The organism is Buttiauxella sp. S19-1, assembly GCF_022134725.1.
GTDB lineage: Bacteria > Pseudomonadota > Gammaproteobacteria > Enterobacterales > Enterobacteriaceae > Buttiauxella > Buttiauxella ferragutiae.
In genome coordinates this window covers 1-57671 of record NZ_JAHWLU010000012.1, presented here as the reverse complement: position 1 = coordinate 57671, position 57671 = coordinate 1, and the positions used below count along the sequence as shown (strand labels likewise).

Annotated in this window: 59 protein-coding genes (1 of these 59 running past the window's edge); 24 read left to right on the top strand and 35 right to left on the bottom strand. The window is 48.6% G+C overall.

The genetic code is table 11. The annotated features are described in order from the left end of the window. The 3 genes from prc to MES37_RS05000 all read right to left on the bottom strand — a co-directional run. Positions 1-1803, bottom strand: the 5' portion of a protein-coding gene (gene prc, locus MES37_RS05010; protein WP_064546068.1) for a carboxy terminal-processing peptidase. It extends 246 nt beyond the left edge of the window; only the first 1803 of its 2049 coding nucleotides appear in the window; its start codon is at positions 1801-1803; its stop codon lies beyond the left edge, outside the window. 20 nt (positions 1804-1823) lie between these two features. Beyond that, complete coding sequence (gene proQ / locus MES37_RS05005) at positions 1824-2507, bottom strand: RNA chaperone ProQ (RefSeq protein ID WP_064546066.1); 684 nt, start codon at positions 2505-2507, stop codon at positions 1824-1826. Between the two features lie 104 nt (positions 2508-2611). Beyond that, positions 2612-3100 carry a GAF domain-containing protein gene (locus MES37_RS05000; RefSeq protein WP_064546064.1) on the bottom strand — a complete coding sequence of 163 codons (489 nt, stop codon included), beginning with the start codon at positions 3098-3100 and terminating at the stop codon, positions 2612-2614. A gap of 171 nt (positions 3101-3271) precedes the next feature. Between MES37_RS05000 and yebS the strand changes: the two genes are divergently transcribed. The 5 genes from yebS (at position 3272) to MES37_RS04975 (ending at position 9282) form a co-directional block, all read left to right on the top strand. Then, positions 3272-4516, top strand: coding sequence for a membrane integrity lipid transport subunit YebS (gene yebS / locus MES37_RS04995; protein ID WP_064546062.1), 1245 nt, complete (start codon positions 3272-3274; stop codon positions 4514-4516). Continuing rightward, entirely contained in the window at positions 4485-7118 is a 2634-nt protein-coding gene (locus tag MES37_RS04990; protein WP_121813635.1) for a PqiB family protein, read from the top strand. Before yebS ends, MES37_RS04990 begins: the two co-directional genes overlap by 32 nt. 120 nt (positions 7119-7238) lie before the next feature. After that, positions 7239-8633 carry a 16S rRNA (cytosine(1407)-C(5))-methyltransferase RsmF gene (gene rsmF / locus MES37_RS04985; RefSeq protein WP_443106539.1) on the top strand — a complete coding sequence of 465 codons (1395 nt, stop codon included), beginning with the start codon at positions 7239-7241 and terminating at the stop codon, positions 8631-8633. Between the two features lie 111 nt (positions 8634-8744). Beyond that, positions 8745-8984, top strand: coding sequence for a YebV family protein (locus MES37_RS04980; protein WP_064546055.1), 240 nt, complete (start codon positions 8745-8747; stop codon positions 8982-8984). A gap of 106 nt (positions 8985-9090) precedes the next feature. Next, the gene (locus tag MES37_RS04975) at positions 9091-9282 is read left to right on the top strand and encodes a YebW family protein (RefSeq protein ID WP_064546053.1); all 192 of its coding nucleotides are present in this window, start codon (positions 9091-9093) and stop codon (positions 9280-9282) included. Here MES37_RS04975 and MES37_RS04970 read toward each other — a convergent pair whose 3' ends face one another. The 3 genes from MES37_RS04970 to MES37_RS04960 all read right to left on the bottom strand — a co-directional run bounded on the left by MES37_RS04970 (position 9283) and on the right by MES37_RS04960 (position 12402). Then, a complete protein-coding gene (locus MES37_RS04970; protein WP_064546051.1) occupies positions 9283-9927 on the bottom strand; it encodes a metallophosphoesterase in 645 nt (214 codons plus the stop codon). A gap of 55 nt (positions 9928-9982) precedes the next feature. Beyond that, positions 9983-10510, bottom strand: a complete 528-nt coding sequence (locus tag MES37_RS04965) for a GNAT family N-acetyltransferase (RefSeq protein WP_237930258.1) — start codon at positions 10508-10510, stop codon at positions 9983-9985. Between the two features lie 401 nt (positions 10511-10911). After that, complete coding sequence (locus tag MES37_RS04960) at positions 10912-12402, bottom strand: SulP family inorganic anion transporter (RefSeq protein ID WP_237930248.1); 1491 nt, start codon at positions 12400-12402, stop codon at positions 10912-10914. A gap of 327 nt (positions 12403-12729) precedes the next feature. On the opposite strand from MES37_RS04960, the gene MES37_RS04955 reads away from it, so the two are divergent. Then, positions 12730-13569, top strand: coding sequence for a transporter substrate-binding domain-containing protein (locus tag MES37_RS04955; RefSeq protein ID WP_121813638.1), 840 nt, complete (start codon positions 12730-12732; stop codon positions 13567-13569). A 75-nt stretch (positions 13570-13644) separates the two neighbouring features. Then, positions 13645-13959: a BON domain-containing protein gene (locus MES37_RS04950; RefSeq protein ID WP_064546043.1), complete on the top strand. Its 315-nt coding sequence runs from the start codon at positions 13645-13647 to the stop codon at positions 13957-13959. 177 nt (positions 13960-14136) lie between these two features. Here MES37_RS04950 and MES37_RS04945 read toward each other — a convergent pair whose 3' ends face one another. From MES37_RS04945 to yobA, 4 genes are all read right to left on the bottom strand, one after another. After that, positions 14137-14715 carry a serine acetyltransferase gene (locus tag MES37_RS04945; RefSeq protein WP_232887049.1) on the bottom strand — a complete coding sequence of 193 codons (579 nt, stop codon included), beginning with the start codon at positions 14713-14715 and terminating at the stop codon, positions 14137-14139. A gap of 874 nt (positions 14716-15589) precedes the next feature. Then, on the bottom strand, positions 15590-15931 hold the full coding sequence (locus tag MES37_RS04940; RefSeq protein WP_064545927.1) for a YebY family protein: 342 nt from the start codon (positions 15929-15931) through the stop codon (positions 15590-15592). A 26-nt stretch (positions 15932-15957) separates the two neighbouring features. Continuing rightward, a complete protein-coding gene (gene copD, locus MES37_RS04935; RefSeq protein ID WP_064545924.1) occupies positions 15958-16830 on the bottom strand; it encodes a copper homeostasis membrane protein CopD in 873 nt (290 codons plus the stop codon). A gap of 5 nt (positions 16831-16835) precedes the next feature. After that, positions 16836-17210: a CopC domain-containing protein YobA gene (yobA, locus tag MES37_RS04930; RefSeq protein ID WP_064545923.1), complete on the bottom strand. Its 375-nt coding sequence runs from the start codon at positions 17208-17210 to the stop codon at positions 16836-16838. Positions 17211-17358: 148 nt separating this feature from the next. Here yobA and MES37_RS04925 point away from each other — a divergent pair, with 148 nt between their 5' ends. The 3 genes from MES37_RS04925 (at position 17359) to exoX (ending at position 19153) form a co-directional block, all read left to right on the top strand. Next, positions 17359-17589: a DNA polymerase III subunit theta gene (locus MES37_RS04925; protein ID WP_034495983.1), complete on the top strand. Its 231-nt coding sequence runs from the start codon at positions 17359-17361 to the stop codon at positions 17587-17589. 131 nt (positions 17590-17720) lie between these two features. After that, complete coding sequence (locus MES37_RS04920) at positions 17721-18452, top strand: carbon-nitrogen hydrolase family protein (protein WP_121813648.1); 732 nt, start codon at positions 17721-17723, stop codon at positions 18450-18452. Positions 18453-18490: 38 nt separating this feature from the next. After that, on the top strand, positions 18491-19153 hold the full coding sequence (gene exoX / locus MES37_RS04915; protein WP_064545921.1) for an exodeoxyribonuclease X: 663 nt from the start codon (positions 18491-18493) through the stop codon (positions 19151-19153). 7 nt (positions 19154-19160) lie between these two features. On the opposite strand, the gene ptrB is transcribed toward exoX, so the two are convergent. From ptrB to MES37_RS04900, 3 genes are all read right to left on the bottom strand, one after another. Further along, complete coding sequence (gene ptrB, locus MES37_RS04910) at positions 19161-21218, bottom strand: oligopeptidase B (protein ID WP_064546017.1); 2058 nt, start codon at positions 21216-21218, stop codon at positions 19161-19163. A gap of 93 nt (positions 21219-21311) precedes the next feature. After that, on the bottom strand, positions 21312-21995 hold the full coding sequence (locus MES37_RS04905; RefSeq protein WP_237930246.1) for a tellurite resistance TerB family protein: 684 nt from the start codon (positions 21993-21995) through the stop codon (positions 21312-21314). A gap of 117 nt (positions 21996-22112) precedes the next feature. Then, entirely contained in the window at positions 22113-22457 is a 345-nt protein-coding gene (locus MES37_RS04900) for a YebG family protein (RefSeq protein WP_064545919.1), read from the bottom strand. Positions 22458-22595: 138 nt separating this feature from the next. Between MES37_RS04900 and purT the strand changes: the two genes are divergently transcribed. Beyond that, complete coding sequence (gene purT / locus MES37_RS04895; RefSeq protein WP_121813649.1) at positions 22596-23774, top strand: formate-dependent phosphoribosylglycinamide formyltransferase; 1179 nt, start codon at positions 22596-22598, stop codon at positions 23772-23774. A gap of 65 nt (positions 23775-23839) precedes the next feature. On the opposite strand, the gene MES37_RS04890 is transcribed toward purT, so the two are convergent. The 3 genes from MES37_RS04890 to zwf all read right to left on the bottom strand — a co-directional run bounded on the left by MES37_RS04890 (position 23840) and on the right by zwf (position 28208). Further along, a complete protein-coding gene (locus tag MES37_RS04890) occupies positions 23840-24478 on the bottom strand; it encodes a bifunctional 4-hydroxy-2-oxoglutarate aldolase/2-dehydro-3-deoxy-phosphogluconate aldolase (RefSeq protein WP_121813650.1) in 639 nt (212 codons plus the stop codon). 65 nt (positions 24479-24543) lie between these two features. Next, positions 24544-26355, bottom strand: a complete 1812-nt coding sequence (gene edd, locus MES37_RS04885) for a phosphogluconate dehydratase (RefSeq protein WP_064545912.1) — start codon at positions 26353-26355, stop codon at positions 24544-24546. A gap of 377 nt (positions 26356-26732) precedes the next feature. Then, entirely contained in the window at positions 26733-28208 is a 1476-nt protein-coding gene (gene zwf, locus MES37_RS04880) for a glucose-6-phosphate dehydrogenase (RefSeq protein ID WP_064545910.1), read from the bottom strand. Between the two features lie 360 nt (positions 28209-28568). Between zwf and MES37_RS04875 the strand changes: the two genes are divergently transcribed. Together MES37_RS04875 and pyk are read left to right on the top strand one after the other, a co-directional pair. Then, positions 28569-29438 (top strand): MurR/RpiR family transcriptional regulator, encoded by an 870-nt coding sequence (locus tag MES37_RS04875; protein ID WP_064545908.1) that lies wholly within the window; start codon positions 28569-28571, stop codon positions 29436-29438. A gap of 193 nt (positions 29439-29631) precedes the next feature. Beyond that, entirely contained in the window at positions 29632-31074 is a 1443-nt protein-coding gene (gene pyk, locus MES37_RS04870) for a pyruvate kinase (protein ID WP_064545906.1), read from the top strand. 41 nt (positions 31075-31115) lie between these two features. On the opposite strand, the gene lpxM is transcribed toward pyk, so the two are convergent. The 3 genes from lpxM to znuA all read right to left on the bottom strand — a co-directional run bounded on the left by lpxM (position 31116) and on the right by znuA (position 34496). After that, on the bottom strand, positions 31116-32090 hold the full coding sequence (gene lpxM, locus MES37_RS04865) for a lauroyl-Kdo(2)-lipid IV(A) myristoyltransferase (protein ID WP_064545904.1): 975 nt from the start codon (positions 32088-32090) through the stop codon (positions 31116-31118). A 123-nt stretch (positions 32091-32213) separates the two neighbouring features. Continuing rightward, on the bottom strand, positions 32214-33536 hold the full coding sequence (gene mepM, locus MES37_RS04860) for a murein DD-endopeptidase MepM (protein ID WP_074388553.1): 1323 nt from the start codon (positions 33534-33536) through the stop codon (positions 32214-32216). Between the two features lie 15 nt (positions 33537-33551). Next, positions 33552-34496 (bottom strand): zinc ABC transporter substrate-binding protein ZnuA, encoded by a 945-nt coding sequence (znuA, locus tag MES37_RS04855; RefSeq protein ID WP_064545900.1) that lies wholly within the window; start codon positions 34494-34496, stop codon positions 33552-33554. Between the two features lie 79 nt (positions 34497-34575). Here znuA and znuC point away from each other — a divergent pair, with 79 nt between their 5' ends. Together znuC and znuB are read left to right on the top strand one after the other, a co-directional pair. Beyond that, positions 34576-35331: a zinc ABC transporter ATP-binding protein ZnuC gene (gene znuC / locus MES37_RS04850; protein ID WP_064545899.1), complete on the top strand. Its 756-nt coding sequence runs from the start codon at positions 34576-34578 to the stop codon at positions 35329-35331. Beyond that, positions 35328-36113: a zinc ABC transporter permease subunit ZnuB gene (gene znuB / locus MES37_RS04845; protein ID WP_064545898.1), complete on the top strand. Its 786-nt coding sequence runs from the start codon at positions 35328-35330 to the stop codon at positions 36111-36113. Before znuC ends, znuB begins: the two co-directional genes overlap by 4 nt. Before the next feature lie 75 nt (positions 36114-36188). Here znuB and MES37_RS04840 read toward each other — a convergent pair whose 3' ends face one another. The 9 genes from MES37_RS04840 to aspS all read right to left on the bottom strand — a co-directional run bounded on the left by MES37_RS04840 (position 36189) and on the right by aspS (position 43030). Further along, positions 36189-36677 carry a GNAT family N-acetyltransferase gene (locus MES37_RS04840; RefSeq protein ID WP_133521652.1) on the bottom strand — a complete coding sequence of 163 codons (489 nt, stop codon included), beginning with the start codon at positions 36675-36677 and terminating at the stop codon, positions 36189-36191. After that, positions 36674-36967 carry a type II toxin-antitoxin system TacA family antitoxin gene (locus tag MES37_RS04835; RefSeq protein ID WP_064545895.1) on the bottom strand — a complete coding sequence of 98 codons (294 nt, stop codon included), beginning with the start codon at positions 36965-36967 and terminating at the stop codon, positions 36674-36676. Before MES37_RS04835 ends, MES37_RS04840 begins: the two co-directional genes overlap by 4 nt. A 90-nt stretch (positions 36968-37057) precedes the next feature. Beyond that, a complete protein-coding gene (locus MES37_RS04830; RefSeq protein WP_237930229.1) occupies positions 37058-37207 on the bottom strand; it encodes a type I toxin-antitoxin system SymE family toxin in 150 nt (49 codons plus the stop codon). Between the two features lie 552 nt (positions 37208-37759). Beyond that, positions 37760-38770, bottom strand: a complete 1011-nt coding sequence (ruvB, locus tag MES37_RS04825; RefSeq protein ID WP_064545893.1) for a Holliday junction branch migration DNA helicase RuvB — start codon at positions 38768-38770, stop codon at positions 37760-37762. Positions 38771-38791: 21 nt separating this feature from the next. Beyond that, positions 38792-39403, bottom strand: coding sequence for a Holliday junction branch migration protein RuvA (gene ruvA, locus MES37_RS04820; protein ID WP_064545891.1), 612 nt, complete (start codon positions 39401-39403; stop codon positions 38792-38794). 79 nt (positions 39404-39482) lie between these two features. Continuing rightward, positions 39483-40004 carry a crossover junction endodeoxyribonuclease RuvC gene (gene ruvC / locus MES37_RS04815; protein WP_064545890.1) on the bottom strand — a complete coding sequence of 174 codons (522 nt, stop codon included), beginning with the start codon at positions 40002-40004 and terminating at the stop codon, positions 39483-39485. A 43-nt stretch (positions 40005-40047) separates the two neighbouring features. Beyond that, entirely contained in the window at positions 40048-40791 is a 744-nt protein-coding gene (locus MES37_RS04810) for a YebC/PmpR family DNA-binding transcriptional regulator (RefSeq protein ID WP_064545889.1), read from the bottom strand. A gap of 23 nt (positions 40792-40814) precedes the next feature. After that, the gene (nudB, locus tag MES37_RS04805; RefSeq protein ID WP_064545887.1) at positions 40815-41258 is read right to left on the bottom strand and encodes a dihydroneopterin triphosphate diphosphatase; all 444 of its coding nucleotides are present in this window, start codon (positions 41256-41258) and stop codon (positions 40815-40817) included. Next, positions 41258-43030 (bottom strand): aspartate--tRNA ligase, encoded by a 1773-nt coding sequence (gene aspS / locus MES37_RS04800; protein ID WP_237930227.1) that lies wholly within the window; start codon positions 43028-43030, stop codon positions 41258-41260. Before aspS ends, nudB begins: the two co-directional genes overlap by 1 nt. 249 nt (positions 43031-43279) lie before the next feature. On the opposite strand from aspS, the gene MES37_RS04795 reads away from it, so the two are divergent. The 5 genes from MES37_RS04795 (at position 43280) to cmoB (ending at position 46886) form a co-directional block, all read left to right on the top strand. Then, the gene (locus MES37_RS04795; RefSeq protein ID WP_133521655.1) at positions 43280-43846 is read left to right on the top strand and encodes a hydrolase; all 567 of its coding nucleotides are present in this window, start codon (positions 43280-43282) and stop codon (positions 43844-43846) included. After that, positions 43843-44661, top strand: a complete 819-nt coding sequence (locus tag MES37_RS04790; RefSeq protein WP_237930219.1) for a DUF72 domain-containing protein — start codon at positions 43843-43845, stop codon at positions 44659-44661. Before MES37_RS04795 ends, MES37_RS04790 begins: the two co-directional genes overlap by 4 nt. A 70-nt stretch (positions 44662-44731) precedes the next feature. After that, on the top strand, positions 44732-45127 hold the full coding sequence (locus MES37_RS04785) for an MAPEG family protein (protein ID WP_064545876.1): 396 nt from the start codon (positions 44732-44734) through the stop codon (positions 45125-45127). A 47-nt stretch (positions 45128-45174) separates the two neighbouring features. Continuing rightward, positions 45175-45918, top strand: coding sequence for a carboxy-S-adenosyl-L-methionine synthase CmoA (gene cmoA, locus MES37_RS04780; protein WP_064545874.1), 744 nt, complete (start codon positions 45175-45177; stop codon positions 45916-45918). Next, complete coding sequence (cmoB, locus tag MES37_RS04775; RefSeq protein ID WP_064545872.1) at positions 45915-46886, top strand: tRNA 5-methoxyuridine(34)/uridine 5-oxyacetic acid(34) synthase CmoB; 972 nt, start codon at positions 45915-45917, stop codon at positions 46884-46886. Before cmoA ends, cmoB begins: the two co-directional genes overlap by 4 nt. Positions 46887-47070: 184 nt before the next feature. Here the strand turns inward: cmoB and MES37_RS04770 are convergent, their stop codons facing one another. From MES37_RS04770 to MES37_RS04750, 5 genes are all read right to left on the bottom strand, one after another. After that, positions 47071-47289 carry an acyl carrier protein gene (locus MES37_RS04770; RefSeq protein ID WP_232887035.1) on the bottom strand — a complete coding sequence of 73 codons (219 nt, stop codon included), beginning with the start codon at positions 47287-47289 and terminating at the stop codon, positions 47071-47073. 18 nt (positions 47290-47307) lie between these two features. Beyond that, positions 47308-48744 carry an AMP-binding protein gene (locus MES37_RS04765; RefSeq protein ID WP_237930217.1) on the bottom strand — a complete coding sequence of 479 codons (1437 nt, stop codon included), beginning with the start codon at positions 48742-48744 and terminating at the stop codon, positions 47308-47310. Then, positions 48741-49862: an MBOAT family O-acyltransferase gene (locus tag MES37_RS04760; RefSeq protein WP_121813711.1), complete on the bottom strand. Its 1122-nt coding sequence runs from the start codon at positions 49860-49862 to the stop codon at positions 48741-48743. The genes MES37_RS04765 and MES37_RS04760 overlap by 4 nt, the downstream gene beginning before the upstream one ends. Positions 49863-49988: 126 nt before the next feature. Next, positions 49989-51128: a D-alanyl-lipoteichoic acid biosynthesis protein DltD gene (locus tag MES37_RS04755; protein ID WP_237930215.1), complete on the bottom strand. Its 1140-nt coding sequence runs from the start codon at positions 51126-51128 to the stop codon at positions 49989-49991. A 291-nt stretch (positions 51129-51419) separates the two neighbouring features. Then, a complete protein-coding gene (locus tag MES37_RS04750) occupies positions 51420-51944 on the bottom strand; it encodes a DUF1003 domain-containing protein (protein WP_064545862.1) in 525 nt (174 codons plus the stop codon). Between the two features lie 287 nt (positions 51945-52231). Here MES37_RS04750 and MES37_RS04745 point away from each other — a divergent pair, with 287 nt between their 5' ends. From MES37_RS04745 to MES37_RS04735, 3 genes are all read left to right on the top strand, one after another. After that, on the top strand, positions 52232-52936 hold the full coding sequence (locus MES37_RS04745) for a GntR family transcriptional regulator (protein ID WP_237930205.1): 705 nt from the start codon (positions 52232-52234) through the stop codon (positions 52934-52936). 8 nt (positions 52937-52944) lie between these two features. Beyond that, complete coding sequence (locus MES37_RS04740) at positions 52945-53901, top strand: sugar phosphate isomerase/epimerase family protein (RefSeq protein WP_064546015.1); 957 nt, start codon at positions 52945-52947, stop codon at positions 53899-53901. A 131-nt stretch (positions 53902-54032) separates the two neighbouring features. After that, positions 54033-55292 carry an MFS transporter gene (locus MES37_RS04735; RefSeq protein WP_133521662.1) on the top strand — a complete coding sequence of 420 codons (1260 nt, stop codon included), beginning with the start codon at positions 54033-54035 and terminating at the stop codon, positions 55290-55292. A 166-nt stretch (positions 55293-55458) separates the two neighbouring features. On the opposite strand, the gene cutC is transcribed toward MES37_RS04735, so the two are convergent. Beyond that, complete coding sequence (gene cutC / locus MES37_RS04730) at positions 55459-56208, bottom strand: copper homeostasis protein CutC (protein ID WP_237930203.1); 750 nt, start codon at positions 56206-56208, stop codon at positions 55459-55461. A gap of 214 nt (positions 56209-56422) precedes the next feature. Between cutC and MES37_RS04725 the strand changes: the two genes are divergently transcribed. After that, entirely contained in the window at positions 56423-57565 is a 1143-nt protein-coding gene (locus MES37_RS04725) for a MalY/PatB family protein (protein ID WP_237930201.1), read from the top strand. Here MES37_RS04725 and MES37_RS04720 read toward each other — a convergent pair. Continuing rightward, positions 57554-57671 (bottom strand): VOC family protein (locus tag MES37_RS04720; RefSeq protein ID WP_237930271.1); only part of this gene is annotated, 118 nt, incomplete at its 5' end. The two genes, MES37_RS04725 and MES37_RS04720, sit on opposite strands and share 12 nt — an antisense overlap.

Genomic DNA, 57671 nt, shown 5'->3' with positions numbered 1-57671 from the left:
CTTCTCTTTCAGGGCATTGAAGCGAGCAATGTCCTTCATGATGTACTGGAACTCAGGATCGGCTGCAATTCTGTCCTGGTGCAGTTTGAGCAGTTGCGGTTCGAACGGTGTCAGATCGCCTGACTTGACGTAAGTTGCGGCATTAATGCTATCCCATGGGAGCGCGTTATCTTCGAACTTCTCGCCAGTTTCTGTCTCTTCCGTACCGGTCGGCATCATCACGTCTGGCGTAACACCTTTACGCTGAGTACTGCCGCCATTAATGCGGTAGAACTTCTGGATGGTGTATTGCACAGAGCCTAATGCAGGCCACTCAGGGCGAAGCATCTGATCGTAGATACGGTTCAACGAACGATACTGCTGAACAGTCCCTTTACCGAAGGTCGGCTCGCCGACAATCAACGCACGGCCATAATCCTGCATTGCAGCGGCGAAAATCTCAGATGCGGAGGCACTGAAACGGTCAACCATAACAACCAGTGGGCCTTTGTAGTACACAACGCCATCGGTATCGCTGTCTTCACGCACTTTACCGTTGTTATCACGTACCTGAACAACTGGGCCACCAGGGATAAACAGGCCAGAAAGCGACACAGCTTCGGTCAATGCACCGCCACCGTTAGAACGTAAATCGATAATCACGCTCTTCACATTCTGTTTTTCCATCTTCTGCAACTGGACTTTGACGTCATCCGTCAAACCAACATAGAAGCCTGGAATATCCAGCACGCCGACTTTGTCTTTACCAACCGTTTTAATGGTGAGTTTAACGGCACGGTCTTCAAGACGAATACGTTCACGCGTTAACGTGACGATGCGTGTTTTAGTGCCCTTGCCCGCAGGTAAGACTTCAAGACGAACCTTACTGCCTTTTGGTCCCTTGATCAGCGCAACCACATCATCAAGACGCCAGCCAATCACATCAACCATGGCTTTGCCGGTTTGACCGACACCCACAATACGATCGCCTACGGTAATCGCTTTGCTTTTCGCCGCCGGACCACCCGCAACCATCGAGTTGATCACTGTGTAGTCATCATCCATTTGCAGCACCGCACCAATACCTTCCAGAGATAAACTCATTTCAGTATTGAATTGTTCAGTATTGCGTGGAGACAAATAGTTAGTATGCGGATCGATTTCGTGAGCAAAGGCGGTCATTGCCAGAGAGAAAACATCTTCGCTGTTAGACTGCGCCAGACGGCGAATCGCAAACTGGTAGCGCTTAGTCAGCGTTTCACGAATTTCCTGATCGGTTTTACCGGTCAGTTTCAAACTTAATTCGTCAAACTTAACTTTGCTGTCCCACAGACTATTTAACTCGGCGGTACTTGCAGGCCACGGAGATTTGCTGCGATCCACATTGAAGGTGTCATTGCCGGTGAAATCCATCGGCTTTTCAAGCACTTTCAGCGCGTATTGATAACGTTCAAAACGGCGCTTCTGGGCCAGATTATAGAGATCGTAAAATACGTCCAGTTTACCGGTGCGCAATTCATCGCCAATCTGTTTTTTCCGCGACACAAACTGCTCAACGTCACTGGCAAGCAGCACGTTGTGGCTATAGTCGAGAAGGTTTAGGTAGCGATCGAAAATTTTTGCGGAAAAATTTTCATCCAGATCAAACTGGCGATAATGCGAGCGAGTGAAGCGCGAAGTTACACGCTCACTCACCGTTGCATGCTGTGTCTCTTCCTTTAACTGCGGGATTTGAGAAGCTTGCGTGATATTTTCGACGGCCAGTGCGCTACCTGCAAGAAACAACAGACTAGCGACTGCCGTACGCTTAAAGAGTTTGTTCATGCCCGGGTCTGGCCTCCGTTTCAGAACTGCAAGTGTTCTGCGCGTACGATCATTGCCATACCAGAAGTTAGCTGTACACGTACGCCATCTTTGGTAATTTCCAGTACGGTGGCATCCATCGCGTTGTTACCCGCTTTGACTTTGATTGCCTGACCCACCTGCAATGCAGAAATGTCCGTAACCGGAGTGCGTTTTTCTTCACGCGGAACCTGAGGAGCCGCCGGTTTTTCTGCACGAGGTTTACGTTCTGTAGTCTCTGGACGACGCGGTGCAGGACGAGGTTTGCGATCGCGACGAGGCTTATCGGTAACGGTTTCACCGTTAGCAATAGCCGCTTCACGTTTCTTCGCTTGCTGCTCTGCACGCTGTGTCTGAACACGAGCTTTTGCTTCTTCAAGCTGCTTACGAGCATGCTCAACGTGCTGCTCATCGAGTTCACCACATGGGTTACCGTCGAGATCAACACGGGTCGCGCCGACTTTGATACCGTACAGGTAACGCCAGCTTGAAGTATAAAGACGTAACGCGGAACGAAGTTGAGTTTTACTGAGGCTCATCTCCCCTTCAACGCGCGCGACTAAATCCTGGAAGATACCAATCTTCAGGGGGCGGGCTTCACCTTCAGCGCTAAAGCACTGTGGGAAACGCTCTGCCAAAAAGGCGATGACTTCTTTGCTACTATTCAACTTAGGTTGATTTTCCATGAAATTTCCTGATTACAACGGAGTTGCCAACAATCCGCAGGCATGAACAGGCGACATTATAATGACGCTATCAGCAAATGCCACGTTATCCGTTGTTTATCATGCTATCGAGTGAAGAATTTTTTAAAATCCGTGTCGGCAAGCGTCAGCGAAAGCTGCGTTACCAGTTGAGATAAGCCGAGTTGGTCTTCAGGTGTAAAGCGCCCAAACTCAGTGCTATCAATGTCCAGGACCCCGATTAACTCATCGTTTACCATTAACGGCAGAACGATTTCGGAATTGCTGGCGGCGTCACAGGCGATGTGACCATCAAAAGCATGCACATCTTCAACGCGCTGAATGCTCCTGGTGGAAACTGCTGTACCGCATACACCTTTACCTACCGGGATGCGCACACAGGCAATTTTGCCCTGGAAAGGCCCTAAAACCAACGTATCGCCTTCCAGTAAATAGAACCCGGCCCAGTTAACACCTTCAAGACGTTCAAACAGCAAAGCACTGGTATTTGCCAACGTTGCCAGAAAACTTGTTTCACCTGCCATTAACGCACTAAAATCGCGGTTCAAGTCCGCGTAAAATTGTTCTTTGTTCATTGATTAACCATAGTATGTTGTCTTACTCAACTGCATAGCATAGTAAAATAAGCATTAAATGCCTTATGCCACAAGGTGTATCATTCCATGAATTAATATACGCTTAACGAATATTTGATTTTCTAAAGAGATACCCAATGCGCCAACGGTATTCCTTGCATACGACAACACATGAAAATACACGCCATTAGCAATGCTGTACCGCAGGCACGTTATCAGCGTTGCCCCGAATGCGATACACTTTTCTCGTTACCGCTGGTTAAATCGTCGCAGAGCGCGTATTGCCCACGTTGTGACGCTAAAGTCTTCCATGGTCGTGATTGGTCACTCACACGTCTGGCCGCTATGGCAACCGCCATGCTGCTACTGATGACAGTTGCCTTTTCAGAGCCACTGGTCCGCATCTATTTATTAGGTACGGCCATCGATGCCAATCTATTTCAGGGCATCTGGCAGATGACCAAACAGGGCGATCCGCTTACGGCCGCGATAGTGATGTTTTGTGCCGTTGGTGCCCCCGCCACACTGGTCGCGGGTATCATCTATCTCTACTTTGGTAATATTCTTGGGATGAATTTACGCCCGGTCTTACTGATGCTCGATAAGCTCAAAGAATGGGTCATGCTTGATATTTATCTGGTCGGCATTGGCGTGGCCTGCATAAAAGTCAGAGAGTTCGCCTACATCCAGCCCGGCATAGGTTTAGTGGCGTTTATCGCGCTGGCCATATTGAGCTTATTAACCCTGATTCACTTAAACGTAGAACAACTGTGGTCACGCTTCTACCCGCAACGCCCGCCGCGCGCCTGGAATGCGCAACTGCGTGTATGCCTCGGGTGCCATTTTACTGGTGTGCCGGATAAACGTGGCCGCTGTCCGCGTTGCCATGTGCCATTAAGAGAACGCCGCCGCCACAGCCTGCAGAAATCCTGGGCCGCGTTAATCGGCTCGTTAATCTTTTTACTTCCTGCCAACTTGCTGCCGATTTCAATTCTGTACGTCAATGGCTCGCGTCAGGAAGATACTATCCTCTCTGGTATTATTTCCCTCGGCAACAGTAATGTTGCCGTGGCGGCAGTGGTTTTCATTGCCAGTATTTTGGTGCCTTTTGTCAAGGTTATCGTGCTGATTTCATTGTTGTTAAGTATTCATTTCAAATGCGAACGAGGGTTGAGAACGCGCATTTTATTACTACGCTTTATTACCTGGATTGGCCGCTGGTCTATCCTCGATCTCTTTGTTATTTCGCTTACGATGTCACTGGTTAATCGAGATCAGTTATTGGCATTCACTATGGGGCCGGCTGCGTTTTACTTTGGCGCGGCGGTTATTTTAACTATTCTTGCAGTCGAATGGCTGGATAGCCGACTACTTTGGGACGCACATGAGTCAGGAAATGCCCGCTTCACCGACTGAAGCGCGAATTAAAACAAAACGCCGAATTTCGCCCTTCTGGTTGCTGCCGATTATCGCATTGATGATTGCCAGTTGGCTCATTTGGTCGACATGGGAAGAACGTGGTACCACTGCGACCATTGATTTCCTTTCAGCCGACGGTATTGTCGCCGGGCGAACACCTGTACGTTATCAAGGCGTAGAAGTGGGAACCGTGCAAAGCATCAGCCTGAGCAAAGACCTGCGCAAAATCGAAGTCAAAGTCAGCGTGAAAAGCGATATGAAAAATGCGCTGCGTGAGGATACTCAGTTTTGGCTGGTGACGCCGAAAGCTTCACTGGCCGGCGTTTCCGGCCTGGATGCACTGGTCGGCGGGAACTATATCGGTATGATGCCTGGCAAAGGCAAACCCCAGGAGCACTTCACCGCTCTGGATACTCAGCCCAAATATCGATTGAATAATGGCGAGTTGATGATTCATCTTCACGCCCCTGATCTAGGTTCGCTCAACAGCGGCTCATTGGTTTACTACCGTAAAATTCCTGTTGGCCGGGTTTACGACTACACCATTAACAACAATACGCAGGGCGTCACCATTGACGTACTGATCGACCGCCGCTTTACCAAACTGGTGAAAAAAGGCAGTCGTTTCTGGAACGTATCAGGGGTAAAAGCCAACTTCAGCCTTTCCGGAGCACAAGTTCAGTTAGAAAGCCTCGCCGCGTTAGTGAATGGCGCAATTGCCTTTGATTCACCGGAAAACTCCGCTGAAGCGAAGGCTGAAGATGAATTTGGGCTGTATGAGGATCTGGCACATAGCCAGCGGGGAGTGATCATTGATCTTGCCCTGCCAAGTGGCGAAGGCCTGAAAGCAGGCTCAACCCCGCTGATGTATCAAGGCCTTGAAGTCGGTACGCTAACCAAGCTGAACCTGAATCCTGGTAGCACCGTCACAGGCCAGATGACCGTTGACCCAAGTGTGGTCAACCTAATGCGCAGTGGCACACGTATTGAGCTACGTAACCCTAAAATCTCGCTCAGCAATCCAAACCTCAGCAGCCTGCTAACCGGTAGCACCTTTGAGTTAGTGCCAGGGGAAGGTGACCCACAGAATCACTTTGTCGTATTCCCAAGCGATAAAACACCGCTACAACAGCCGAACGTTCTGACGCTAAACCTGACTGCACCTGAAAGCTACGGTATTGATGCTGGGCAACCTATCATTCTCCATGGCGTGCAAGTTGGGCAAATTCTTGAACGTACACTATCCGCTAAGGGTGTCAGCTTCTCTGTCGCCATTGATCCTGAATACCGCCAACTGATTCAGGGCGACAGCAAGTTCGTCGTCAACAGCCGTATTGATGTCAAAGTTGGTATCGATGGTGTTGAATTTTTGGGTGCCAGCGCCAGTGAATGGATCAATGGTGGGGTCAGGGTTATTCCTGGCAACAAAGGCGAGATGAAAAAGAGTTATCCGCTGTATGCCAACCTTGAAAAAGCGGTCGAAAATAGCTTGAGCGACTTGCCGACAACGACATTAACGCTAACTGCCGCCAGCCTGCCGGATATCCAGACCGGCTCAGTGGTGCTGTACCGTAAATTCCAGGTCGGTGAGATTATCAGTGTCCGCCCTCGCGCCAATAGCTTTGATATCGATGTGAATATCAAGCCGGAATACCGCAACCTGCTGACAGACAATAGTGTGTTTTGGGCTGAAGGTGGCGCACGCGTGCAACTCAACGGCAACGGTCTGACGGTGCAAGCCTCCCCACTCTCTCGCGCTCTAAAAGGTGCAATCAGCTTTGACAACCTGAGCGGTGCCAGCGCCGGTCTGAAAAAGGGTGACAAACGCATACTGTACGCGTCTGAAACTGCCGCGCGCGCTGTCGGTAGCCAGATTACCTTGCATACCTTCGATGCCGGGAAACTGTCTGCGGGAATGCCGATTCGCTATCTGGGAATTGACATTGGGCAGCTCGAGTCACTGAATCTGACAGCGTCACGCAGCGAAGTCGAAGCAAAAGCGGTGCTCTATCCTGAATTTGTGGATACTTTTGCTCGCGGTGGCACACGCTTCTCGGTTGTGACACCGAAAATCTCAGCCTCGGGTGTTGATAATCTCGACACGATTCTCCAGCCGTATATTAACGTTGAACCAGGGCGAGGCGCACCACGACGTGACTTCGAGTTGCAGGAAACCTCGATTACCGACTCTCGTTACTCTGATGGCCTGAGTATCGTGCTGGAAGTCCCTGAATCGGGGGCATTGAGCATTGGTACACCTGTTCTGTTCCGTGGTGTTGAAGTCGGTACGGTAACCGGTTTAACCCTCGGCAATCTATCAGACCGCGTGATGGTCGGCCTGCGCATCAGTAAACGTTTCCAGCATTTGGTGCGTGATAGCTCAGTGTTCTGGCTTGCCTCGGGCTACAGCCTCGATTTTGGCCTGACAGGCGGCGTGGTGAAAACCGGCACCTTCAACCAGTTCATTCGTGGCGGTATCGCGTTCGCAACTCCACCGGGAACACCGCTCGCGCCGAAAGCGGTCACCGGTAAACACTTCCTGCTTGAGGAAACTGAGCCGAAAGAATGGCGTCAGTGGGGAACTGCACTTCCACGTTAATGCCCGCGCCCCGGTGTCTCACCGGGGCGTTTGTGCTAGACTCCACTCTTCATTTTTTTCTGGACTTCCTTCGTGGCTCACTCTCAAAACGCCTTTCTCCCGCAATCCTTTCTTGATGTTATTCGCGATGCACTTCCGGCCGACCAAACGCTCGAAAGCTTTATCGAGTATTGCCAACGTCCTCTGCGGCGTAGCTTGCGAGTCAATACCCTCAAAATTTCGGTCAGCGATTTTCTCGCACTGGTTGCACCTTACGACTGGCATCTGACACCTGTTCCATGGTGTGCTGAAGGGTTCTGGATTGAGCGAGATGATGAAGAACGCCTGCCACTCGGTAGCACAGCAGAACATCTGAGTGGATTGTTCTACATCCAGGAAGCCAGTTCGATGTTGCCCGTTGCGGCGCTGTTTGCGGACGGCAACCAGCCAGTGCGCATTATGGATGTCGCTGCCGCACCTGGTTCTAAAACCACGCAAATTGCCGCACGCATGGGCAATCACGGTGCGATTCTTGCCAATGAATACTCCGCCAGCCGGGTGAAAGTGCTGCATGCCAATATCAGCCGCTGCGGAATTAGCAATGTGGCACTGACGCATTTTGATGGCCGGGTATTTGGTGCAGCCTTACCGGAATGTTTTGATGCGATCTTGCTCGACGCCCCCTGTTCAGGCGAAGGCGTAGTACGTAAAGATCCCGATGCATTGCGTAACTGGTCACCAGAAAGCACCGCCAGTATTGCCGATACGCAACGCGAATTGATCGCCAGCGCTTTCCATGCCTTGCGCCCCGGAGGCACGCTGATTTATTCCACCTGCACTTTAAACCGTGAAGAAAACCAACAGATTTGCCAGTGGTTGCTTGATGAATGGCCCGATGCCGTGGAAATAGCCCCGCTTAACGACCTGTTCCCGGAGGCAGGGAAAGCCATCACTGCTGAAGGCTACCTGCATGTTTTCCCACAGATTTATGATTGTGAAGGCTTTTTCGTCGCGCGCCTGCGCAAAACGGCATCAATCGAAGCACTCCCGGCCCCAGGGTACAAAGTAGGTAATTTCCCGTTCAGCCCCCTATTTGGCAAGCAAGCCGCTGAAGTCACCGCGGCTGCCAAAAAATCTGGGATAAGCTGGCAAGATGACCAACAGCTTTGGCAACGCGATAAAGAAATTTGGTTGTTTCCGAAGGAGATTGTTTCGTTATTCGGCAAGGTCCGTTTTTCTCGGATTGGCATACGTCTGGCGGAACAGTACAACAAGGGATACCGCTGGCAGCATGAAGCAGTGATTGCTTTAGTGCCCGGGGATTCGCCGCTGGCATTCGCGCTGACGGAGTTTGAAGCTGACGAATGGTATCACGGGCGCGACATTTACCCAGATGTGACACCGTCACTTAATGAAGTGATTGTCACCTGGCAAGATCAACCATTGGGTCTGGCCAGGAAAGTGGGATCGCGACTGAAGAACAGTTACCCACGTGAACTGGTACGCGATGGCAAACTGTTCGCGACGAAGGCCTAATTCGCAAAATATTGTCGCCATGTGATTTGCAGTTTTTGTACGTTTGTCTACGCTCTAGTGTGGGAGGCCTTACTGGTCATACCACATGCACCCAGACCCAAGGAGAGTAAGATGACGAAAACTAACGTACGAATAGGCATCTTCGAAATTGATGATGCTGAATTACATGGCGAGCAACAAGGGGACCGCACTTTGAGCATCCCTTGTAAATCTGACCCGGATTTGTGCATGCAACTTGATGCCTGGGATGATGAAACCAGTATTCCCGCCGTCCTTGATGGCGAACATTCAGTCCTCTACCGTCAACATTACGACCAAAAATCTGATGCCTGGGTCATGCGTCTTGCATGATTCCAATCAACCCGTCGCTCAGGCGGGTTAATTAATCTGTACTGATTTCCCCTCTTCCCATGGCTTCCCCTACAATTAAACCAAACGGTGAAACTCTGAGGCGTTAATGTTTGCGTTAGTCTTATTTGTTTGTTACCTGGACGGTGATTGCGAAGATATTGTTGTGGACGTTTTTAATACCGAGCAGCAATGTGTGGTGGCCATGGATGACCAACGGATCCGTTATGGCGGATGCTTCCCAATAGAAGATTTTATCGATGGTTTCTGGCGCCCGGCTCATGAATACAGTTCGCTATAACTACTGTACCTGCACCATCGTTAGCTTGTTACCAAACACTGCGCCGGTATCAATATAGTTTTGGTTGTAAAAATGACCGACTTCTTTGAGTGGTGTATGGCCGAAATAGAACTCATCCGCCCCTTCTATTTCTTCACCGCGTCCCTGTAAATTTTTATTGAGCCGATCCCGGCTCCAGACCAGCAAATGCTCATCAACTGGCTGATTCCAACTGTAATGTGATGCAGGATAATCGGCATGAGCAATAACCAGTATTTTCCCATGGGTATGAAGCTCAATCACTAACGGCAAATCACGGCAATGTAATAAAGCCTCTTGCACATTATGTTGGCGCAGTGCTGGCAACTCCCGGTACCAATCGCCACCGTTCATTTGCCAAAGAATCCCCTCGCCCTCATCCAACGCTTCTAAAGCCATCTCTTCGTGATTGCCTTTCACCGCTTTAAACCACTTGCTACCCAGTAAGGCCAGACAACCGGGGCTATTCGCACCGCGGTCAATAAGATCCCCCACCGAGATAATAAGATCCTGATGGTAATCAAAATGCTGGAGTTTAAGCTGGCTAATTAACTCAGAAAGGCAGCCGTGTAAATCGCCAACAACAAAAATATGCCGCCAGTTCTCACCTTCAATTCGCTGATACATACTGACCCCACACCGCTTATTTATTGCTCAATTATAAACCAGTGTGCGGCGATGGTTAGCAGGTTGGGCGAACGAACATCTGTATCCGTTTACCGTGGTATTCCACAGGGTGTTCAAACCGGAAGCCAAAACGCTCGGCGAGGTGAATGGAGCGATGGTTATCATCATCAATAATGCAGCAAACGGGCGTGGTAAATTCACGGTCTGCCCATTCTAAAATCGCACCCAAGGCTTCATTGGCGTAGCCTTTACCGTGTACGGCTGGAATGAGCGTCCAACCGGCTTCAGGGAATTCAAGGGCTGGCGTTAATTCACGTTGTGCATCCTGAAAACCGAACGCCCCGACAAAACGCCCTTTTGCTTTTTCAAACACCCCCCAGTAGCCATAACCCAGTGCCTGCCAATGACCGATGTAACGTAACAGGCGACTCCATGTCATTTCCTGCCCTTGCGGTTGACCACCACCGATAAATTTCACCATTTCCGGGTCAGCCCAACAAGCCGCTAAATCCGGGAAATCCTCCAATGCAAAGTGCCGCAAAACTAAACGTTCAGTTTCCAGACGTGGTGCTTCTTTAACCATTTTCATTTCCTTCTGAATCTTTTTTAATGATTCTGCCGCTATACCGCTCATGAAACAATAAGCACAGGTTAGCTGCTGTGAGATAAGAGAAATTGAGCGGGAGATAAAAATAGAAAAGGCTGCAAATTTGCAGCCTTTAGAGAGATGATACGAGTTATCTGGTAAATTTTTCCGCTTCTTCAAGCGTTTCAATATGGTTTATACCAAAGAGTGCGTGGTAATCAGTTCCACCACGTACCCCACCAGCTTACTATCGAGGATCAGTTTCAAACTTTCTGGCACCTCCGTTTCACTCTGGGACTTAGATTAATCTAGCAGTCCTGACGTTCGAAAAGTAACGGCAGATTCACAGTTTTGCCATCTGCCGGTCAAAATGCCAAATTAATCCTTGCACGCTTTGATCATACTTTACCGCTCAGCCGTTCATGAAAATCACTGCTGCGCAAATCCAGCCCCACAATTTTCACTCTACATTCATAGCGTTGGTAGCGAGTTTCAATCGCATCAAGCACCGCGACCGTCGAGACATCCCAGATTTGTGCCTGAGATAAATCAATAATCACCTGCTGCGGGTCATCGGCATACTGAAAATGTTCGAATAAATCATTACTACTGGCGAAAAACAGCGGCCCGGTCACCGTATACCGAACGGATTGCCCATCATCAGACAATGACCGTTGTGCATGAACAACATGAGCAATACGTCGGGCGAACAAAATCATCGCAAAGATGACTCCGCCAACGACACCCAAAGCCAGGTTTCCTGTCGCAACGGTGACTGTCACCGTCGTCACCATCACCAGAGTTTCGGGAAGCGGAATTCTTTTCAATGTGACGGGTTTCACACTGTGCCAGTTAAGAGTTTTCACCGCCACGATGACCATGATCCCCGCCAGAACAACCATCGGGATTTTTGCCATCAGTTCGCTTAAAACGGTAACCAGCAACAGCAGCACCAGCCCTGCGGCAAGCGTAGAAACTCGTGTACGCCCTTTACCAAGCTCAACATTAACCATGGTCTGGCCAATCATGGCGCAACCTGCGATCCCACCGTAGAAACCGGCGAAGATATTAGATATCCCTAATCCCCAACATTCACGGCGTTTACTGGAGGGTGTATCTGTCAATTCGTCCACCAGCTTAGCTGTCAGCAATGACTCCATTAATCCCACAAATGCGATACTCAACGCACAAGGCCATATTATCCGTAATGTATCCAGGTTTAACGGCACCATTAATTCCGTTAATCCTGGTAAGCCGGCATCCATTGGCCCTGATTCTCCGACTGTCGGGACTGATAGCCCCATGCCGATACAAAGTGTAGTAATGACAATTATCGCCACCAGCGGCGAAGGCACCATTTTGAACACCCGTGGCAACAGGAGAACAATCAATAACGTCAGTGCAAACAACCCCCACACCAACGGGTTATTTCCCCAAATATGAGGCACCTGTGCAAAGAAAATCAGGATACCTAATGCGTTCACAAAACCGGTCATCACCGATAAGGGAATGTAACGCATCATGCGAGCTAGCCCGCTTACGCCGAACACAATTTGAATCAACCCCGCCAGCAATACGGCAGGGAAAATATATGCAACACCATACTGATGCACCATTGGCCCGATAACCAGAGCAACTGACCCTGCAGCTGCGGTCACCATTGCAGGGCGACCACCAAAAATTGACATGGATAAACACAGTACAATGGAGGCCACCAGACTGACTTTCGGGTCAACCCCTGCGATAACTGAAAATGAAATGATTTCTGGAACTAACGCTAATGCTGTAACCACTCCCGCAAGGGATTCCCGGGCTAACAGGCGTGGACTACGCAAAACATACGCCAGAGAATTCTCACGGCTATGGTTTTCGGTTTGAGTGGTGGTCATATTTTTCGTCTTTGCAGGTTTATCGTTATTCGCTATGGCCCATTCAGGCCGGGCGTGATTGTACAGAGACGTTAGTGAGGATGCTAATTAATGTGATGTATAACATTCTGAACACTGAATGGCTTGCCCAATCTTCATCATGAATGTCGATTAATACCTATTATTCAAAAACGCTATCGATAGGAACACAGCATAAAAACACTTACAATAATGATGGCTTTTTAAAATTCTATAAAAATTGTTTTAGTTTGTGTATTTATTGAGGGATTCATTTTGTTTAGCTACTTAACTAATTGTAAATCGACAGGTATTTTCCTGTTGACTACCATGATGCTATTTTGTGGGAATGTTTTTGCTGACCCAGTACTGAACAAAATACTCAGCACCCATAGCATAACCCTGGCATGGGTCGATAACACCAGACCCATTGCCTGGCAATTAAATAACAAGCCCTCTGGCATGGTGATAGATATCTGCCTCGATGTCGTACAAAGTATAGAAAAACGCTACAACACCAAATTAGACGTCAAATGGATAAAAATCCCCGCTGCCGCTCGCTTTGAGGTTATATCCCATAATCAGGCGGATGTTTTATGTGCAGTCGCGGCGAACTCTGGGCAACGTCATAAAATAGTTAAATTCTCTATTCCGTGGTTTTACACCAAAATGAATATTCTGACCAAGAAATCAGAGCAAGTTTTGAATGAAGAGTTACTGAGTGGGCATACAGTCGGTGTTATCAGTGGCGGTACCGCCGCATTAGAATTGGCAAAGATGAATGAAAATTACAATTACTCAATTTCGGTGAAGTTAGTGCGCGATTTTAATGATGGTTTTGATTTGCTTGCCGATGGTCATATTTCAGCATTCATCACTGATGACGTTATTATCCGTGGTAAATTGGCTGAAATGCCAAATAAAGAAGATTACCAGATCAACGCCAGTGGTTTTGGTAATACATTAGAATATGGTTTAGCCGTGGATAAAAATGCGGATGAAATGGAAGAAATCATTAATACCAACATAAAGACCATGTTTGCCACAAAACGATTTGATGAGCTCTATAACAAGTGGTTTATGTCTCCACTCACCTCCCCTGATGACATCGTACAACTGCCGATGTCACAGCAACTTATCAATGATAAGCTTCGCTATCAATTGCGTTAGCAGAACTGCTGATTATCGTGAAATCATCGGGTAAGATAACGGCCTGTGTACATGTCGACCTCAAGGAGATTAATTATGAAAAATAGAAACATAATGGCTATTTTTTGCGCAATAGCTCTGGCAGCAACAACATTGACAGGATGCGCTGGTTCCTCAAAACAAGAAAGTACCGGCGGCTATATCGACGATACGGTTATTACAACCAAAGTTAAATCGACTCTGCTGGCAGAGAAATCACTGAAATCTACGGATATCAGTGTCGTCACGTTTAAAGGGCGAGTACAACTTAGCGGCTTTGTCGCTTCATCCGCTGAGGCAAATAAAGCTGTTGCGCTAACCAAAACGGTTAAGGGTGTACGAATGGTTGAAAATGACTTGCTCGTGAAGTAACAGGCTTCTTGGTCTTTACCCCAAGACTGTAGACAATTCTGCCCTATAGTTTGAGCATAGGAAGAGTCTATAGGCTTGGGGTACTCCACTTAACCTGCACCAGGACTACAGGACAAAAGCTTGATTTATTCAACAACGCTCTTCATTTCCTAAGTACTATTCTATATAAAATGATTCTTACTTGCTCTTAATGATGGAAGAAACGGTATTATAAATAACAGAGTTATCAGGGATGTCTTTATTTACAAAAGTCATTGCACCGATAGTCACGTTATCACCAATTTTTATATCACCAATTATGCAACTATGAGCTCCAATATCTGCGTTATCCCCTATGAAGGTAATGCCAATATCACCTCGTGAGCTTTTACGACCAATCGTAGTATTTTGTCGAATATTCATGTTTTTACCAATGATACACTCTGACCTAACTACAATACCCAGATAGTGATTAATCTTCATACCAGCACCAATGTGCGCTGCTATGCTCATATCAGCCCCATATTTATGACGAAGATTATCATTAATTTTCCGAGCTAATTTCTTATAACGGTTATTAGGTAAGCTATATAGATAGTTGGCAATACGCCACCAGAAGTAAAACCGCTTCTTTCGGCTAAAAACAACCCTATGAAAAACCTTAAACCATGAGAACTGCTTATTCCCACTTCGGTTTATCACTTCTATTTGTAAACACTCTTTGAGATGGTCTATTGTATTTTTTGATTGAATGTTGCAAAGGTGGTTGCTGTTCATAGATAAAATTAATCCATTAAAAATCTTTAGTGATAGTTTGTCTTTTTGTATAAACAGACTTTAAAATAAACAACTTCAGTTTAATCACTTCTTGACCATCCCTGATTTAGGAAAAATTATAACGATAGTGAACACAACAACCCATTGATTTTGTGAATATTTTGACGTCTTACATTCATGAATGTGAGCTAACAATCAAACCAAGAGCCGCCACTCATTCAGCGCGTTTTTTTCTTACCTGGTTTTGGTGAACTCATAGGCTTTAAGGCGGTTAATCTCCTACCCAGCCAGCTTGGTTTACCCTTGCAATGGATCCCGTCCCCCTGCTACCAATCAACGCAGTGACGATGCGCACTAATGAAATTTTCTGAGTTCTGATTAGTTCCGGCATAAAAAACAGCCAGACCAGTAGAGTGTAAGAAACGGGGCACAGAAAGGAATTCACCCAGAAACTTTTGGGTAATAAGTCTCAAAAAATGACAGAAAAATATTTGGATTCGAGGGAAAAGGAGTTTATGTTGTTATGACTGTGTTACGGAAATCCAAAAGGACTGAATATCGATTTTTTGGATATTTTTGGATGTAGCGACATAAGCTATTGATTTGAAATACAGATAAAAAAAAGACCGAATACGATTCCTATATTCGGTCCAGGGAAATGGCTCTTGGGAGAGAGCCGTGCGCTAAAAGTTGGCATTAATGCAGGCAGACTTCGCCTTGCCTTCTAAGAATAGTTTACCGGCGCAGCTTTTCCAGTCGGGCGCTAAAGTGTTCGAAAAAAAACTGTGTTACAGGTGACATTTAAAACAAAAACCGCCATATCCGGCTCTCGGATATGGCGGTTTTTTTATGACAAATAAAGAAGTTAGCGTGTTTAGCTACATAGCTTCTGTGCACGCTCAATAAATGGTGCGAGGCTCTTTTTTTGCCCTGGCGCCTGTGGATCATCTATCTGAATGACAGAGATTGGCTGGCCAGTGGTCTTGCCGCTCGCCACTTGTTGCTCAGCAATATCATTTAGCGGGTACTGCATCAGTGTGCTTGGGTTGATGACAAACAACGCCTGGCCCGCACGGCAACTCAACATCACCTCTTCGCGGTTAAACGCCCAGTTATCTTTACCCATTTCAAAACGGCTCACGGTGATAATTTGTGGTGCCGCAAACGCACCACCTGCGCAAACCAGCAACAGCAATGTCAAAATACTTTTTTTCATGAATTTCTCTTGAGCAAATAATGTCTTCAGTACGGTTCCCAGGTAGCGAAAATACTAACCGCAAGGAGTACCGCCACCGACAAAATGATTTCCAGCCAGGTTAACCGGACAAACTGTTTTGTTGCCGTTGGAGCACGGTTGAATCGGGGCACCAAATAATAACGGTTATACAGTGCGATGATAACCATCACGGCAACAAAGACAACCTTCACCAACAAGAAACGCACATAGTCGCTTTCCAGTGGCAATGACCAGCCCAGAATCATCAGACTGTTGATTAATCCGCTTAGTAGCACAGCGGCAACCGCCAGATGCCCGTAACGGGAAAAACGCATCATCGCGGTGATCGCAGCCCCCCGCCAGCGTGGTTTTCTAGCCATGCGCATGCACATAATCAGCGGCAAAAGGCCTCCGATCCACCAGCCAGCGCTAAGTAAATGCACTGCGTGGTTCAGGCGCTGTAAGCCACCATAAAAATCTTCGCGCATTGCGGCATGCCCAACACCAGCCAGCAAAATGAGTTGCCCTGCGGCGAGGGTTAGCAGTAAAGATTGCAAGTTGCGCGGTTTTAACATCAGCACCACAACCGTCACGAAACCGAGTGAAATCTGCCACAGCCACACAGAACCAAAACGCGTGCCCAGCACGGCTAGCCAAACCTGTGGATTGATGGTGTCCTGCCATCCACTGCCCATCATTCCCGCCTGAGCACATAACAGCAATACTGCGCTAAGCATTGTCATCCAGACTGCAGAATGCCACTGCCATTGCAGACGGCGGATGAGGACCGGCTTAAATGCCTGAGGCGCTAACATTGAGCATGAAATGGTGCTGCCAAGCAGCACCATAAGGGCAGCAAAATGGATGAATCGCAGCGCGATATAGAAAGAAGGTAGCATCCCGCTTATTTCACCGAGAACAGGTACTTCCCTTTGGTTTTATGTCCGTCAACCGACACCACATGCCAGTCGACCTGGTATGCACCTGGTTTCAGTGCCTCCTCGACTGGCACGATGAGCTGTTTTTCGTCTTTTTCGTTACGTTTTGCCATGCCGGTTTTCACGGCGACTTGCTGTGGCCCGGTCAGCGTAATCCCGCTAAAATTAGCTTCTACTCCTTCAGAAAAATTGAGGGTAATTGCCTGCGGTGACGCCGTGACTGAAGCATCTGCCGCAGGGTATTGATGCTCAAGATGCGCATGCGCAAATGCTGAGCCAGAAGCGGTAAGAGCCGTTAAAAGAGTCGCGAGGGTAAAAAGACGAGATCGAGTGAAAGCCATATCAACTATTCCTTTTTCTTATTCAAGACGGCAAAAGGATAACCTTGAGCCCAGGTGAAGTCGAGATGAGAACAGCTATCAATAAATGTAAAGACTTGTCATCAACTTCATCTGCAAGTACCTTTGCGGCACAAAACAGGAGACCAAAATGAATCACAATCTTGCTGAATTACCCCAGGACGAAATGGATAAGATCAATGTGGATCTTGCTGCGGCAGGCGTGGCCTTTAAGGAACGTTATAATATGCCGGTGATTGCCGAAGTCGTTGAACGCGAGCAACCTGCCCACCTACGCGATTGGTTCAGAGAACGCCTGATTGCGCATCGCCTGGCATCAGTTAATCTTTCACGTCTGCCATATGAGCCTAAAGTGAAATAAATATTCACAACCTTAAACTTCCTGACAAAATTGATGTTAAGATTTTTCTTGGGTTTTAGAACCAAACACAGGAATTACCTGTTGCGGCCATAGGAAGATGGCTGTTAGGTAGATTGATTAAGGAAGAGCATATGCCTGTCTGGAATGTTGCGGCGGCGCAATACGGCGCCACCCCCGATGACCTCGAATCTAATATCTCACATCACTTAGACTTTGTTCGTTGTGCAGTCCGTGAACAAATTGATCTCCTGATTTTTCCCGAACTATCCCTCACTGGTTTCAACATAGAAAATCACCACGACTGCGCACTACCCTTCACTGATGAACGTCTTAATCCTCTGCAAAATGCCGCCATAGAACACAAAATGACTATCGTTGTGGGTTTGCCCCTGCGGTGTAAAGGAGGTGTTTCACCCGGTTCTGTAGGCTTTTTGCCTGATGGTTCGCGCGTCGCCTGTTGCAAACCTCTTTCAAGCGATATTGACCTTCCAGGCCAGCATACCCCTTTGGTTGGTTTGCATAATCGTAGCGTCGCGATGGGGTTCAGTACCGGCAGCGATGAAGAAACCTGGCCACGCAGCGCTGCTGAGATGGGCGCAAGTCTTTACGCCACAGGCAAGTTCATTAACGAAATCAGTTACCAGCACGATGAAATGTATCTGCAACGTTGGGCGCGTAAATACAATTTGCCGGTATTGCTGGCTAATCATGCTTTTTCGACCGGCAAATACCGCTCCGCGGGACGTAGCGCCTGTTGGGATGATCGCGGCGAGTTAGTGGTGCGCGCCGATCATGGCGAATTGCTGGCCGTTGGTCGGCGCGATGAGAAAGGTTGGCACGGAGAAATCATTCCATTACGCTAGCGCGTTATTGAAACCAGCGAAGTTCTGATGGAGTGAATATGCTGCGCATTATTGATACGGAAACCTGCGGTTTGCAGGGCGGCGTGGTGGAAGTGGCGTCTGTCGATATCGTCAATGGTGAGATTGTTAATCCAATGAGCGATCTGGTGCGTCCGGATCGTCCCATTGGTCACCAGGCGATGGCCATTCATAAGATTACTGAAGAAATGGTGGCGAATAAACCGTGGATTGAAGATGTCATTCCGCGCTACCACGGCAGCCCCTATTATGTTGCCCATAACGCCAGCTTTGACCAGCGAATGTTGCCTGAACTGCCTGACAGCGAATGGATTTGTACCGTAAAACTGGCCCGCCGTTTATGGCCCGGTATCAAATACAGCAACATGGGTTTATATAAATCGCTCAAGCTTGAAGTGGAAACACCGGCAGGCTTGCATCACCACCGCGCCCTGTTCGATTGCTACATTACCGCCGCTTTGCTGTTGCGGATTATGGAAGAATCCGGCTGGACACCCGATCAGATGGTGACTATTACTGGCCGTCCGGCGATGGTCACCACCATGGCGTTTGGCAAGTATCGTGGCCAGCCCATTGCTGAAATTGCGGATAAAGATCCGGGCTATTTACGTTGGATGTTAAATAACATCAAAGAATTAGCACCGGATCTCAGAATGACGCTGAAACATTATCTCGAAGGGTAAAAACGCATTACTCCACACGCCCTGGTAAGGTGCCTTGCGCCAGGGCAATCAAGAACGCGAACTCCAGCGCCACACCTTCGTATGATTTGAATCGCCCTGATTTCCCACCATGCCCCGAGTCCATATCAGTACATAACAACAGCAAGTTATCGTCGATACGTGTTTCGCGCAATTTTGCGACCCATTTGGCGGGTTCCCAATACTGCACTTGCGAGTCGTGCAAACCCGTGGTCACCAGTATATGCGGATAAGCCTGCGCGGTGATTTGGTCGTATGGGCTGTACTGTTTGATGTAGTGGTAATACTCAACATCTTGCGGATTCCCCCATTCTTCAAATTCACCCGTGGTTAACGGAATTGACTCGTCTAGCATGGTGGTAAGCACGTCAACAAATGGCACTTGCGCGACCACACCGTGAAACAAATCCGGACGCATATTGATAGCCGCGCCCACTAATAACCCGCCTGCGCTCCCCCCCATGGAATACAACAGATTTTCATCGCCGTATCCCAACTTCAGCAAACCATCACACACATCCAGATAATCATTGAATGTATTCATTTTCTTTAGGTATTTGCCGTCTTCATACCATTGTTGGCCAAGCTCACCGCCGCCACGCACGTGGGCAATCGCATAGACAAAACCACGGTCTAACAGGCTCAAACGGCTGCTGCTGAAATCAGCATCCATACTGCTGCCATACGAGCCATAGCCGTACACCAAAAGTGGATTTTTCCCACGGATGAAATGTTCACGGTGATAAACCAGTGATACCGGCACCTGGACGCCATCTCGTACCGTTATCCATAAATGTTCACTGCGATAGTGACTGGCATCAAATCCCGCCACTTCGCTTTGTTTAATGACGCGCCGCTCGCCGGTATCCATATCCAGCTCGAATAAGGTATCAGGCGTAGTCATTGACGAGTAACCGTAACGTAGTCGGGAAGATTCCGGTTCAGGATTGTAGCCAACCCAAGTTACGTATGCCGGATCGTCAAAAGCAATTCCGGTCACTTCGTGCGTTTTACGGTTAATTTGCCGTAGGCTGGTTAGCCCTTGCTGGCGTTCTTCAACAACCAGCCAATCGGTAAACAACGTAAACCCTTCCAGCATGACGTTTTCACGTGGTGGAATCAGCTCTTCCCATTGGCTTTCGTCGCGCACTTTTGAGCGATACAAACCAAAGTTTTTGCCTTCACGATTCGAACGCAGATAAAAATGATGTTGATAGTGATCGAGAGTGTATTCGTGGTCTTTACGGCGTGGTGCAAAACTTTGTGGCTGCGCATCCACCAGCTCGGCATCCAGCAACAACACTTCGCTGGTCGTCGCGCTGCTCAGGTAAATCAGGACAAAATGCTTCGAAGTCGTTTTATGCACGCTGACATAAAACATTTCGTCCTTCTCTTCGTAAACCAACTCGTCGGACGTGGAAGGATGCCCTACCGTATGTCGCCAGACCTGATATGGCAGCAGCGTTTTAGGGTGCTTGCGGACGTAGTAAAGCGTGGCGGAATCATTCGCCCAGACAAAACTGCTGTCGACATTTTCCAGCACTTCCGGGTACCAGTTCCCGGTTTCCAGATTGCGGAAACGCAAACCGTACTGGCGACGCGAAAGAAAATCTTCCGCCAATGCCAGCACAGTATTGTCAGGCGTGATGCTCATCCCGCCCATCGTATAAAATTCACTGTGGGCAGCACGGCGATTACCATCCACCAGCGTGCTCCACTCTTCCCATTCAGCCAGCATCACCGACTGGCGCTGATAAATGGCGTATTCATTTCCGGTTTCAAAAACCTGGCGATAACGATAGCCATTTTGCGTATAGGGCGCGGAGACATCGCGTTGTGGGATACGGTCGATCATCTCTTTGAGCAAGCGTTCTTGTAGCGCCTGTTGCGTGCTCATGACTTGATGGCCGTAATCATTTTCCTGATGCAGATAATCAAGTACTTGCGCATCTGCGCGCTCGTCGTCGCGCAACCAATAATAGTTATCGATGCGGGTATCGCCATGAACTGACATGGTGTGAGGAATTTTTTTAGCTTTTGGTGGCATGTCGATTTTCATTTTTGAGTTAACACCCTGTAAGGGTGGCAAATTAAGACAGCCTTGCAAGCGTAACGTGGGATTTTGAGAAAAATGCCGGGGTTAACCCGGCAGATTGAGTTTCTGTTGCTGAATATCTTTTTCAATACCTTCGCGCACATCTTGTGGGATTTTTAGCGCATCGCCTAACGCACTGAGATAGCTACGTTCCATAAAGTGGTCGATATCGATTGCCGCACAGCTGAGGAAATAAAGTTCCAGAGCTTCTTCTTCGTTATTAACGCCTTGGACCAAACGCTGTGGATCGAGCGGTTGATCGATAGCCTGTTGAATCAGCGTACGGCCTGACTCTTCAATACCCGCATCCCGCAACTGTTGTTCGATTATCTGGCGCTCTTTGTCATCGATATGGCCGTCACTTTTCGCGGCAAAGACCAATGCCATTACCAGACGCTGGGTCCGCACATCAACTGGCGATTGTTGCTGCCCAAATTGCGGCTCCCCCTGATGGGTTTCACGGACGCGATCTTTATATTTGCTCCACATCACGCTTCCAGCGACTGCCCCACCGCCAACCAACAGCGCGCTGGTTCCGTATTTAGTGAGTAATTTACGCGATGATTTACTTGCCAGCAGTAACCCCGCTAAGCCACCCAGCGCGCCAGGTACCAGTAATTTGCTCAGCCCCTGAGGATCTTGAGAGGGTTGATTGTGCCTGGAAGATTTTTGGCCGGGCTGTGTCGTTTGTCCCAGCATAGACTGAAGCTGCTGTAACCAATTACTCATGAGAGACACCCTTGTTTTAGAACATAGCCACTGAGGTTAGGTGAAAGGCTGTCAAGAAGTGTCTGATAAGACTAAAGATGAGAAAAGAACCGCGCCGGTATTCCGACGCGATAAAACTTAAGCGGCTTTGGTGCGTTTACGTGGATGTTCGGCTACTTTATCATCAGAAGCCTCTTCTTCAGTAACGACTTCAGGCGTTTCATCTGCTGCTGTTGCCGTTTCCAGCTCTGGCAATTTGCCGCTTTTCAGTACGGTCGAAAGCACATCTTTGTTTTCTGCCATCCACATGGCCAGCACGTCATTTTGGCCTTCTTCGAGAGCAATTGGGCTTTGAGTGAGCCAGTCACTCAACACTTCGGCCAGGTCGAGCATTTTGTCATAGGCGTCTGCGTCCTTTTTACTGGCAAATGACATTTTTTCTTGCCCCTCTCGTACTACAACGTATTTGATTTCAACCGCCATTTTGCAGCTCCGGCTTAACTGTTTATTTAAACAGTATAATAATATTACCCTTGCATCGCAAGCGGGAAAGTCGCTGCGTACGCAAACGTTTTCGTTTATAATTCGCCGGTCTATTTTCTCCGTTTGGGTATACAGATTATGTCAATGTTGGGAACAGCGCTTCGTCCTTCAGCTACACGTGTGATGTTGTTGGGTTCAGGCGAATTAGGAAAAGAAGTGGCAATTGAATGTCAACGTCTGGGGCTGGAAGTGATTGCCGTAGACCGCTACGCTGATGCCCCAGCGATGCACGTCGCGCACCGTAGTCATGTCATTAATATGCTTGATGGTGCCGAACTTAAAAAGCTGGTCGCTGCTGAAATGCCCGATTTTATCGTTCCCGAAATTGAAGCCATTGCCACGGATATGCTGGTAGAACTGGAGCAGCAAGGCCAGAACGTTGTCCCGTGCGCCCGAGCCACTAAGTTGACCATGAACCGCGAAGGTATTCGTCGTCTGGCAGCTGAAGAGTTAGAACTGCCCACTTCAAGCTACCGCTTTGCCGATAGCGAAAGCGCTTTCTTGCAAGCCGTCGAAGAAATTGGCTTCCCTTGCATCGTTAAACCGGTAATGAGCTCTTCAGGCAAAGGGCAAAGCTTTATCCGCAATGCCGACCAGTTAGCCAAAGCCTGGGAATACGCTCAACTCGGTGGCCGGGCAGGCAAAGGACGCGTCATTGTCGAAGGGGTGGTGAATTTTGATTTTGAAATCACTTTGTTGACCATCAGTGCAATCGATGGCGTGCATTTCTGTGCGCCAATTGGTCATCGTCAGGAAGACGGCGATTATCGTGAGTCGTGGCAGCCACAAAAGATGAGTGATGTTGCGATTTGTCGCGCGCAGGAAATTGCCGAGAAAGTCGTGAAATCCCTGGGGGGCTTCGGGTTGTTTGGCGTTGAGCTGTTTGTCTGTGGCGATGAGGTCATTTTCAGCGAGGTTTCCCCGCGTCCACATGATACCGGCATGGTGACGCTGATTTCTCAGGATTTGTCAGAGTTTGCATTACATGTCCGCGCCTTCCTCGGCTTGCCAATTGGCGATATTCGCCAGTATGGCCCGGCGGCTTCTGCGGTGATCCTGCCAGAATTAACCAGTGATAACGTCCAGTACGGTAACGTCGCGGGTGCGGTAGGTGCCGGTTTGCAGGTGCGTCTGTTTGGTAAGCCGGAGATTGAAGGTAAACGCCGTATGGGTGTCACGCTGGCAACAGGTTCTAGCGTGGAAGATGCGATTGCGCGTGCGATTGCCGCAACCAAAGCGGTTATCGTCAAAGGATAAAAAAACCGGTCACATCGTTATCTATGTGACCGGTTTTACGCAGCTACAACTTAAAGAATGGCGTATTATTTCGCGCCTTCAACCGCTTCACGAGCAAGCTGAGTAATACGGTCGTAATCACCTGCTTCCAGTGCGTCAGCCGGAACCAACCATGAGCCACCGATACACAGAACGCTTTTCAGTGCCAGGTAATCACGGTAGTTAGCCGGTGTGATCCCGCCAGTTGGGCAGAAACGAACCTGAGAGAATGGGCCCGCAATAGCTTGCAGTGCTTTGGTGCCACCATTCGCTTCAGCCGGGAAGAATTTGAATTCTTTCAAGCCGTAATCCAGACCCAGCATCAGTTCAGAAACAGTGCTGATACCCGGAATCAATGGAATTGAGCCTTCGGTTGCCGCTTTCAACAGTGGCTCAGTCAGACCCGGGCTGATAGCGAACTGCGCGCCAGCTTCGGTCACTTCTGCCAGTTGCTCTGGGTTCAGAACGGTACCCGCACCAATAATCGCTTCTGGTACTTCTTTAGCGATAGCGCGAATCGCGTCCATTGCACATGGAGTACGCAGAGTCACTTCCAGAACGCGCACGCCACCAGCAACTAATGCTTTAGCCATTGGTACTGCGTGTTCCAGTTTGTTAATTACAATAACCGGGACAACCGGCCCTGTTTTCAGGATCTGTTCCGCAGTAGTTTTCCAGTTTTTCATCTAATAAGGCCTCTTCAACCAACTTTATAATTCGTTTCCAGTGCGGCAATTGCTACATCTGGTCCTTAAAATTTAATGCAGGTCGCGCCCTGTTCCGCGCCAGATAACTGTTCGCGTAACGCGCTAAATAGTTCACGGCCGGTTCCAACGCGATCAGCGCTGAGGTCCGGGTGATATGCAGTGCGTTTTGCAAGCTCTGCATCATCGACCAGCAATGTCAGTTCACCCGTTTGACCATTGACGCGAATCATATCGCCATCACGGACTTTCGCCAGCAACCCACCATCATAGGCTTCTGGCGTAACATGGATTGCTGAGGGCACCTTACCTGATGCACCCGACAGTCGTCCATCAGTGACTAACGCAATTTTGAAACAGCGGTCCAATAATACCCCAAGTGGCGGCATAAGTTTATGTAATTCTGGCATGCCATTCGCTTTTGGCCCTTGATGGCGCACAACAACCACGCAGTCACGGTCCAGCAGACCTGCTTCAAACGCTGGCAAAACGTCATGCTGGCTTTCAAAGATGACGGCGGGAGCTTCGATAATTTGATTTTCCACGGGAACTGCAGAGGTTTTCATTACTGCACGGCCGAGGTTACCGCTAAGCACTTTGGTGCCGCCGTGTTTGGAGAATGGTTTTTCAAAGGTTGCAATGACATCGGTATCGAGTGCGGTTGTCGCACCTTCACGCCATGCAAGCTGCCCATTATCCAGCCATGGTTCCATGGTGTAGTGATGCAGGCCAAAGCCCGCAACAGTGTTCACGTCTTCATGCAGCAGGCCACCTTTGAGCAATTCGCGCATTAGCACTGGCACACCGCCCGCGGCCTGGAAGTGATTGATGTCCGCCGGGCCGTTCGGGTACAGGCGCGCCAGCAAAGGCACCACATCAGAAAGATCAGAGAAATCATCCCAGTTAATGATGATACCTGCTGCACGCGCCATCGCGACCAGGTGCATCGTATGGTTGGTAGAACCGCCGGTTGCCAACAACGCAACAATGCCATTGACCACTACTTTTTCGTCAATCATTTTACCGAGTGGCATCCACTCGTTGCCATTTCCTGTCAGGCGCGTTACCTGACGTGCCGCTGCTGCCGTTAGTTCATGGCGCAGAGGGGCATCCGGATGAACAAACGAAGAACCCGGGAGCTGCATCCCCATAAACTCAACCACCATTTGGTTGGTATTGGCGGTGCCGTAAAAAGTACAGGTGCCTGGCGCATGATAAGAAGCAGCTTCAGATTCCAGTAATGCCAGACGGTCAACTTTGCCTTCAGCATAAAGCTGGCGAATGCGTACTTTCTCTTTATTGGCCAAACCACTGGCCATTGGGCCTGACGGCACAAACACCGCTGGTAAATGGCCAAATGAGAGTGCAGCCATAGTCAAACCGGGGACAATTTTGTCGCATACGCCCAGGTACAGCGCGCCGTCGAACATGTTGTGGGACAGGCCGATAGCGGTGGACATCGCGATAATTTCGCGGCTCAGCAATGAAAGCTCCATGCCGTCCTGGCCCTGAGTCACGCCATCACACATCGCTGGCACACCACCTGCAACCTGCCCTACGGCACCAACAGAGTGCAACGCTTTACGAATCTGATCAGGGTAATACTCATAAGGTTGATGCGCGGAGAGCATGTCGTTGTAGGAGGTAATGATCGCAATGTTGTTACGCAGCATACTTTTCAGCGAAGCTTTATCTTCCGGCTGACAAGCAGCAAAACCGTGGGCCAGATTTCCGCACGCCAGCTCAGATCGGTGGACTGTGTTGGACTTCGCTTTTTCGATGCGAGCCAGATAAGTTTCACGGGTCTGGCGGGAACGTTCAACGATGCGCTTTGTTACGCGTAACAAAATTGGATTCATAAAAGATCCTCTTTAAAGTGGCTGCCGTCGCTTTGGGCAGGTGGTCGAGGTTACCGGCTCTTTTCTCTCAATGAGGCGGCAATCCGTACCATCAGGGCAAAATCGCTTCAGCTAGTGTAAATAAAAAAGCCCTGCTGGTGAATCCAGTCAGGGCTTTTATATTAAAAAATTTTCACCACTTTGGCGCTAGATCATGTTACCGGTAAAATACGAATCGTTTGTTACACGATTTTTACACAATGACACCGATTCCATCCGCTAAATCAGTCGAGTTGCAGGTAGACGGCAAATGACCGAATCCCCAGCAGCTTACATTAGTAAGTGACTGGGGTGAGCGAGTGCTGCCAACCCCCCTGCAACTTGAAGGATGACGGGGATTACTCAAATTCGTTCCATGAACGCCCATCACGGGTAATCATCGCCACCGATGCCACTGGTCCCCAGGTTCCGGCCTGATATGGCTTAGGTGCATCATTGTCCGCAGCCCATGCTTCAGTGATGGAGTCGACCCATTTCCACGCTTCTTCTACTTCGTCACGACGCACGAACAGTGCCTGAATACCACGCATGGTCTCCAGAAGCAGGCGCTCGTAAGCATCTGCCAGATGTGTTTCGTTAAAGGTTTCGGAGTAACTCAGATCCAGTTTGGTGGTTTGCAGGTTGTGCTTGTGATCAAGCCCTGGCACTTTGTTGAGCACCTGGATATCCACACCTTCGTCCGGTTGCAGACGGATGGTAAGTTTGTTTTGCGGCAAATCTTGCCAGGAATCTTTAAACAGGTTCAGTGCAGGGCTCTTGAAGTAAACCACGACCTCAGAGCATTTTGTCGGCAGACGTTTCCCGGTACGCAGGTAGAATGGCACGCCAGCCCAACGCCAGTTGTCGATATCCACACGGATAGCCACGAAGGTTTCAGTGCCGCTCGTTTTGTTGGCACCTTCTTCTTCCAGGTAACCCGGGACTTTTTTACCCTGTGCAAAGCCCGCCGTGTACTGGCCACGAACCGTTTTCTCGCGCACATTGCTACGGTCAATACGGCGCAGGGATTGCAGAACTTTCACTTTCTCGTCGCGGATATGGTCGGCAGTCAGATCGGATGGTGGTGACATGGCAATCATGCACAGGATTTGCAGCAGGTGGTTTTGAATCATGTCGCGCATTTGACCGGCCTGGTCAAAGTAACCCCAGCGCCCTTCAATCCCGACTTCTTCCGCTACGGTGATTTCCACATGATCGATAGTTTTGTTATCCCAGTTATTGGCAAACAGGGAGTTCGCAAAACGCAGCGCCAGCAGATTCAGTACGGTTTCTTTACCTAAGTAGTGGTCAATACGGTAAACCTGGCACTCTTCAAAATACTCACCAACCTGATCGTTGATCTGCTGAGAAGTCACCAGTGAGGTGCCGAGTGGCTTTTCCATCACCACACGAGCAGGTTTAGCGTTAAGTTTCGCTTTACCCAAACCTTTGCAGATGGCGCCAAAAGTACTTGGTGGCATCGCAAAGTAGTTAATCGTGACACGGTTTTGCTGATCGAGCATCTTACCGAGTTTGGTAAACGCCGCAGTATCGTTAACATCCAGGTTGCAAAAATCGAGACGGCTACTCAATTTGTCCCACAGGCTTTCGTCGATCTTTTCCTTCATAAAGGTTTCGATCGCTTCGCGTACCACTTTGGTATACGCCTCTTTATCCCAGTCTGCGCGGCCTACACCCAGGATGCGAGTGTCCGGGTGAATCTGCCCCGCCTTTTCCAACTGATACAGGGATGGCAGCAGTTTCCGACGCGCAAGGTCGCCTTTTGCACCGAAAATCACCAGGTCACATGCCTGAGCTGTCTGCGTTACCGCCATGTCTATTCTCCTCGTTTCGGATGTCCGGGGGGATTCACCGGCCCGTTTGTAATTTTATTACAGAATAATGTACTGCTTTTAGTGAATTCAGGTAAACCTTTGCCCATTATCAGATCACATTCATGGGCAACATTTGCCCGTCAGTGCCACTTTTAGCGATGTGCCGTGGAATTTTCTGACGATTTATTGTTGATGTATATCATGTCTAAAGTTAGACGCTGATCATGTAATGAAAAAAAACAACATCATTACACCTATTCTCCCGCCCAATCGCTGATGGGCAAGCGTATATTCTTGCTAAATCGTGTCGCGATTTCTCCTGTTAGTGAAATCGACAAAATCCATGAGTGCCGGACACCTATGAATATGCTGGACAAAATCCAGTCCCAACTGGAACACCTTAGCAAATCAGAACGTAAAGTCGCAGAAGTGATTCTTACCGCACCGCAAGATGCCATTCACTCAAGCATTGCTACCCTCGCCCGCAGCGCTGACGTTAGCGAACCGACAGTCAACCGCTTTTGCCGCCGTCTCGAAACCAAAGGCTTCCCGGATTTTAAATTACATTTAGCGCAAAGTCTGGCGAATGGCACTCCTTATGTAAACCGGAATGTTGACGAAGACGACAGTGTAGAAGCTTATACCGGCAAAATCTTTGAATCGGCGATGGCAAGTCTTGACCAGGTCAGGCAATCACTGGATATGGCTGCCGTTAATCGCGCAGTAGATTTACTCACGCAGGCGAAGAAAATTGCCTTCTTTGGTTTGGGTTCCTCGGCCGCGGTCGCACATGATGCGATGAACAAATTCTTCCGTTTTAACGTGCCAGTTATCTATTCTGACGATGTGGTGTTACAGCGTATGAGCTGCATGAATTGCAGTGAAGAAGATGTTGTCGTGCTTATCTCGCATACCGGACGCACCAAAAACCTCGTTGAACTGGCGCAATTAGCGCGTGAAAACGACGCCATTGTGCTGGCCATTACCTCTGAAGGCTCACCACTGGCTCGCGAAGCCACCCTCTCTTTACTGCTGGACGTGCCGGAAGATACCGACATTTATATGCCTATGGTTTCTCGCCTCGCGCAATTAACGGTGATTGATGTACTGGCAACCGGTTTTACTTTACGTCGTGGCGCGAAATTCAGAGATAACTTGAAGCGAGTCAAAGAAGCGCTCAAAGAATCGCGTTTTGATAAGGAGCTATTCGTTTCTGGCGATAGCCAGTAAAACAAAATTAGTCTGCTTAAATCGTTTGAGTTGCAGCCAGCACTCCCGCAGCTCGAAGTAAGACAGATATAACAAAGCTGTAACTTTTTAGGTCATTCGGTTAAGTTGTTACATTGCGTTTTTCAACGCATTCCGATTTACCGAATCTTTTGTTAACACAACACCAAAGTTGTTTCAGTCAACGGAGTAATACATGTCCAGACGGCTACGTAGAACCAAAATCGTTACCACTTTAGGCCCGGCAACCGATCGCGACAATAATCTGGAAAAGATTATCGCAGCCGGCGCAAACGTGGTGCGTATGAACTTCTCCCACGGTACTGCAGAAGATCATCAGATCCGTGCTGATAAAGTTCGTGAAATTGCCGCGAAACTGGGTCGTCATGTCGCTATTCTGGGCGATTTGCAAGGGCCAAAAATTCGTGTCTCTACCTTTAAAGAAGGTAAAGTTTTCCTCAATATCGGCGACAAATTCTTACTGGATGCCAACCTGGGTAAAGGTGAAGGCGATAAAGAAAAAGTCGGTATCGATTATAAAGGTCTGCCCGCTGACGTGGTCACCGGTGACATCCTGCTGCTCGATGATGGCCGTGTTCAGCTAAAAGTACTCGAAGTTCAGGGTATGAAAGTGTTCACCGAAGTCACCGTAGGCGGCCCGCTGTCGAATAATAAAGGCATCAACAAACTGGGTGGCGGCCTGTCAGCCGAAGCGCTGACCGATAAAGACAAAGCTGACATCATCACTGCAGCGAAAATCGGTGTCGATTATCTGGCGGTTTCCTTCCCACGTTGTGGTGAAGATCTGAACTACGCTCGCCGCCTGGCGCGCGAAGCAGGCTGTGACGCGAAGATTGTCGCAAAAGTTGAGCGTGCTGAAGCGGTATGCGACGAAGCGGCAATGGATGACGTTATCCTGGCTTCTGACGTGGTTATGGTTGCCCGTGGCGACCTGGGCGTTGAAATCGGTGACCCTGAGCTGGTCGGTATTCAGAAAACCCTGATTCGCCGCGCACGTAAACTGAACCGTGCGGTGATCACTGCGACTCAGATGATGGAGTCAATGATTACCAACCCAATGCCAACTCGTGCCGAAGTCATGGACGTGGCGAACGCCGTTCTTGATGGTACCGATGCGGTGATGCTTTCTGCAGAAACCGCTGCGGGTCAATACCCGGCTGAAACGGTTGCTGCAATGGCGCGTGTTTGCCTGGGTGCAGAAAAAATCCCAAGCATCAACGTCTCTAAACACCGTCTGGACGTGCAGTTCGACAACGTTGAAGAAGCGATTGCGATGTCGGCAATGTATGCGGCAAACCACCTTAAAGGTGTTACCGCCATCATCACCATGACCGAATCAGGCCGCACCGCGCTGATGACTTCCCGTATCAGCTCTGGTTTGCCAATTTTCGCCATGTCCCGTCATGAGCGTACGCTGAACCTCACCTCTTTGTACCGTGGTGTGACGCCTGTACATTTCGATAGCCCAAGCGACGGTGTTGCTGCTGCAAATGATGCAGTGAATTTGCTGCGTGACAAAGGCTACCTGATTTCCGGTGATTTGGTTATCGTGACCCAGGGCGACGTGATGAGTACCATTGGTACCACCAACACGACGCGCATTCTGTGCGTTGAGTAATTCAATCGCTGTATGACAAAGGGGCCAAATTGGCCCCTTTCTTATTTCTTCGGATATAACTCTTTGCGACGGTAGGGTTCTGTTTCCCCTTCCTTGCGGGTTTTGAGCAATTTTAAAATCCAGGTGTATTGTTCAAGATTCGGCCCCACCAGAATTTCGACTTCTTCATTCATTCGGCGAGCAATGGTGTTGTCATCCGCATCAACTAAATCGTCCATCGGAGGACGAATATGAATGTCTAAGCGGTGAGTTTTGCTGTTGTACACCGGGAACAATGGCACAACGCGCGCACGTGCTACTTTCATCAAGCGGCCAATTGCCGGTAATGTCGCTTTATAGGTGCCGAAGAAATCGACGAACTCACTATGCTCAGCACCATGGTCCTGGTCAGGCAAATAATATCCCCAATACCCCTGACGCACAGAGCTGATAAACGGTTTAATCCCGTCATTACGCGCATGTAACCGGCCACCGAAACGGCGACGCACGGTATTCCACATGTAGTCAAATAATGGGTTACCCTGGTTATGGAACATGGCGGCCATTTTTTGCCCCTGCGACGCCAACAACATCGCCGGAATATCCACGCCCCATCCGTGCGGCACCAGGAAAATCACATTTTCTTCCCGCTGCTTTAACTCGTCGATAATCTCTTTGCCATGCCAGTCAACACGCTGCATGACCTTTTGCGGGTCCTTGATCGCCAACTCAGCCATCATCACCATCGCTTGAGGAGCAGTAGCAAACATCTCGTCGATGACAGCTTCGCGCGAGGCTTCCGGCATCTCCGGGAAGCAATACAGCAAGTTAATTTGTGCGCGACGGCGGGCACTTTTACCAAAGCGCCCGGCTATACGCCCAACTTTACCCAGCAGAGGATCGCGTATTGACGGCGGTAACATCGCAATACCAGCGAAAGCGCCAACGCCTAGCCAGGCGCCCCAAAATTTCGGGTGCAAGAAGGCCTTTTGAAATTCAGGAATGAACTCACTGTGACTTTTTTTAGTTTTTTCCATTCATATTCTCAGTACAGCATCAAATCATTGATGACATGAATTTATCAGTATCTTAGCGGGGTAATGCCTTTCAGACAAAGAAAAAGCCGGTTACTGGGAACCGGCTTTATTCACAGCACTGGATTAATTGAAACTGAGCTGTGGAGTGACTTCACGAACCTGAGCCAGATATTCGTTACGATCGGAGCCTGTCAGCCCTTCGGTACGTGGCAGTTTCGCGGTCAACGGATTCACCGCTTGTTGGTTAACCCACACTTCATAATGCAAATGCGGCCCCGTAGAGCGCCCGGTATTCCCTGACAGTGCTACACGATCGCCGCGTTTCACTTTCTGACCTGGCTTCACTAACAGTTTCTTCAAGTGCATGTAGCGGGTGGTATATGAACGCCCGTGGCGAATAGCCACGAAGTAACCTGCCGCACCGCTACGTTTTGCCATCACCACTTCACCATCACCGACAGCCAACACTGGCGTACCTTGCGGCATCGCAAAGTCGACACCTTTGTGCGGCGCAACACGACCGGTGACCGGGTTAAGGCGACGAGGATTAAAGTTTGATGAAATACGGAACTGTTTAGCCGTCGGGAAGCGCATAAAGCCTTTCGCGAGACCCGAACCGCTTCTGTCGTAGAACTTGCCGTCTTCTGCACGAATGGCGTAATAATCTTTACCGCCACTGCGTAGACGAACGCCAACCAAACGACTTTGCTCACGTTTGCCTTCAAGCATTTCGCGAGACATTAACACCGCGAACTGATCGCCTTTTTTCACTTTGCGGAAGTCCATTTGCCACTGCATGGCCTTGATAACTCCGCTGATTTCAGCGCTGGTTAATCCAGCATCTTTCGCGCTGCTGACGAAACTACTGCCTACCGTGCCTTTCAAAACATTGTTAACCCATTCGCCTTGCTGCATTTCGCTACTGAGCTTAAAGGCCGTACCTGAACGGTCGTAGGTGCGTGTTTCACGGCGCGACATTTCCCAGGTCAGGCGTTGTAACTCGCCATCAGCATTTAACGTCCAGGAAAGTTGTTGACCGATTTTCAGGTTACGCAGATCTTTATCAACCGCGGCAAGCTGGCTGATATCACCCATATCAATTCCGTACTGGTTCAGGATGCTGCTAAGCGTATCCCCGGTAGACACGACATACTCATGAACCCCAGCTTCACCGGCGGTTTTATCATCCAGTTCATCTTGCGGAATGGTGTCGTCTTCAGCGTCTGGAGACTGGTCTAAAGGTTCACTGGCCTCAGGAAGCAACGAACGGATCTCGTTTTTCTCAAGCTCAATGGTTTTGATAACAGGGCTGGCTTCAGGATGATAGACGTACGGTCGCCAAACAGCGACCGCAAGTGTAAGAACTGTAAGCGACCCCAGCATAACGCGGTGGGGCCGGGACAAATTGTCGAATGCCAGGGCGACAGAGCGGGCTATCTGTTGCACGTATTCACTTCCTCGTTAATCTCCTTTCAGGCAGCTCGCATACTGGTTCGCAAGCCCGTTCAAAAACTGCATATAGCTGTCTTTGCCGAGCTTAACCTCAATCCCCAGTGGGTCCAGCGTTCCGGAACGGACGTTAGTACCACGGGCTACGGCATTGATCACGGCCGGCCTGAATTGTGGTTCAGCAAATACGCACACGGCTTTTTGCTCAACCAACTGTGTTCTGATGTCATGTAAACGCTGCGCACCGGGCTGGATTTCAGGGTTCACGGTAAAATGACCAAGAGGTGTTAGACCGTAGTGTTTTTCAAAGTAGCCATAAGCGTCGTGAAAAACGAAATACCCTTCACCTTTGAGCGGTGCGAGCACGTTAGCCACTTGCTTGTCGATGTTGGCTAATCCTAACTCGAAAGATTGCAAGTTGGCGTCAAGTTTGGCTCTATTTTGGGGCATAAGTTCCACTAATTTATCGTGGATTGCAACCGCCGACAGCCGCGCTACCTCTGGTGAAAGCCAAATATGCATGTTGTATTCACCATGATGGTGATCTACATCACTATTTTCGGCTGAATTGTCATGTCCTTCATGACCATGGTCGTCGTCGTCACCGCCTTTCATGAGCAACGGTTTCACACCCGGCAATACAGCCAATTGCACTTGTTTTTGTTCAGCTAATTGATTAACCGACTTCTGCATGAAGGCTTCCATTTCTGGGCCAACCCACACCACTAAGTCCGCGCTTTGTAAGCGTTTTACATCCGATGGGCGAAGTGCATAATCATGCTCAGAAGCGCCATCTGGCAGTAAAACCTCTGTCGGTGTCACGCCGTCAGCGATCGCTGCGGCAATAAAACCTAATGGCTTGATAGAGGCAACCACGGCGGCCTGTGCGGGCACGGCTGCGGTAGCCATAAAAGCAGTTGTTAAAGCTGCGCAAAGAAATGAGTTTTTATGTAACATAATGCGACTTATCATCGTTATGAATCAGAGATGTGTGATATTATAACATTCGCTAACTTCTGCAACCCCTGAAATTGTCATGACAAATCTGGTATCACTGGAAAATATTTCTGTTTCTTTCGGACAACGCCGTGTGCTGTCTGATATTTCACTCGACCTCAAGCCAGGCCGAATTTTGACGCTGCTCGGGCCAAATGGCGCTGGAAAATCAACGCTGGTGCGTGTGGTTCTTGGGCTGGTAGCACCTGACGAAGGAGTTATCAAGCGCGACCGCGACCTGCGTATTGGCTATGTGCCGCAAAAACTGCATCTGGATGCCACCCTGCCGCTCACGGTAAGTCGTTTTATGCGCCTGCGCCCTGGCGTGAAAAAAGCGGATATTCTGCCAGCGCTTAAACGCGTTCAAGCCGCTCATCTGATTGAAGCCCCGATGCAAAAGCTTTCCGGCGGTGAAAACCAACGCGTCCTGTTGGCACGCGCGCTGCTCAATCAACCGCAATTGCTGGTGCTTGATGAGCCTACGCAAGGTGTTGATGTGAATGGCCAATTGGCACTGTATAACCTGATTGATCAACTGCGCCACGAATTGGATTGCGCGGTGTTGATGGTTTCCCACGACCTGCATCTAGTGATGGCAAAAACTGATGATGTGCTGTGCCTTAACCACCACATTTGCTGCTCCGGTACGCCAGAAGTGGTGTCGATGCACCCGGAATTCATTTCGATGTTCGGCCAGCGTGGTGCGGAGCAGTTAGGCATTTATCGTCACCACCATAATCACCGTCACGATCTTACCGGACGTATCGTTCTGCGCAGAGGGAATGGCCAGTCATGATTGAATTGTTGTTACCCGGCTGGCTTGCCGGGATCCTGCTGGCGTGCGCTGCTGGCCCGCTTGGTTCGTTTGTTGTATGGCGTAGAATGTCTTACTTTGGCGATACCCTCGCCCACGCTTCTTTATTAGGCGTGGCCTTTGGCTTATTGCTCAATGTGAATCCTTTTTATGCCGTGATTGCTGTGACGTTAATGCTGGCTTTCGGCCTGGTCTGGCTCGAGAAACGCCCACATCTGGCATTAGATACCCTCTTAGGTATCCTGGCACACAGTGCTTTGTCGCTGGGTCTGGTGGTCGTGAGTTTGATGTCTAACGTCCGTGTCGATTTGATGGCCTATCTGTTTGGCGACCTGCTTTCAGTCACCATGCCAGACATTATCTCAATTGCGTTGGGCGTTGCGGTGGTCGTCGGCGTTCTGCTTTGGCAATGGCGCAACTTGTTGTCGATGACTATTAGCCCGGATCTCGCCCATGTAGATGGGGTTAACCTGCAACGAGTGAAGATGCTGTTGATGCTGGTGACAGCCCTGACGATTGGCGTTGCAATGAAATTTGTTGGTGCGCTGATTATCACTTCGCTGCTGATTATTCCTGCGGCAACCGCACGTCGTTTTGCGCGCACGCCTGAGCAGATGGCAGGTTTCGCGGTGATTATCGGGATGCTTTCCGTGACGGGTGGGCTGACGTTCTCAGCATTCTATGACACGCCCGCAGGGCCATCAGTGGTATTGAGTTCGGCGGTGTTGTTTGTGCTGAGTATGGCGAAGAAACAAGCGGCATAAACAATTATTTAGCACCCGGACTACTGGCAATAGTTCGGGTGACAAGAACAGTTGAGTCGCTTTTTGGCGCTCAGTTCAAAGAGCGGCGACTAAATCTCCAGTAGTGATCATCAACGTCATCGGTTCTACTGGTGAGGGTTCAAACCCGACGCGTAAATAAAAATCCCGGGCTTCCTCAGAGAGGGCGTGAACCAGCATCCCACGGATACCAATCGTTTCTGCTGTCTGAATGACCCGTAGTCCGGCATCACGCACCAGCGCCCTGCCGATGCCCTTCCCGTGTAACGATTTATCAACTGCCAGACGCCCCAATATTACTACCGGGATCGGGTCAGGCATATTACGACGAAAGCGACCTGGCGCTGAGTTCGGTGCAACCGCACTTGATGCCAGTGAATAGTAAGCCAGCACCCTTGCTTCATCACAACAAACGAAAGTACGGGATGCACCGGTTAACTGATTTTTCATCGCCCGCTGTCTGAGCCAGCTATCCATAGACTCCACTCCGCAACAAAACTGGCTAACAACATGTTCAGCGCGTAGAGGTTCAGGAGCGGCAATCATTTTTTATGATTCCAGGGTGCGATTGTCTGCATGGTTTTACGCAGTGCCGCATTGGATTCCGGCGCCTGATCAAGGCGAGCAAGAAACTCCTGATAAGCTTCGGGGTCCACCATAATAATACGCTGTTCAAGCAGCGTTTCTTCAGCCGCTGCCCGAGCAGCATCCAGAACAAAATCAGTACGATTTTTCCCTCTGACTTTTGCTGCACGGTCGATCAGGTCGCGCTCGGTGGACTTAATACGCAAATTTAACGTTTCACGCTTAACACCGATGTTTTGTGCACCAGGCATGATATCTTCCTCATAGATGTTTGTGGGTAATAAGTATACAGCTTGCGTAACGTAGATGTCATTACACACCAAAGAAAATGTACGACAACTTCACGGCCCGGCTTCTGCCAGCCATTCTCCAGGAAGAGGTATTGAAGACGTATCGTGAATTCCCTGAGCAGGCACGTAGCTGACGGTGTAGCGGCGCTGGGTTTTAGAAAGCGTTGATGATGGGTGAGTCTGGGTTGAGGTCGTAGCCATTTGGCAACCTCCGATAAGAAGATTTAACTTCCACCACCAGAGGTTCCAATCCCGACGCCTGATTTTGCAGGTGCGCAGGAAAGATACCGCTAACTATTACCGACGACTAGAGTTTTTCTCTATGATAATTAAGACAATTTCACAAACTGGAATCTGTCTCGTAAAAGCCTATGAAACTCATTTCACAGTGACCTGACCGTTCATTAGCATCGGGAGAAGCCCTGTTGATATCATATTGCTGCCTGTTCAGACTTTACCGCAGCAACAGCGTCAGAACGATTCTGATTGAAAACGGTTCGATATGTTACACATTCCAGTAATACCAACCGAGTACTTTAGATAGGATTATCTACAAACGACCGTAGTTAAAAACAACCCCGACTAAAGCCGGGGTTATCAACAATAGATGAGCAGCTTTTTATACCCGTCATACTTCAAGCTGCAGGGGTGTTGGCTGCACTTCTTCACCCCAGTCACTTACTGAAGTAAGCTCCTGGGGATTCACTCCCTTGCCGCCTAACTGCAACTCGAATTATTTAGGGTATAGATCATTCAAGGCTGTGCGGGTGGCACAATCCCAAAATGAGTCCAGGCTCTTGGCGTTGCCATTCGCCCGCGCGGCGTACGTTGCAAGAAGCCCTGCTGAATCAGGAAGGGTTCGAGTACATCTTCAATCGTTTCCCGTTCCTCACCAATTGCTGCCGCGAGGTTGTCCAGCCCGACCGGGCCGCCAAGGAATTTGTCTATTACCGCTAACAATAGCTTGCGGTCCATATAGTCAAAGCCTTCGGTATCAACATTCAGCATATCCAGCGCTTGCGAAGCGATGTCACCATTAATGGTGCCATCGTGCCGTACTTCCGAAAAGTCACGCACGCGACGCAATAAACGGTTAGCAATACGCGGTGTACCACGCGCACGACGCGCCACTTCCAGCGCGCCCTCTTCGCTCATCTCAAGCCCCAGCACGCTGGCACTGCGGCCAACAATGTGCTGCAAATCGGCAACCTGATAAAACTCGAGGCGCTGCACAATGCCGAAACGGTCACGCAGTGGCGAAGTCAAAGAACCCGCTCGAGTTGTCGCGCCAATCAGGGTAAACGGGGGTAAATCAATTTTGATTGAACGCGCCGCCGGACCTTCACCAATCATAATATCGAGCTGGTAATCTTCCATCGCCGGATACAGTACTTCTTCAACAACCGGTGAAAGGCGGTGGATTTCATCAATGAACAAAACATCATGCGGTTCGAGGTTGGTCAGCATCGCTGCCAGGTCACCTGCCTTTTCCAGTACGGGGCCGGAAGTGGTTCGTAGGTTAACGCCCATCTCGTTGGCAACAATATTAGCCAGCGTGGTTTTACCCAAACCTGGTGGGCCGAAAATTAACAGATGATCAAGCGCATCCCCACGCAGTTTTGCCGCCTGGATGAAGATCTCCATTTGCGATGTAACCTGCGGCTGGCCGACGTAATCCGCCAGAAAACGCGGGCGAATGGCTCGGTCAATTAACTCATCAGGGGTGATGGTGTCTGGCGATACCAGACGGTCTGCTTCAATCATCCTTCATCTACCTCAGGGGCTTCAAAGTGCTGCGCGGAGTGCTTCGCGGATCAGCGTTTCACAATCAGCACCGGCACGCCCTACTTTGCTAATCATACGGCTGGCTTCTTGTGGTTTATAGCCCAGTGATACTAGTGCCGCAACCGCTTCTGCTTCTGCGTCGTCAGCCACGCCACTTTCCGGAGCGGTCAGCACCAGATCAGACGCCGGAGTAAACAGGTCGCCGTGCATACCTTTGAAGCGGTCTTTCATTTCAACAATCAAGCGCTCAGCGGTCTTTTTACCTACGCCTGGCAATTTGACCAATGAACCAATTTCTTCACGCTCTACGGCATTCACAAATTGTTGTGCAGACATACCGGAGAGGATGGCCAGCGCCAGCTTAGGGCCAACGCCATTCACTTTGATGAGCTCACGGAACAAGGTACGTTCTTGTTTGTTGTTGAAACCGTAGAGCAACTGCGCGTCTTCACGCACCACGAACTGAGTGAATACCACCGCTTCTTTACCGATATCCGGTAATTCGTAGAAGCAAGTCATCGGCATGTGGACTTCATACCCTACGCCACCGACTTCCATAAGTACCAGCGGCGGTTGTTTTTCAAGGATGATGCCTCTGAGTCGACCAATCACGATATGCTCCTGCGTTTAGCGTTTATGCCAAAAATTTTGCTTATCATATTAAAAAGGCTGGATAGATATCCAGCCTTATTTATTTTAATCGTCCCCGTGCCAGATTAAGCCGTGTATCACTCATCTGCATCGAGTTCTGCGTCACATGGCAATGCGTAATGGCAATTGCCAGTGCATCGGCCGCATCCGCTTGTGGGTTAGCAGAGAGTTTGAGCAAAGTGCGTACCATATGCTGCACCTGGCTTTTCTCCGCACTGCCGATACCCACTACCGTCTGTTTTACCTGACGGGCGGCATATTCAAACACCGGAAGCTCATGGTTTACCGCCGCGACAATCGCAGCACCTCGTGCCTGTCCGAGCTTTAAAGCAGAGTCGGCATTCTTCGCCATAAACACTGATTCAATAGCGAAATACTCTGGCTGGAACTGGGTAATGATTTCGCTCACCCCCGCGTAGATGAGTTTCAAACGCGAGGGTAAGTCGGTCACCTGAGTACGAATACAGCCGCTGCCTAAATAGGTTAGCTGCCGGCCAGTCTGGCGTATAACACCATAACCGGTAACGCGTGACCCCGGGTCGATGCCGAGAATAATCGCCATCACGCGTCCCTCATAAACAGCTGTAAGGTTTCAGACAACACCATTACAGGGTTGCCGCAACCTCGTCAGAGATCTCACCGTTGTGATAAACCTCTTGCACGTCATCGCAGTCTTCCAACATATCGATAAGGCGCATCAGTTTCGGTGCGGTTTCTGCATCCATATCCGCTTTAGTGGATGGGATCATAGAAACTTCGGCTTCATCAGCTTTCAGACCTGCTGCTTCCAGTGCATCGCGGACAGCGCCCATGTCTTCCCAGGCGGTGAACACGTCGATAGCACCGTCGTCATAAGAAACGACGTCTTCGGCACCCGCCTCAAGCGCGGCTTCCATTACGGTGTCTTCATCTTTGCCAGGAGCATAAGAGATAACGCCTTTTTTGGTGAACAGATAGGCTACGGAGCCATCAGTTCCCAGGTTACCACCGCATTTGTTGAACGCGTGGCGTACTTCTGCCACGGTACGGTTACGGTTGTCACTCAGGCATTCAACCATTACAGCTGAACCGCCAGGACCGTAACCTTCATAAATGATGGTTTCCATGTTCGCGTCTTCATCGCCGCCCACACCACGTGCAATCGCGCGGTTTAAGGTGTCACGCGTCATGTTGTTAGACAACGCTTTATCAATCGCTGCACGCAAACGCGGGTTAGAACCCGGATCACCACCGCCCAAACGGGCTGCAGTTACCAGCTCACGGATAATTTTGGTGAAAATTTTACCGCGTTTGGAATCCTGCGCAGCTTTGCGGTGCTTTGTGTTGGCCCATTTACTATGACCTGCCATAACTATCTCCAAAAGCGCCTTTTTCAGGCGGCATTAATTACAAACTCTTCAATCGCTTGCCGGTTGCTCCACGACTTTGTCATAGCCGCCGCAGCATGTGCGTCCGTCCATTCCCAGGCCAGATGTTCCGAAATGGTTATCTGGCGTTCGTGAGGCAGCGCAAGGCAGAACCAATATTCCGTATTGCGCGTAATTCCCGGAGCATAGCGATGACGCAAATGTGTAAAAATTTCAAACTCCACACAGCGTTGGCAGTCAATCAAAGCCAGTTGTTCTGAAACAACGTCGATATCAACCTCTTCCTTTACTTCACGCTGTGCGGCATGCAGCGCAATTTCCCCTTCTTCCAGGCTGCCGGTAACCGACTGCCAGAAATCAGGATCATCGCGCCGCTGTAGCATCAGCACCCGCCCGGTGTCTTGTGCAAAAATCACCACTAATACCGAAACGGGATGCTTATAGCCCATTATTCTTTCTCAGCCTTTTTAATCACCGCGACACCCAGTTCAGCCAGCGCTGTTGGGTTGGCGAAGCTTGGGGCTTCAGTCATCAGACACGCTGCGGCGGTGGTTTTCGGGAACGCGATAACATCACGGATGTTGTCGGTACCGGTCAACAGCATGGTCAGACGGTCCAGACCAAATGCCAGGCCTGCGTGCGGTGGTGTACCGTATTTCAGGGCATCGAGCAGGAAGCCGAACTTCTCGCGCTGGTCCTCTTCGGCGATGCCCAGAATGCCGAACACGGTCTGCTGCATCTGGCCGTTGTGGATACGCACGGAACCGCCGCCCACTTCGTAACCGTTAATCACCATGTCGTATGCGTTCGCAACAGCAGCTTCCGGATCTGCCGCCAGTTGCTCTGGGGTCATATCTTTTGGTGCAGTGAACGGGTGGTGCATCGCGGTCAGGCCGCCTTCGCCATTGTCTTCAAACATTGGGAAGTCGATAACCCACAGCGGTGCCCAGGCTTTATCATCGGTGATACTCAGATCTTTACCGATTTTCAGACGCAGTGCGCCAAGCGCGTCAGCAACCACTTTCTTATTGTCCGCACCGAAGAAAATCATATCGCCATCTTGCGCACCGGTACGGGCCAGAATAGCTTCAACGATTTCTGCGTTCAGGAATTTAGCGACCGGGCTGGTGATCCCCTCGATGCCTTTAGCACGCTCGGTCACTTTGATGTAAGCCAGACCTTTCGCGCCGTAAATCTCAATGAACTTGCCGTAATCGTCAATCTGTTTACGGCTTAACTGTGCGCCACCTGGCACTCGCAGTGCTGCAACGCGGCCTTTAGCATCATTTGCCGGGCCGGCGAACACTTTAAACTCAACGTCTTTAAGCAGGTCAGCAACGTCCACCAGCTCCATCGGGTTACGCAGGTCTGGTTTATCAGAACCGTAACGACGCTCAGCTTCAGCGAAAGTCATGATTGGGAAATCGCCCAGGTCGACGTTTTTCACATCTAACCACAGTTCACGCACCAGTTTTTCCATCACTTCACGCACTTGCGGAGCAGACATGAAGGAGGTTTCAACGTCGATCTGAGTAAATTCAGGCTGACGGTCAGCACGCAAGTCTTCGTCACGGAAGCATTTAACGATTTGATAGTAACGGTCAAAGCCAGACATCATCAGCAGCTGTTTGAACAACTGTGGGGACTGCGGCAATGCGTAGAATTTACCTTTGTGAACACGGCTCGGCACCAGGTAGTCACGCGCGCCTTCTGGCGTGGCTTTGGTCAGCATTGGGGTTTCGATATCCAGGAAACCGTGGTCATCCATAAAACGGCGCACGAAACTGGTGATTTTCGCACGGGTTTTCAGGCGGTTCGCCATTTCTGGGCGGCGCAAATCCAGGTAACGGAATTTCAGACGCGCTTCTTCGGTGTTGACGTGGTTAGAGTCCAGCGGCAACGCTTCAGAGCGGTTGATAATGGTCAGGTCGGTAGCGAACACTTCCACCGCGCCGGTTGCCATATCTTTGTTGATGTTTTTTTCATCACGCGGGCGAACGGTGCCGGTGATTTGAATGCAGAACTCATTACGCAGTTCGGAAGCAAGCTGGAACGCGTCCTGACGGTCCGGGTCGAAAAACACCTGCACGATGCCTTCGCGATCGCGCATATCAATAAAGATAAGGCTACCGAGGTCACGACGACGATTGACCCAACCACACAGTGTTACTTGTTGTCCCACATGGGATTGATTGAGCTGCCCGCAATATACTGTACGCATGAGATATCCCTTAAATTAGCCGCTCACTGTGTGCAACCTGCACCGGTGGCCACTATTTTTGTATGTCAGATATAGTTGAAAAAAGGGGGCTATTATACTGGAAATATTGGCCCGCGATAAGAACTGACGCGTTTCAATGCGCCTTGTTTGGCCTATTCTCACAAAAATTAACAAAATTTGTAAACTGTCGAACATATGTTCCGTCGTAATGTGTTGCGAGATAATTCAATTTTGAACCGGAGTCACCGAATGTTAGAACTGAATACTTCCAAAACCGCACTGGTCGTTATTGATTTGCAGGAAGGCATTTTGCCATTTGCAGGCGGCCCGCACAGCGCACAGGATGTGGTGGCTCGTTCAGCCAGGCTGGCTGAAAAATTCCGCGAGAATAACGCCCCGGTTATTATGGTGCGTGTTGGCTGGTCTAAAGACTTTGCCGAAGCACTCAAACAACCGGTTGATGCACAGGCAGGCGCTCATGCGTTGCCGGAAAACTGGTGGCTTTACCCGCAAGCGCTGGGCAAAAAAGACAGCGACATTGAAGTCACTAAACGCCAGTGGGGAGCCTTCTACGGCACCGATCTGGAGCTTCAGTTACGCCGTCGTGGCATCGACACCATCGTGCTATGTGGGATTTCCACCAACATCGGTGTGGAATCTACTGCCCGTAACGCATGGGAATTGGGCTTCAACCTGGTGATTGCTGAAGATGCGTGCAGTGCTGCAAGCAGCGAACAACATCAAGGCAGCATGACGAATATCTTCCCGCGCATTGGGCGCGTACGCAGCACTGACGAAATCCTCGCTGCACTGTGATTTATATCGGCCTTCCCCAATGGTCGCACCCTAAATGGGGGCGTCTTGGTATAACTTCTCTGGAAGATTATGCTCGCCACTTCAATTGTGTGGAAGGCAATACCACGCTGTACGCCTTGCCTAAAGCGGAGACGGTACTTCGTTGGCGCGAGATGACCGACGACAACTTCCGCTTTTGCTTTAAATTCCCGGCCACCATTTCCCATAACGCCGCACTTCGTCAGTGCGGAGATTTGACCGCCGAATTTCTTGATCGCCTGTCTCCACTGGCACAGCGCATCGGGCAATACTGGCTGCAACTTCCCGCAAAATTTGCCCCTGCCGACTTACCTGCGCTGTGGAATTTCCTCGACGCTTTGCCAAAAGAATTCACCTACGGCGTCGAAGTTCGCCACCCTTCTTTCTTCGATAAGAGTGCCGATGAGCAAGCATTTAATCGGGGTTTGCATCTGCGTGGTGTTAACCGGGTTATTCTGGATAGCCGTCCGGTGCACAGCGCTATCGCCAACAACGAAGCGATGCACGAAGCCCAGCGTAAAAAACCCAAAGTACCGGTTCATGCCATCGTCACCGCAAATCACCCGATGGTGCGCTTTATCGGCAGTGACGATATGGTGCAAAATCAGGCGCTTTTCGACGTTTGGCTTAAAACCTTGCCAAAATGGCAACAAAACGCCACGCCTTACCTGTTCCTGCATACGCCTGACATTGGGCAAGTCCAGGATTTAGTCCATACACTATGGCGCGGATTGCAGCAGGCTCTTCCCGATTTGGGCAATGAACCTGCCATTCCTAAGCAAAACTCCCTATTTTAGGGGTAGCGACAGCTTATAGGTTGCACTGCTATTATATGCAGTGCTGGAACTATCTCTAAAGGATGTGAGTATGGTAAGCGCGCTCTACGCCGTTTTGGGTGCTTTGTTGCTGATTAAGTTCTCGTTTGATGTTGTCCGTATGCGTTCGCAATACCGGGTCTCTTATGGTGATGGTGGCTTTAGCGAACTTCAGAGTGCGATTCGTATTCACGGTAATGCAGTGGAATATATTCCTGTCGCATTACTGCTTTTATTATTGATGGAAATGAACGGCGCTGAAACCTGGATGGTGCATGTTAGTGGGTTGCTGCTGATTGTTGGCCGCCTGATGCATGCGCACGGTTTTCACCACCGTTTAATCCGCTGGCGTCGTTCCGGCATGAGCGCCACCTGGGCTTCATTGATCCTGATGGTGCTGGCTAACCTGTGGTATATGCCATGGGAGTTGGTTTTCTCGCTGCATTAACGCAAAATATGCCCCTTTCGAAATTTCGAATTTCCGGATTTAACATTATGTCTGACCGCGATACCTTGTTTTCCGCCCCGATCGCCAAATTAGGTGACTGGACCTTTGACGAACGCGTAGCTGAAGTGTTCCCCGATATGATTCAACGTTCGGTACCAGGCTACTCGAATATCATTTCGATGATTGGCATGCTGGCGGAGCGCTTTGTGGCACCGGGTAGCCAGGTTTACGATCTTGGCTGTTCACTTGGCGCGGCAACGTTATCGGTGCGTCGTAACATCCAGCACGACAACTGCAAAATTATCGCGGTAGATAACTCCCCTGCTATGGTCGAGCGCTGCCGCCGTCATCTTGACGCCTTCAAAGCGCAAACTCCGGTCGAGGTCATCGAAGGTGATATCCGCGATATCGTTATCGAAAATGCCTCGATGGTGGTGCTGAATTTCACCCTGCAATTTCTTGAACCCGATGACCGCAAACTGCTGCTGGAAAAAATCTATCAGGGGCTGAACCCTGGCGGCGCGTTAGTGCTGTCGGAAAAATTCAGTTTTGAAGATGGCGAAGTCGGCGAATTGCTGTTCAATATGCACCACGATTTTAAACGTGCGAACGGCTACAGCGAGCTGGAAATCAGCCAAAAGCGCAGCATGCTGGAAAACGTGATGCTCACCGACTCTGTCGAAACACATAAAAAACGCCTCAAACAAGCCGGATTTGACCACGCAGAATTATGGTTCCAGTGCTTTAACTTTGGCTCTTTGGTTGCACTGAAATCAGGAACGCCTGCATGATCGACTTTGGTAATTTTTATCAGCTTATCGCAAAAAGCCCGCTGGCCCCGTGGCTGGAAACACTGCCGGCGCAAATTGCCACCTGGCAGCGCGAGAACCTGCACGGTCAATTCAAACACTGGTACAACACCGTTGAATACCTGCCTGAACTAGCGCCATATCGCCTGGATTTATTGCACAGCGTAACGGCAGAATCTGAGGCACCGCTCAGCGATGGTCAGCGTCTGGGTATTGAAAAACTGCTACGCAACCTGATGCCATGGCGCAAAGGGCCATATTCGCTGTATGGCGTGGACATCGACACCGAATGGCGTTCAGACCTGAAGTGGGATCGTGTTTTGCCACACATTTCTCCACTTACCGGGCGCACGATTCTGGATGTCGGATGCGGGAGCGGTTACCACCTGTGGCGCATGATTGGCGCGGGCGCGCATCTGGCTGTGGGTATCGACCCAATGCAACTGTTCGTTTGCCAGTTCGAAGCGGTGCGTAAGCTGCTGGGTAATGACCAACGCGCGCATGTCCTGCCACTTGGCATTGAGCAACTGCCAGAGCTGAACATCTTTGATACCGTCTTTTCGATGGGGGTGCTGTATCACCGCCGTTCACCGCTCGATCACCTTTACCAGTTGAAAAACCAGTTAGCCAAAGACGGTGAACTGGTGCTGGAAACGTTGGTGGTAGAAGGCGACGAAAATACGGTACTGGTGCCTGGCGAACGCTACGCGCAAATGCGTAACGTCTATTACATTCCATCGGCATTAGCGTTGAAAAACTGGCTGGAGAAATGTGGTTTTGTTGACGTAAAAATTGTCGACCATTGCTACACCACCAGCGAAGAACAGCGCCGCACTAGCTGGCTGACGACCGAATCGCTGGCCGACTTCCTTGACCCGAATGACAGTAGCAAAACTATCGAAGGCTACCCTGCCCCGCTACGTGCCGTTCTGGTGGCGCGCAAACCGTAATATTATCTGCACAATCCAGCCCCGATAAATCTCGGGGCTTGAGACTGATGACAAACTTCTTCGTAGGTCAGATAAGCGCAGCGTCATCCGACACCACTGGCGTAAATGGTGGATGACGCTAACGCTTATCCACCCTACAAAACACATTTATCACCCTTTGTCAGCAATCTGGGCTTTTTATACCTCAGACGTTTTCTTCAATCCATGCCGCAAGCGTTGCGGGTGTTTTCAACACACTGGCAACGTCCGTCGGTGGAATAGCACAGCCAAATTCTGCCTGCACTTCCAGAACGATATCTACTGCAGTAATTGAATCAAGAATATCGGATTCAATAAGCTCGTCGTTAAACGCGACTTTGCGGGACAACACATTTTCAAATATCGCTAATACTTTCTGTTCCATATATATGCCCTTAGATCTTCAGCAGGTACGCGCCTGAACATCGAGTAATTTACGGTCAATTTTGCCGTTAGTGTTAAGAGGTAAGGTATCCATGATGACAATCTGCGAGGGCACCATGTAAGACGGTAAAATTTGCGTGAGGTTAGCTTTAATCTCTTTTTCCGAGAGCTTTGAAGCGCAAAAGGCAGCCAGGCGTAATACAGCACCATCTTTTTTGGTCAGCGGTAAAACCACTGCTTCACTGACGCCTGAAAGCGCAAGCAATCGGCTTTCAATTTCATGAATTTCAATACGATAGCCATTGAGTTTAATCTGGCTGTCGTTACGCCCCTGGCAATATAAATACTCTTTACCCGCGCGCCCTAAATCACCGCTTTTGTAGCCGCGCCAATGCTTACTTTCATTCCACAAAAGCTTTTCAGCATTCTCTTTTGGTAATCCAAGATAGCCACGCATCACATTTTTACCCCAGATAATTAATTCGTTATCTGCGGTAATTTCCATTTCTGAATACGGCATCATCGCGCCGATAGGCAATAGATCTCCTTCTTCGTGCAGGATCTCATCGCTTATCTCAATCACCGTGGTGGCAATGGTCGCTTCAGTTGGGCCATAAGAGTTGAGTATTTTTGCCTCAGGGAAAAGACGGCGCAGATGTTTTACCAGGGTTTTACTCAGCACCTCACCAATAAAGACAAAAACTTTCAGATCGCAGAGATATTCTGCACGAAATTCTGGTAGCAATAATTTTTGATAAGCGAAAGATGGAGTAGAAACCCATACAGAGACTTTTTGCTGTTGCAAATGGGCTAGCCAGTTATCCGCTGTAATATCCTCTTTAGCATTAAGCACGATATGACCGCCAGTCGCCAAATTGCCGAGTAATGGAATTAACGATAAATCAAAACTGAATACCGCGTGATTCATCAGCACCGGATGCGCAGGCAAAGAAAAATCATTGCGAACCCACTGCATGAAATTCCAGACGCTTTCGCGACCAATCTGCACTCCTTTAGGTTTACCTGTGCTCCCCGAAGTAAACATAATGTAGGCTAAATCCTGCTCTTCCAACTGCTGAGCCGTGACTCCGGTTGCTACAAATACCTTTTGCTGAACGTCGTAATAATAAGGCGCACGGGCTAATTCACAGATTTCTTTCAAGCGTTCTGCCGGATAGATATTATCAACTGGAATATAGGGGATTTGATGTAATAAACAACTATAAATGGCGCTGGCAAACTCTGCTTGTTGATGTCCATAAAGCACCACAGGAACATTCTTGGCGAGTTTTAGCACAGCAAAACGTTCCGCCCAGTCAAGCACAGCACAACCGAGTTGCTGCCAGCTCAAACTATTATCGCTGCCACTTATCGCCAATTGCTGAGCGTTTTTCGGTTCAAGTAACACAGCATGTAGATAATCACTTAGCTGTTGTAATTCGTCATTATTCTTCATACAGGAGACATTCCGCTAAAAATATAAAGAGAGGCTGCTGCACTTGCCAGCGTCAACATTCGCCCCATAAAGACAATTAAAGGCATTTTTAACCATGTGGACATTTTTTGGCTGCGCTTTGCCAGCCAAAGGATCATATTGTGAATAACCGATATGCCACCAAACAACGCACCGCTGACAACGTAATTCAGCTCCAGTCCATTCCAGGCTCCCATGCAAAACAGCGTGCAGAAAATACCGATATTTTGCGCTGTCACTTTGTGGTTTCTGAAAAACTCAACCTTCATCAGATTCATATAAATCGGCATAAAGACTACGTCTCGCAACCACTCCGATAAGCTAATATGGAACCGACGCCAGAAATCTTGCGGGTTTTTTGCCAGTATCGGTAAATTGAAATTGGCGGGTAAATTCAGCCCAAACAAACGCCCGGCGCCTATCGCCATATTGCTGTAACCCGCAAAATCAAAATACAGATAGAAGCTATATGCCAGCGACATCACTACGCCAACAGTCAGCGTAAAAGGCCGATGGCTCCAGTGGCTAATCACCAGGTTATCAATCAACATGGCAAACAAAAATTTCTGCACGATGCCATAAAAGATTTGTTCCATAGATTGCAGGAACACCGCAGTTGTCAGCCGAAATTTAGGTTGAGTGATATCCTGAACCCAGCTTCGCCAGCGATACATCGGCCCGGCGAGAATAACAAAGGGTAAAAAGAGGTAGCTAAAGTACTGGAAGAAATTGCGGGAATCTTTCTTATTGCGATAAAGTAAAACGTCCACCGCTCTGAAAGTCATGAAAGAAAGACCTAACATTCCCCAATGATTATTCAGATGTAATTTAACCAGAACCAATGGCAGTAAACTCAATGTCACCGACTGCCAGGTTTTCAGCCACGACTTATCTTTTAAGACCGCAATCACGTATAAATACGCAAACATCAATAATGGAATAGTTATCTGGTTTTTGAAAACGTATCCCCAGACAGCAATTAACGCAAATGCAGTAAACAGTGAAGCGTAGGTCAATCGGTTACCCAGCAAACGATTAACGCCTGCAAACAATAGCGAACTGGCAAACAATACAGCAAAGAAAGGTGCACTGGTATACATTCACTGACTCCTAAAATTGCTGATATTCAAAATGCAATTTGATATTCATGCTGTTATCCACTGAAGACCATGTCACGATGGTTACCAGCAGAAACAGATAAAGGAAAAAGAGTCGGATGGCTTTTTTCATTTTTTGAATGCCTCGGAAATAAAACGGTCCATGGCCACCCATGCCAGTTCAGTAGGATGAAGACGATCCCAGTTCCATCCCGGTTGATAGCTTTGGTCGTACATATCAAAATAAGGCGTGTTATATTTTTTCAACGTCTGCTGGATGAAACGATCTGTCGGCTGGAATTTATCCGTATTCTTTAGCGCCCACGGATTAAGCGGATCGATAATGACGACGACATTAACCTGGCGTTCATGCAGCAGCTTCATCATTGCTATAAACGTCTCTTTTTCTCGGCCCGATGGAGGCGCGGTATACCAATCTTCTGGCGTTTTATCGTCGGCAAATATCTCTTGATCCATCCATAACGTGGCGGCACTTTCATGACGAGCACGGTTAAGTTGCTGGGCTTGCTGTAATTCTGCATTCCAGTTAATATTTAACTCGTTAGCGGGCGCCACCGGCCACGGCTGCGTATTTGACTGGCGAATATGTGCCAGTGATAAGAAATAATCTCTGATCATTTCGCAGAATGAAGAGAACTGATATTTAATTTCACGCCAGACAATTTTTGTGTGCCAGCCAAAAATACGCATCTGGCTAAAAGTGAGATGATCCACATCTTGCGCATCGATATGGGTTAAATAATGGGTCAAAACAGGACGCATAGTGGCATCTGACATTAATGGTTTAAACACCGAGTCCGGGAAATGGTCAGCGAAAATCGTCGGAGGAATACCATCAAAAAAGAAACTATCGGGTGACAAGAGCAATACCAGTTTCGTTTTTGGTGACAGATCTTGTTTAAAGCGCGTCAGCAAGGCGAGTTGCGTCATGTTATCGACGAAGCTATCACCGTAGGCCACAGTGGGCTGATGCAGTTTGGTATTAAAAAAATTATATACCGCAAAATGCTCATCTTCAGACGTGGCAACTTCCGATGCTCCGAGGAAGAAAATGGCGTTACCATTCAGAGCATGTGAAATGGTTGCCATTTTCTCTGCCTGAACTTTACGTGTACCTTCCATTGTTTTTATTAATGGTAGAAATTTTAATGCCGGTTGTAAGCTATCGATAAAAGGTGGAATGGTTAAAACCAAAGCAGCAAGGATTGCCATGGAAATGTGCAATAAAATAGCTTTATTTATTTTCATGATCGGCACAACTTTATCGAAACCAAATAAAATAGAAAATATTACTCTATCAACATATTTCTAAAGGGATTTTGATAATAAAGAAATGGACCACTCTATTCATTGAGTGATTGGTATCCGTATGTAACGCTATGTACAAAGCAACAAAAATAACCAATATTTAACAAGTTAGCTACAATCACCCATTTTATTGCGGCCATTATGTATATCGAGAATCAAAGTCTCAGAGAACGGCTATGACGCAGAGAACATCTCTATGCTGGGTCGCCATGCATAACGCTCACAGCATGTCTATTTCACTAGTTGTTTATGCAACTGTTCAGCTATTTTCTCGATGCGTTCTGTTAGCTCTTTAGTGACATTGGTTAGCTCAGTATTCATCTCAATCAATTTGATCATCTGTTCGGCTTGTTCTGCTGCAAATTTTAATCGTTTTTCATTGGCCTGCGCTAAATCTTCCCGATGCAAAGCATCAGCTTCCCCGTGTGCTTTATCCCTTTCGGCCTGGCGCGTTTGCGCAAGTAAAATGAGTGGAGCGGCATAAGCAGCCTGGAGACTAAATGCCAGGTTTAACAAGATAAATGGATAGAGGTCAAAATGGCTCACGCCCGTAACGTTAAGAACGATCCAAACTAAAACAATAAGAGTTTGTGCGCCAAGAAAAAAAGGCGTGCCAAAAAACCGGGCAAACGCTTCAGCTTTTAATGCAAACCAACTTTCCCCGAAGGTTGGCGTTAAATGCTGGTGAATACGATGGAAACGTAAATGATCGCGATTCGTTATTTTGCCAGATGGCTCTTTGCTGGATAACGTCATTTTCACTACTCCTCAGCCATTAATGGATATTAATAAAACTAAAGTCTAGCAGAGGATTAAAGCGCGTTTCGGGGAGGGTTTCGGGAAAAAAGAGCACAGGAAAAGTCTGAGAAGAAAAAGATGACAGGATCTGCCCATTCAAAGAAAGAAGCATCAAGCCTTTACTCAACAATGCCGATATCTGAGATCAAAGGCACAAATTATGATCATGTTTTGAGAAATAACTTGCCGTTTCATCAGAATATCTTACCGTAGGGAAAAATTGGTTTATACCAGTCTGGCGAAAAATGAAAAATATAAGCAATGTAGATATCAACAGAGAACGCCTGGAAAGGTGGTTATCTGAGACAAATTTGACACCGGGTTCACGGCTTCCTTCAGAGCGGGAACTATGTGAATTGCTGGATACCCGAAGAATGACATTACGACAAGTTTTGCTGGAGTTGGAAGTTGCATCCCTTATCTTCAGGAAAAATCGTAGCGGCTGGTTTATTGCCCCCAAGCGATTCATCTATAACCCTAAAGCACAGTCCAGCTTTAATGCAGAAGCCCGGGCGCAGGGGCGGCAACCATTTTGGGGATACCTGGAAGAAGAACAGTGCGAAGTGCCCCCCCTTAATGTGGCAAAGGCTTTCTCAGATAATTCTCGCAGTTATCGAGTTACTGGCTGGTGTGGACTTGATGGGCACAAAGTTTTTTATCACGAGTCCTATATTGATGCTGACTTTGCCCCAGACTTTATCAAAAAAATAAACAATCAGTCATTTGCAGATGTCTGGGAAAAAGAATATGGCCAGTTTTTGAGTATAAAAAGCATGCTATTTAAGCCCGTAAAAATACCCGGCCAGGCATGCAAGGAATTAGGTGTTGCGCCAAATTCGTTCGTTATTCTGGTTGAAAAGCATCGGGCAACGCGTGAAAAAAGAGTCGTTCAAGTTGACTTCGAATACTGGAGATTGGAGTCCGTTGAACTATATATCCAGGATGAATGAGGGTAAAAATGAAAACATCTGAAAGAGTCTGCCTTGCTGAGCGAGCCAGGAATATCCCCCTATATTTACATGCCTACGCATTTCATTTAAATATGCGATACGAACGAATTTTGCCAGGAGATCTACTGGATATCGCACATCAGAACCAATTACGGGGTGTGAAAATTCATGTTGAAGATGGTGAGTCTCAGGCATTACAAATGCTGAGTGACCTTCAGTTAATTGATTTCAGGAAGAAAGCAGAAAACTACGGTCTTGATGTTAATATTGAGACAAGCGCTTCTGATCAAAAAACTCTGAATGATGCCATCAGGATTGCCCACCTGACAGGCGCATCATCAGTACGTTTTTATCCTCGCTATGAAGGGCATCTGCAAGATGTAATGAAAAAAATAAGCCTGGATATAGAATACTTATCTCAATTTGATGATTGCGGCTTAACATTCACAATTGAGCAGCATGAAGATTTGAAAGGGGAGGAACTGGTCAGCTTAGTAAAACATAGCGGGATGAAGAATCTCTCAATTCTTTTTGATTTTGGCAATATGATCAATGCTAACGAAAAACCACTCGACGCCCTACGCGCAATGGCTCCTTATATAACACAAGTACATGTAAAAGATGCCAAAATCATTAAGGATAATTCCGGATGGGCGCATGAAGCATGCCGCTCGGGGTATGGGGAATTACCAATGGAAGACATGCTCAGGGAGTTACTGCTGCTTGGAGAAGATAAGCCCCAGGTAATTTCTTTCGGACTGGAGGAAGAAGTCGAATACTTCGCCCCTGCTTTCCGTTTCGATGATGAAGGCGATAATCCATGGATACCCTGGAGAACCGCAAGTTATACGCCACTTCCTGAAACCGATAAAGTTGATGAACGCCTTGCTCAGGAAGCAGAACACGCAATAGAGCAAATACACTACGTCAGAAATATATGTAATAAATTTATTAACGAAAAATAATTTAAAGTATTTCCAATCAACATCACAGGCACAATTTACATAACTTTCTAATCACAGTGACATTGCTCAATCGTGAATATAGAAAGTTAATCTCTCTACGCTTCTATGTAAGTGAAGGAATAATTATGTTCATGAACAAGTGGGCACGACTGTGTTTTTTAGTCCTTGGCGGTGGAACGATATTTAAACTTTCAAGTATGAAGGATGTATTTTACGTCCCAATGCAAAATGATTGGGGTTTAACTAACACACAGATTGGTCTTGGTTTTACTGTATATACAATAGTCCAGACAACAGGGCTATTTCTTTCTCTTTATATTGCTGACCGCTACTCTAAGAAAATACTGTTACCCTTTGGATTGATTGGTGTTGGACTATGTGGGTTGTATTTATCAACCCTGCCTTCATTTACAGGCTTCCTGCTTTGCTTTGCAGCAATGGCCTTCTTTGGGGATGTTATTTTCTGGCCCGTGTTATTAAAAGCGGTACGCCTGCTGGGAAATAAAGAAGAACAAGGACGAATGTTTGGTTTCCTTGAGGCTGGACGTGGCGTAGTGGATGTCATTGTCGCATCAGGAGCATTGTTTATTTTTGTTCAATTCGGCGAGGGAAAAGCAGGCATGCAGGCTGGTCTACTTTTCTACACGCTAATAACACTTGCTGTAGGTGTTGTTACATACTTCATTGTTGATGATGATGACAAAGTTACCACTCAGGATAACAGCAATGCGAATATGGAAGTCATCAGAGGTATCAAGCATGTCCTTTCCTGTGCAAACGTCTGGCTGGCTGCATTTGGCATATTCTTTGTATATGCGGCTTACTGTGGATTAACTTATTTCATTCCTTTCTTAAAGGATATCTATATGTTACCCGTTGCCCTTGTTGGGGCCTACGGTATCATCAACCAATATGCGTTAAAAATGGTCGGTGGTCCTATTGGTGGATTCCTTGCCGATAAAGTAACCAAATCTCCGACAGTCTATTTGAAGTGGACATTCCTGCTCGCTGCTATTGCCATGATCTGCTTCATTCAGTTACCTCACCAATCCATGAATGTCTATGTAGGTATGGCGGTAACGTTAGGATTTGGCGCAATAATATTTTCCCAACGTGCGATATTCTTTGCTCCGATGGATGAGATCGGAATATCACGTCAGTATAGTGGTTCAGCAATGGCATTTGGTTGCATCATAGGTTACATGCCAGCAATGTTTGCTTATACCCTATACGGTGCTCTTCTGGATAATTTTAAAGGAATTACCGGATATAATTATGTATTTAGCATGATGGTAACCTTCAGCCTGCTTGGCTTCGTGTGCTCTACAGTTCTCGCCAGAAGAATTAAGAAGCAAAAAGCGGTATTAGAAATAACATCCGCACAATCTTAGTTTTCCATTTATTATTTCTCAAAAATCAACTGTATTTATGACGAGAAATAGAAAATAAGCTTATAGATATAAATAAAAAAAGCCCCAGCAATACGCTGGGGCCTGGTACGAGCGAGCATCACATGGGCAACATGATGCACGGTCAAAAACTTTCAGCCTTCATCTTTCAAGTTGCAGGCTCACTTGCAACCAACACAGCCTTCATTGCAGCCACCACGTCGCCATCAACGCAGTAACGGTTAAATTCATCAGCTTCGGCATCAGCACTCATTGATACACCCGCTTTACGGTAACGCATCGGTGAAGCCACTGTCTGCCCGGCAGAGCTATGCATTTCATCAATGCCGCCTTCGACAAACTTTTTCAAGTTGCTCAGCCTGACGCCTGCACCCGCCATTATTATTGGAGCACGGGAAAGCTGTTTTAGTTCCCTTAGTAGTGAAAGTCCTAGTTCAGCATTCTGCTGCTGGCCTGAAGTCAGGATGCGTGCCACGCCCAATTCGGTTAATTGCTCCAGCGCCTGATGAGGGTTATGGCACATATCGAACGCACGGTGGAACGTTACCGCCATTCCTTGAGCTTGTTCCATCACCCGCTTCATGCGAGGAACATCAATATGCCCTTCACCATCGAGCATGCCGATAACCAACCCCGGATACCCCAATTCACGCACGAACGCGATGTCTTCGAGCATGGTTTCAAATTCAGCATCTGTGTAACAAAAATCGCCGCCGCGCGGGCGAATAATTGGATGTACGGGGATCGAAACTCGTTGCTTCACCTGGCGTAACACGCCCGCAGACGGGGTCAAGCCCCCCTCTTTTGGCGCGGCACACAACTCAATTCTGTCCGCTCCTGCTTGTTGCGCCGTGACTGCACAGTCAATTCCATAACAACATATCTCAAGCAAAGGCATTGATTACTCCTTAAAAATCTTCAGCCTGGTGGTTGTGCCACAGGTTCAGAATGATAATCTGAAACGACGCTCCCAAAAAGGTAGCCTTACTCTAAATAGTTCGAGTTGCAGGTAGGCGGCAAAGGAGATTATCCGATGAGCTTACTTGAATAAGTGATTCGGATAATTGAGAGCAGCCAACACCCCTGCAACTTGAAATATGACGAGTATAATCATGGCATTCAATTTTGATGAAGGCATCGACCGTCGTCACAGCGACAGCTCGAAGTGGAATAAATATGGTGATGAAGTTTTACCAATGTGGGTGGCGGATATGGACTTTCGCTCACCTCCTTGTATCCTCGATGCGCTCCATCAGCGGGTTGAACACGGCGTTTTCGGCTACGGTGTCAGGCCACAAGAGTTAATAGAAGTGGTCATTGAACGCATGGCTAGCCGCTATCAATGGCAGATTAAACCTGAGTGGATTGTCATTTTGCCCGGCGTGGTTGCGGGGCTGAATTTAAGTGTCAGAGCCTTCACCTCACCGAATGAATCAACGATTGCCCCCACACCAATTTATCCCCCGTTTAGAAAATCATCCGCTTTTGCCCAGCGTCCACAGCTCAATGCGCCATTACGTCTGGAAAATGGCCGTTGGGTTATAGATTTACCGTCACTCGAACCCTTGCTCACCGGCAAAGAAAAACTGCTGATGCTGTGTAATCCGCAAAACCCAGGCGGTACCGTTTATCGTCGCGACGAATTGCAGCAGCAACTCGAGTTTGCACAACGCCATGATTTAATTGTCTGTTCGGATGAGATCCATGGTGATTTGTTACTTGAGCCTGATGCGAAACATATTCCTTTCGCAACACTGAGTGCAGACGCTGAACAACGTTCCATTACCCTGCTCTCGCCATCCAAAACCTTTAATATCGCTGGTCTTGGCGCATCACTGGCGATTATCCCTGACCCGCAATTACGTAAGCAATTCAATACCACGCGTGATGGCATTGTGCCGAGCGTTGATGTGCTGGCATTGACCGCCGCGACCGCAGCCTGGCGTGATGGCGAATCCTGGTTGCAGGAGTTATTGCCCTATTTACGTCGCAACCGCGACCGCCTGGTAAGCGCGATTAACAATATACCTGGTTTGACCATGGCAATACCGCAAGCGACTTATCTGGGATGGGTGGATGCAACGGCTTTACCGGTCGACAACCCTACGTTGTTCTTCCAGAAAGCCGGCCTGGGCTTCTCGCCAGGCACCGACTTTGGCGAGGCAAAATTCGTGCGGATTAACTTCGGTTGCACATCGGCAAACCTTGAAGAAGCGATTAAACGAATGAAGGCGGCTGTACAATCAATCCGCTAGCTCACTGGCAACAATCTCTTCAATACTCCACGGATGGAATTTGATGGTCACTTTGCCGTCCGTGACCGCCAGTGTTGGGTTTGGCAAGCGTTCACGTTCACCTTTT

Excerpts from the sequence above, each read along its gene's own strand:
- MES37_RS04970 (WP_064546051.1), bottom strand. The coding sequence starts at position 9,927 with ATGTATCAGCGAATTGAAGGTGAGAACTGGCGGCATATTTTTGTTGTT.
- znuC (WP_064545899.1), top strand. The coding sequence starts at position 34,576 with ATGACAAATCTGGTATCACTGGAAAATATTTCTGTTTCTTTCGGACAA.
- edd (WP_064545912.1), bottom strand. The coding sequence starts at position 26,355 with ATGAATCCAATTTTGTTACGCGTAACAAAGCGCATCGTTGAACGTTCC.
- MES37_RS04735 (WP_133521662.1), top strand. The coding sequence starts at position 54,033 with ATGAACAAGTGGGCACGACTGTGTTTTTTAGTCCTTGGCGGTGGAACG.
- MES37_RS04945 (WP_232887049.1), bottom strand. The coding sequence starts at position 14,715 with ATGAACAGCAACCACCTTTGCAACATTCAATCAAAAAATACAATAGAC.
- MES37_RS04840 (WP_133521652.1), bottom strand. The coding sequence starts at position 36,677 with ATGATTGCCGCTCCTGAACCTCTACGCGCTGAACATGTTGTTAGCCAG.
- znuB (WP_064545898.1), top strand. The coding sequence starts at position 35,328 with ATGATTGAATTGTTGTTACCCGGCTGGCTTGCCGGGATCCTGCTGGCG.
- MES37_RS04980 (WP_064546055.1), top strand. The coding sequence starts at position 8,745 with ATGACGAAAACTAACGTACGAATAGGCATCTTCGAAATTGATGATGCT.
- MES37_RS04960 (WP_237930248.1), bottom strand. The coding sequence starts at position 12,402 with ATGACCACCACTCAAACCGAAAACCATAGCCGTGAGAATTCTCTGGCG.
- MES37_RS04760 (WP_121813711.1), bottom strand. The coding sequence starts at position 49,862 with ATGTATACCAGTGCACCTTTCTTTGCTGTATTGTTTGCCAGTTCGCTA.
- MES37_RS04905 (WP_237930246.1), bottom strand. The coding sequence starts at position 21,995 with ATGAGTAATTGGTTACAGCAGCTTCAGTCTATGCTGGGACAAACGACA.
- aspS (WP_237930227.1), bottom strand. The coding sequence starts at position 43,030 with ATGCGTACAGTATATTGCGGGCAGCTCAATCAATCCCATGTGGGACAA.
- MES37_RS04955 (WP_121813638.1), top strand. The coding sequence starts at position 12,730 with ATGATGCTATTTTGTGGGAATGTTTTTGCTGACCCAGTACTGAACAAA.
- proQ (WP_064546066.1), bottom strand. The coding sequence starts at position 2,507 with ATGGAAAATCAACCTAAGTTGAATAGTAGCAAAGAAGTCATCGCCTTT.
- ptrB (WP_064546017.1), bottom strand. The coding sequence starts at position 21,218 with ATGCCACCAAAAGCTAAAAAAATTCCTCACACCATGTCAGTTCATGGC.
- MES37_RS04810 (WP_064545889.1), bottom strand. The coding sequence starts at position 40,791 with ATGGCAGGTCATAGTAAATGGGCCAACACAAAGCACCGCAAAGCTGCG.
- ruvB (WP_064545893.1), bottom strand. The coding sequence starts at position 38,770 with ATGATTGAAGCAGACCGTCTGGTATCGCCAGACACCATCACCCCTGAT.
- znuA (WP_064545900.1), bottom strand. The coding sequence starts at position 34,496 with ATGTTACATAAAAACTCATTTCTTTGCGCAGCTTTAACAACTGCTTTT.
- lpxM (WP_064545904.1), bottom strand. The coding sequence starts at position 32,090 with ATGGAAAAAACTAAAAAAAGTCACAGTGAGTTCATTCCTGAATTTCAA.
- exoX (WP_064545921.1), top strand. The coding sequence starts at position 18,491 with ATGCTGCGCATTATTGATACGGAAACCTGCGGTTTGCAGGGCGGCGTG.
- yobA (WP_064545923.1), bottom strand. The coding sequence starts at position 17,210 with ATGGCTTTCACTCGATCTCGTCTTTTTACCCTCGCGACTCTTTTAACG.
- MES37_RS04950 (WP_064546043.1), top strand. The coding sequence starts at position 13,645 with ATGAAAAATAGAAACATAATGGCTATTTTTTGCGCAATAGCTCTGGCA.
- MES37_RS04770 (WP_232887035.1), bottom strand. The coding sequence starts at position 47,289 with ATGGAACAGAAAGTATTAGCGATATTTGAAAATGTGTTGTCCCGCAAA.
- copD (WP_064545924.1), bottom strand. The coding sequence starts at position 16,830 with ATGCTACCTTCTTTCTATATCGCGCTGCGATTCATCCATTTTGCTGCC.
- purT (WP_121813649.1), top strand. The coding sequence starts at position 22,596 with ATGTCAATGTTGGGAACAGCGCTTCGTCCTTCAGCTACACGTGTGATG.
- MES37_RS04785 (WP_064545876.1), top strand. The coding sequence starts at position 44,732 with ATGGTAAGCGCGCTCTACGCCGTTTTGGGTGCTTTGTTGCTGATTAAG.
- MES37_RS04725 (WP_237930201.1), top strand. The coding sequence starts at position 56,423 with ATGGCATTCAATTTTGATGAAGGCATCGACCGTCGTCACAGCGACAGC.
- MES37_RS04745 (WP_237930205.1), top strand. The coding sequence starts at position 52,232 with ATGAAAAATATAAGCAATGTAGATATCAACAGAGAACGCCTGGAAAGG.
- MES37_RS04965 (WP_237930258.1), bottom strand. The coding sequence starts at position 10,510 with ATGGTTAAAGAAGCACCACGTCTGGAAACTGAACGTTTAGTTTTGCGG.
- cutC (WP_237930203.1), bottom strand. The coding sequence starts at position 56,208 with ATGCCTTTGCTTGAGATATGTTGTTATGGAATTGACTGTGCAGTCACG.
- MES37_RS04920 (WP_121813648.1), top strand. The coding sequence starts at position 17,721 with ATGCCTGTCTGGAATGTTGCGGCGGCGCAATACGGCGCCACCCCCGAT.
- yebS (WP_064546062.1), top strand. The coding sequence starts at position 3,272 with ATGAAAATACACGCCATTAGCAATGCTGTACCGCAGGCACGTTATCAG.
- ruvC (WP_064545890.1), bottom strand. The coding sequence starts at position 40,004 with ATGGCGATTATTCTCGGCATCGACCCGGGGTCACGCGTTACCGGTTAT.
- MES37_RS04925 (WP_034495983.1), top strand. The coding sequence starts at position 17,359 with ATGAATCACAATCTTGCTGAATTACCCCAGGACGAAATGGATAAGATC.
- MES37_RS04755 (WP_237930215.1), bottom strand. The coding sequence starts at position 51,128 with ATGAAAATAAATAAAGCTATTTTATTGCACATTTCCATGGCAATCCTT.
- MES37_RS04900 (WP_064545919.1), bottom strand. The coding sequence starts at position 22,457 with ATGGCGGTTGAAATCAAATACGTTGTAGTACGAGAGGGGCAAGAAAAA.
- MES37_RS04875 (WP_064545908.1), top strand. The coding sequence starts at position 28,569 with ATGAATATGCTGGACAAAATCCAGTCCCAACTGGAACACCTTAGCAAA.
- MES37_RS05000 (WP_064546064.1), bottom strand. The coding sequence starts at position 3,100 with ATGAACAAAGAACAATTTTACGCGGACTTGAACCGCGATTTTAGTGCG.
- MES37_RS04830 (WP_237930229.1), bottom strand. The coding sequence starts at position 37,207 with ATGGCTACGACCTCAACCCAGACTCACCCATCATCAACGCTTTCTAAA.
- MES37_RS04940 (WP_064545927.1), bottom strand. The coding sequence starts at position 15,931 with ATGAAAAAAAGTATTTTGACATTGCTGTTGCTGGTTTGCGCAGGTGGT.
- MES37_RS04835 (WP_064545895.1), bottom strand. The coding sequence starts at position 36,967 with ATGCCTGGTGCACAAAACATCGGTGTTAAGCGTGAAACGTTAAATTTG.
- zwf (WP_064545910.1), bottom strand. The coding sequence starts at position 28,208 with ATGGCGGTAACGCAGACAGCTCAGGCATGTGACCTGGTGATTTTCGGT.
- MES37_RS04795 (WP_133521655.1), top strand. The coding sequence starts at position 43,280 with ATGTTAGAACTGAATACTTCCAAAACCGCACTGGTCGTTATTGATTTG.
- MES37_RS04890 (WP_121813650.1), bottom strand. The coding sequence starts at position 24,478 with ATGAAAAACTGGAAAACTACTGCGGAACAGATCCTGAAAACAGGGCCG.
- pyk (WP_064545906.1), top strand. The coding sequence starts at position 29,632 with ATGTCCAGACGGCTACGTAGAACCAAAATCGTTACCACTTTAGGCCCG.
- nudB (WP_064545887.1), bottom strand. The coding sequence starts at position 41,258 with ATGGGCTATAAGCATCCCGTTTCGGTATTAGTGGTGATTTTTGCACAA.
- MES37_RS04740 (WP_064546015.1), top strand. The coding sequence starts at position 52,945 with ATGAAAACATCTGAAAGAGTCTGCCTTGCTGAGCGAGCCAGGAATATC.
- MES37_RS04990 (WP_121813635.1), top strand. The coding sequence starts at position 4,485 with ATGAGTCAGGAAATGCCCGCTTCACCGACTGAAGCGCGAATTAAAACA.
- MES37_RS04750 (WP_064545862.1), bottom strand. The coding sequence starts at position 51,944 with ATGACGTTATCCAGCAAAGAGCCATCTGGCAAAATAACGAATCGCGAT.
- MES37_RS04975 (WP_064546053.1), top strand. The coding sequence starts at position 9,091 with ATGTTTGCGTTAGTCTTATTTGTTTGTTACCTGGACGGTGATTGCGAA.
- cmoB (WP_064545872.1), top strand. The coding sequence starts at position 45,915 with ATGATCGACTTTGGTAATTTTTATCAGCTTATCGCAAAAAGCCCGCTG.
- MES37_RS04765 (WP_237930217.1), bottom strand. The coding sequence starts at position 48,744 with ATGAAGAATAATGACGAATTACAACAGCTAAGTGATTATCTACATGCT.
- cmoA (WP_064545874.1), top strand. The coding sequence starts at position 45,175 with ATGTCTGACCGCGATACCTTGTTTTCCGCCCCGATCGCCAAATTAGGT.